This window comes from Eubacterium sp. BIOML-A2 (assembly GCF_009680135.1).
GTDB lineage: Bacteria > Bacillota > Clostridia > Lachnospirales > Lachnospiraceae > Faecalicatena > Faecalicatena contortus_B.
Genome location: NZ_WKZK01000036.1, coordinates 1 through 46,077, shown reverse-complemented (window position 1 = coordinate 46,077; position 46,077 = coordinate 1). Strand labels below are relative to the sequence as shown.

Below are 46,077 nucleotides of genomic sequence, written 5' to 3'. Positions count from 1 at the left end.
TCAATATCTACAGTTTTCAAGGTTCAATTGAGCCTTATTTATTTGACTCGTTTTTCCATACATCATTTGACACTATCCTTTACGCCATATTGCTCGTAATATGCATCAATTGCTGCTTTTAATGTGTCATCTATGATGATTTTTCCTTTGTAAGGCCTGTTGTACAAGTGCTCTACAACCTCGGCCATCGTCACGATCGCCGTCGTCTCCAGCCCGTATGTTTCCTGAATCTCAGCCAGTGCGCTCTTGCTTCCCTGTCCGCGCTCCATGCGGTCTACTGAAACAACAAGCCCGATTGGGGATACGTCTCCCTGTGCTTTGATAATCGGCAGTGTCTCCTGAATGGAAGTCCCCGCAGTAGTGACATCCTCGATAATCACAACTTTGTCTTTGTCCTGTATCGGGCTGCCAAGCAGGATTCCCTTGTCCCCGTGATCCTTCACTTCTTTTCTGTTTGAGCAGTAGCGGATCTCTTTTCCGTAAAACTCGCTGATAGCCATCGTTGCAGCCACGGTCAGCGGGATTCCTTTGTATGCCGGTCCGAATAATACATCAAAATCAAAGCCAAACTTCTGCTCAATTGCCTTTGCGTAGTATTCACCTAACTTTCTCAGCTGTGTACCTGTGCGGTAAAATCCTGTATTTACAAAAAACGGCGTCTTCCTGCCGCTTTTTGTTACAAAGTCTCCGAATTTCAGAACCTCACAGTCGATCATAAACTCGATAAATTCCTGCTTGTACTGTTCCATATGTTATTAACCTCCGTATTTGCAGGGCTTGCTGCCCTCTTCATGATTTTTTAATCTCAGCCGCATGGTTTTAACTCTGCCGCTCCAGTGTTTTGAAAATTGCTCTGCGTTTTCTCATCGATGCCTTTTTCCTCAAAAGCGGAATAAGTGCAAGTAAATTTCTTTACAATTTTACCACACCTTCCATATATTTTCAATTAAGGAATCAGCGGTACGCAGAAATTAAACAGGAGCAGTTACTGTTCAGACGTTACTTTTTACATCCCAGCCAACATCTAAATCGGGAGTTAGTGACGCGCTTTAGCCGCGGCACGGATGGGGACGCTCCATGAAGGGATCGCCGAAAGCCTCCCGGAGAACATCCATGTCCTTTCGAAAACGCGGCCGCAGGCCTAAGAAATTCTAGGCGGGAAACAGCCTTGAAAATGGAGCACCACTGACACATCACGAGAAATCCGATGATTTCTCGCGCTGGGTCAGCTGATTTTTGGATTCGGAATCCAAAAATCTCTCCATTTTCAGAGCTGTTTCCCAACAAGAATTTCTAAGGTCCGCTTTGAGCGTTTATGAAAGGACATGGATGTTCTCCGGAAGGCTTTCGGCGATCCCTTCATGGAGCTGGTTCATCCGACCGGCAGGAAAAGGCACGTTCCTAAGGAGGGCCTCAAGCGTGGGAAGCTTATGGTATTGAATTGGCGTAACGCTCTTATCCCAGCAAGTTTTATAAAAAGCTTTGGCTTACTTTAAAGTCATTTGCCAATTCAGTTAAAAATATGCTTAATAACTTAGCGCTAATATAAAAGTTCCATCAATTCTGTCCCATCCGCTGCAACCGCACGGAACCCCTCCGGGGAACGAGCTCTGAACTACCGTTTGGACTCACCTTGTCATTTGCGTCCCCCCAAAAATTCAGGCTCTTAACTGCTTCATTCGGGACATGATGCCCGCAGGCTGACCGCCGTCAGTGTCTGTGCATTTTGTATCATATCCATAGGTGTTCCGGTAAATACGACCTCACCGCCGTTTTTTCCTCCATCGGGGCCTATGTCAATGATCCAGTCCGCCTGCTTCATTACATCGAGATTGTGCTCAATGACCACCAGAGTGTTGCCCCGGCATACGATGGTATCAAATAGTTTTAACAGATTCTGGATGTCTGACATATGCAGGCCTGTGGTCGGCTCATCCATTACGATTATACTTCCCTTTTTCCCCAGGTTCTTCGCCAGTTTGATTCTCTGGCGCTCGCCGCCGGACAGTGTGCCAAGCGGCTGTCCTAACTTCAGGTAGGATAATCCCACCTGCTGCATGACTTTTAGGTGCTTCCTGATTCTGGCGTCCTCAAACACTTCCATTGCCTCGGAAGCGGTCAGTCCCAGCAGTTCAACGATATTCTTTCCTTTATAAGTGCAGGCAAGCGCTTCTTCGTTATAGCGCAGTCCGCCGCATGCCTCGCATTCTGTGACAATCGGATCCATATATGCAAGCTCAGTCACAATAACACCTTTGCCGCCGCACACCGGGCAAGCCCCGGCGGAGTTAAAGCTGAACAGACCGTCCGGTTTGCCGTTTTCCTGCGCCAGCAGCTTTCTTATCCGATCAAAAAAGCCGAGAAATGAGGCCGGGGTAGACCGGTTCGTTGCCGTGATCGGCCCCTGGTCTATCATCACGATATCCTTTTCGTACTGCTTCGCAAACACCCGGGAAATCAAGGTGCTCTTGCCCGAACCGGCGACTCCGGTCACAACGGTCATAATCCCCAGCGGTATGTCCACATCCACATGCTTCAGATTATGCAGACAGGCCCCCCGGACCGGCAGGCTTCCCGACTGCCGTCGCGGTTCCTGTTTCACGGGGAGGGAACCAAGCATCGCATCGCCTGTCAGAGTACCGGACTTCAATAAGTCCGGATAACTGCCGGCAAATACAATTTCCCCTCCATGTTGTCCCGCCTGCGGGCCAACATCTATCACATAGTCTGCAATTGATATGACATCCTTGTCATGCTCAACCACAAGAACCGTATTTCCCTTATCACGAAGCTGCTTCAACAGGTTATTCATGCGGTAAACATCGCGCGGATGCATCCCGGCGCTTGGTTCATCAAAAATATAGGTCATTCCGGTCAGACTGCTGCCCATATACCGGACCAGCTTGAGCCGCTGGGCCTCCCCTCCGGACAGGGATGGCGTATCCCGATTCAGATGCAGATAAGGCAGCCCGATCTCTATCATCCTGTCCAGCCCTTCTACAAGCGTCTGAACCAGCAGCCCTACTGTTGAATCCGTGATCTGCGTAAGGACTTCCCGAAGCTGGGTCAGCTCCATCCCACACATATCCGCAATCGAATATCCGTTTATCTTACAACTCAGGGCGGCTTCATTCAACCGTTTGCCGTGGCAATCGGTACACTCCACCTCCGTTACCAGAGTCTGCGCCTTTTCCTGGGTGTGTTTGCTTTTGCTGCTGATGTCCCGGTTTAATAGCGTTTTCGTATATTTGTGGTACAATCCGGTTACTTTCGGATTTTCCGGCTCCCCTTTTCCGTCACGGGAACCATATAGAAGAAGGTTGTACTCCTCCCGGGAATACTCCTTTACAGGCTTGTCAAGATCGAATAGCCCTGACTTTGCATACTGCTTCCAGTACCATGAGCCGGGTGCATATAACGTATCCTTAATGCAGCCTTCCTTCCACGACTTATCAGGGTCAATCATGGCTTCAATATCCACCTTTGTGATCTTTCCCAGGCCGGAACAGGTCTTGCACATTCCGTTGGGGTCATTAAAAGAAAAGTAGGACGCCGTCCCCGCATAGGGCTGTCCGATTCTCGAAAACAACAGCCGCAGGCTGGAATACAGTCCGCTGATCGTTCCCACCGTTGACCGCGCATTCCCGCCCAGGGGAGACTGGTCTACTACCACAGAAGCGGTTAGATTATCAATTCGTTCCACAGCCGGTTTGGGATACTTCGGCAGCCTGGACCTAACAAATGCCGGATAGGTAGCGTTCATCTGCCGCTGCGATTCAGCGGCAATGGTATCGAAAACGATGCTGGATTTCCCCGAACCGGATACTCCGGTAAACACCGTGATTTTTTCTTTTGGGATCGTAAATGTAACATGTTTCAAATTATTTTGAGTAAGCCCATGAACCATGATATCTTCCATATAATTACACCTCTTTTAATCAGATTATAATAGGAAATAATGGGCTTTCCTTAGAGCGTGTACTTGCACACAAATCTACGGTTAAACCACAAAATAAAGTATATCATAATAAAATTAAGATAGCCACCGTCCATTTTTCATCCTGCACTGTATGGGATCTTCAGGATTCCATTGTATTCCCCCTACTCTTCTGTCTCAAAAGTTACTTCTGCGGTGCCTCCTGTTTTCTTACTGCTATTTGCGTTATTTTCCCCGGATACCTCCTGTCCAGTCCCGGAAATGCCCTGCGCCGCTTCTTCCTGTATCAAAACATTTTTATTGTTTTCGCAGGTACGCCCCCCACCACAGTATTCTCAGGTACATCTTTTGTGACCACTGCCCCGGCAGCAATGACCGCGCCGTCACCAATACTGACTCCCGCCAGAACAGTTGCATTTGCCCCTATCCAGACATTTTTACCAATAGAAATGGGCGCTGGTATCAAGTCCGCCCTATATTCCGGATCCAGATTGTGGTTCAGAGTCGCAAGCACCACATTGTGCCCGATCAAGGAGCCGTCGCCGATGGTAATTCCTCCCTGATCCTGGAATTTGCATCCCGCATTAAAAAACACATGTTTCCCGATGGTCAGGTTCTTCCCACAGTCCGTATAAAAGGGCGGAAATAAACAAAAGGATTCCTCTATCGGTTTTCCTGTCAGCTGCTCCATAATCGCCCTGATTTCTTCCGGCGTGTGGTAACTTCCATTTAGTTCCGCCGTCAGGCGCAGAGCTTCCTGTGACAGGCAATGCATCTTCCTGCTGACGTCCGACTTAGCAGGTATATATTTTCCACTGTCCATATATTCTATAAATTCTTTTACGTCTATCATTTTTCAATCTCCATTTTCGTTATAATTTCAGTTAAGCCGGCGTCCCAGACAAAGCCCTGTCACCGGACACTTATTCTGCTTATGCTTCCTTTCCCATCTTTTTTCCTCTCATTTTCTATTTAACAACGGTCTGCCCGAATCTTGAACTTATTATTTATTGTAGAGCACCTCGTATATGTTTTTTCAAGATTGTGAGTATATCGCTGCTATTCACAGGACCGTGTATAGCAGCGATATATCTGCTCTGTGTATAGTATAAATCAGTCGCATGATAATAACAAATACTTATATTTAATCGATATGTATAGTTGAAGGCTATTTATCTTTATGTTAAACTAAACAACTAAACAAACCGAACTACATACAAGACCAATACCTTGCGACCATCGTCAAATGAATAAGTTTTTATTTAGGAGGTCATCATATGGAACTAAGAGTTCTGCAATATTTTCTTGCAATTGCAAGGGAACAAAGTATCGTCCGGGCTGCGCAGTCACTGCATCTTTCGCAGCCAACACTTTCTACCCAGATTAAGAACTTAGAAGAAGAACTTGGTAAGCAATTACTGATACGCGGCACAAAAGGCTCGCGTAAGATAACGCTTACTGAAGAAGGTATGATTTTACGAAAACGTGCCGAAGAGATCTTAGATTTAGTAGCGAAAACAGAAAAAGAGGTTACCTTTACCGATGATATTGTTATGGGTGATATTTATATCGGTACCGGCGAGACAGATGCGGTACGAATTTTAGCGAAAACTGCCAGAGCCTTGCAGAATACGTATCCCGGCATTCACTACCACATTTCCAGCGGCAACTCCACCTTCGTAATGGAACGCCTGGATAAAGGTCTGCTGGACTTCGGCATCATATTTGGGACGGTTGATTTGACGAAATACAATGCTCTCAGATTGCCGGCAAAAGATGTCTGGGGAGTTCTAATGCGAAAAGATTTCCCCCTCGCATCAAAAAGTGCAATATCGCCTCAGGACTTATGGGATAAACCATTGATCATCTCCCAGCAGGAAGACAAAGGCGGAAAACTGCTCCAATGGCTAAAACATCCGGAGTCTGATTTGAACATCGTCGCCACTTATAATCTTATTTTTAATGCCTCCCTGCTTGTAGATGAAGGGCTGGGATATGCCATTGGTTTTGACAAGATCATCAATACTTCCGGAAATAGTAACCTCTGCTTCCGTCCACTAAAGCCCGGGCTGGAGGATGAAATGAATATTATTTGGAAGAAATACCAGATATTTTCTAAGCCTGCCGAGAAATTCATAGCCAAACTGCAGGAACTTTTAAATACGGATGGAATTTGACTATTTTGTATTCAAAGGGGTCTGCCCCTTCTGCAGAGGGTTCTGCTCCCTTTGCAGAAGGGGCAGGCCCCTCCTTTTATTTAACGATTCCCACCATCTCACTAAGGTTCTCGATGTGATATTTTTCCATATACCGTTCAATCCCCTCTACAATTTCCACGGTAGCCGCCGGATTGAAAAAGTTGGCTGTTCCTATGGATACAGCCGCAGCGCCTGCCAGGATGAACTCAATAGCATCCTCATAAGTAGCAATTCCCCCCATTCCGATTACCGGAACTTTTACGGCATTGGCTGCCTGATAGACCATGCGCAGGGCGATGGGCTTTATCGCAGGCCCCGATACGCCCCCGGTTTTATTGGCAAGGGCAAATGCCTGTTTATCGATGTCGATCTTCATACCTGTCAGCGTATTGATCAGGGAGAGTACATCCGCCCCGCCTGCCTCTGCCGCTTTTGCCGTCTCTGTGATGTCTGTCACATTCGGGCTCAGTTTCATAATAACAGGCTGCCTGGCACGTTTTTTCACTTCTCTCGTAATGTCCTCGACAGCTTTTGGATTCTGTCCGAAGGCAATACCTCCCGCTTTTACGTTCGGGCAGGAAATATTGATTTCCAGAAGATCTACCGGCTCATCTGCCAGCCGCTCCACAACTTCACAATATTCTTCCGTTGTCTTTCCGCATACATTTACAATAATCTTAGTGTCAAACTTCTTTAAAAACGGAATGTCCCGCTCGCAGAAGACATCAATCCCCGGGTTTTGAAGTCCGATTGCGTTCATCATGCCCCCATGCGTCTCTGCGATTCTGGGCGTTGGATTTCCCGGCCACGGTACGTTTGCCACGCCCTTTGTTACCACCGCGCCGAGGCGGTTCAGATCTACAAACTCGCTGTACTCTTCCCCCGAACCGAAAGTCCCGGAAGCCGTCATGACCGGATTCTTCAATTCCACACCGGCAAGGTTCACTGTTGTATTCATTAGATTTCCACCTCCGTCGATAAGAATACCGGCCCATCTTTGCAGACACGCTTATTGTGTACATGGCTGTGGCCATCGATCTCTTTTGACTGACATACGCATGCCAGGCACGCCCCGATTCCGCAGGCCATACGCTCCTCCATAGATACATAGCATACGATATTATTTTCTTCGGCATACTGCTTGATTGCCCGGAGCATGGGGGACGGTCCGCATGCGTATATAATCTCCGCAGCAAGCGCATTTTCGGCAATGGCATCCATGACATTTCCCTTTGTTCCCGCACTTCCATCCTCTGTGGCAATATACAGGCGGCCCTGATGTTTGAATTCCTCTGTCAGAAACTGCTCGTCACGGTATCCCATGACCATCACCTTTTCACCAGGCATCTGCTTTGCCAGCTCCAGCATGGGCGGCACACCGATACCGCCTCCGATTAAGACGGCTTTTCTGCCCGCCGCTTCATTGACAGGAAAACCATTTCCCAGAGGACCCAGAATATCAATCCGGTCTCCCTCCGATAGTTTAGAGAACTGTTGTGTCCCTGTACCATCTCCGGTTACACGGTATACAACACGGATCTGATTCTTCTCTTTCTCTATCTCACACAGGCTGATGGGGCGGGGCAGCAGCTTGCTCCCGTCCTTTGTATACATAGAAATAAACTGACCAGGCACTGCCAGAGTCGCAATCTTTTCTGTCTGTATCCACATACTGTAGATATCTGCGGCGATACACTGCTGAGATACAATCAGGGCCGATTCCTTTTGTTTATTAGACATTCTTTTACTCCTTTTCCGTAGCAGCTCAGACAGGACTGAACTGTTACCCTTTTATGGACAGCACCCATTATTTCAGGGCCTGTCACTTTTGTATTACTTCCATATCTTTCTGCCTATCTGCCTTGTAAAGCTCCCTGAATATCTGCTGTCATCGCTTCTACCGCAGCCCTTGACGCATCCCCAAAGTTTTCTGCGCCATATGCCGCATAGGCCTCCTGCTTATATGCTGCGATAATACCGCGGGAAGAGTTCACAATTGCGCCCAGCCCGTCCTCATTAAAGAAGTGAACCAGATCCTTGCCCTGCCCTCCCTGAGCACCGTATCCCGGCACCAGGATATAGGCTTTCGGCATCACTTTACGGAGCACTTTTCCCATCTCCGGATAAGTAGCGCCCACTACCGCACCGATATAGCTGTATTCTCCGCCCATGCACTGTGCGCCCCACTCGGCAACTTTTTCACCGACCAGCTCGTAAAGCGGCCTGCCGTCAATCAACTGATCCTGGAACTCACCGCTGGACGGATTGGAAGTTTTCACGAGAATAAACAGGCCCTTTTTCTCAGCCTTACATATGTCTATAAAGGGGTTCACGCCATCGGAGCCAAGGTAGGGATTCACGGTCGCAAAGTCCTCATCAAAGGGCAGATATTCCCTGCTTCCCACCTTCACTTTTCCAAGGTGACCCACGGCATAGGCTGCAGAAGTAGAGCCAATATCGCCCCGTTTAATATCCCCGATCACGACCAGGTCTTTTTCCTTACAGTAATCGACCGTCTTCTTAAAAGCCATCAGTCCCGGAACGCCAAACTGCTCATACATCGCAATCTGAGGCTTCACAGCCGGAATCAGGTCATACGTCTTGTCCACTATCTCCTTATTAAACTGCCAGATCGCCTCCGCAGCCCCTTCCAGAGTCTCACCAAACTCCTCAAAAGCACGCTTCTGGATATGTTCCGGAATGTAGTTCAACATGGGATCCAGTCCGACCACGATCGGAGCGCCCGTCTTCTTAATCTTACTTACCAGCTTGTTAATCATGAAAAAACCTCCTCAATTATCTGAATGTTCTGAAAAATCGCCTTTTCTTTCGTTTTAAGTTGGCTTGAACAACCTCATTATTATAACGGAAAGGTGATTTTTTTGTATAACAAACACCTCGCACCCGCATAGCGGGTGGTTAATATTTCGTTACTGTTCAGACCGTGCCGTGCACCTCGCTGCACGGCATCGGGCCGATGAAGTGATGGTCTCGGGGCATCTGCCCCTCGCCGTAGGCGACTTTAAATGGGCAGATGCCGTTACTGTGCACGCCCGTAGGGTGTGAACAGTAACAATATTCCACATGCTTTGCGTGCTCAACAGGATCACGCCTCCGTTTTTTATCTGGTATATACAATTCGTCCATCAACGATGGTACAACATACCTCTCCCTTGACCGGATATCCATCAAACGGGGTGTTCTTCCCCTTAGAAAGAAACGTATTTTTATCGATTCTGTATTCTGCAGAAGGATCAAAGATGACAATGTCTGCGGTCTTTCCCTCAGACACAGAGCCTTTGTCCTCCAGGCCCAGTATCCGGGCCGGATTATAACTCATCTTCTCGACCATCTGCATGATTGTCAGAACGCCCTTTTCGACCAGCTCTGTGTATGTCAGGCAGGCGGATGTCTCCAATCCGACGATCCCGAATGCGGCTTTTTCCATGGGGAGATTTTTCTCTTTTTCCGCATGGGGTGCGTGATCGGTAGAAATCACATCCATGATGCCGCTTTTCAGCCCTTCTCTCAGAGCTTCTACATCCTCCGGTGCACGCAGCGGCGGATTCATCTTATATTGTCCGTGATTCTCGCGGATGTCTTCTGTAGACAGAATAAAATGATGCGGGCATACTTCCCCTGTTACCGGCAGCCCGTCTTTTTTGGCCGCGGCTATCATTCTGACGCTGTCCGCCGTGGAACAATGGCAGAGGTGCAGGCGCACTCCTGTTTCCTTCGCCAGAAGAATGTCTCGGGCTACGATGACATCTTCAACGGCATTCGTAATTCCCTTCACTCCAAGTGAATCCGCCTTGGACCCGGCATTCATAACGCCGCCTTCTACCATCGTAATGTCTTCGCAATGTGCAAAAACAGATATATTATTTTCTTTGGCCAGTTTCATCCCTTTTCGGTACAAAGAGACATTCATGACCGACCTGCCGTCCTCACTGATCGCATGGCATCCGGCCTCCGCCATTCCTTTGATATCCGCCAGTTCCTTTCCGGCTTCTCCTTTTGTAACAGCCCCAAGCTGGATCACATGAACCGGAGATTCTTTTGCAGCTCTTTGATGTACGTCTGCAACCATCTCTTTTGTGTCCGCTATGGGCTTTGTATTCGGCATCGCGCACACCGTGGTCACTCCGCCCCTGGCCGCTGCCCGGCCGCCTGTCTCCAGTGTTTCTTTATGGGTCAGCCCGGGATCGCGCAGATGCACATGCAGGTCTATGAAGCCAGGCATGACGTAACAGCCTGATGCATCAATCGTCTGATCCGCAGTGTCCCGGATATCTTTTGCAACTTTCACGATCTTGTCACCTTCTGTCAGAACATCACTGATACCGTCCAGTCCTGTCAGAGGATCTAATACATGTCCGTTTTGAATCAAAAGTTTCATATAGTCTTGTCCTTCCTATCAATAATTGCTGCAATACTGCATACGGATTTATAATACCACAAACGGCGCAGAGAGTACAATCCTTGTCTACACATGGAACTTTTTATGCATCTCTTCCCGGAATTCTTTTCCTTTAAATATAACAAGGGCCGCCAGAAACAAAAAGCACGCCACCACACAGATGGAACACACAAGCTGGAACTTCACCACGCCAGTCAGCAGCAGAATCAGCGGGAGCAGTACCCCGTACCCGGCTGCCATCACAAAATAGATCATATATTCTCTTGCCGTGTTCCTCTGCACCTTTGTAATAATAAACATAGAAAGCAGTATCACCATACAGACAGCCGGAAGCACATAATCCACAGACCATCCGTGCCAGCCCGTAAAAACGTCCCACAAAATACAGCCCACCGAAACGATAATCAGCTGCCACATAGCATTCTTCATCAAGTTATACCGCTTCACAAAACCAATCGCCAGAGCCAGCCACATACTGGCAATTCCGGCCGCCGTAAAAATAGGCCAGCGGATATCCGGATGAAAATTAAAATCAGCGGCCACAAAGCCTACCGCTGCTGCCAGACACACGAAAGAGAAAAAGCGGAAAACCTTCAGCTCCATCTTTCCCGGCGCGTCTGGCTGCGGAAATTCCGGCTCAATCTTCTCCACAGTAATTCCCTGTTCCTTTAGTATGCGGTAAAAGTTCCTCTGAATATTCAAGGTATCGAACCTGGATGTAAATCCAAGGGAAAGCTTGTCTCCAAAAGAGCACATACATAACTCCAGCTTAGGTGTACTTGTATATACTCCGAAGCGGTCTATATAAGGCTCATACTCCCCTGGCATCCTGACTGCACTCATATTGGAAAAAATAGCCGTCACATCCCGCTCCGCATATCTGGCCCCGGCCCGGATGCCCAGATTCTTTAGTTCCAGAGGCGCCAGCCTGAGAATCGGATGCATCTCCAGTGCGATCAGCTCATTCATATGCTCCGCCACACGCTCCGTCGTAAGCTCCTCTGCAAAATATTCCTTTACATGCTGCAGTACAGCTTCAAAACTTCCCTCTCCTGTTCCAAAATGATATCCCGGTTCAATCCAGTTAAAGAAATTCAGCATGGAATCAGAAAGGAAAAACTTCCGCAGATTTACAGGCACCATCAATACAACCGGATGGTTCTCCTGCTGTTTCGACATTTCCTGGTGAATTGCCATCAGAAATACACTTGTCAGAAATACGGTCATCGATACCCCGAGTTCTCTCGAACGTCCAAGCACCTCTTTCACCGAGACCACCGCCTCATTCACCTGGAGCCGACCGATTTCCTTCCTGGGTTTCTTCAGCTGATGCGCTTTTGGTTTTTTTACCTTCTTCTTTTTTACTTCTGTATAATACTGTGAAAAGCTGTCGCTCTCCTGATCCTGGATCGTGACGTTCTCATCTAAAAGAGGAACATCCGCAAGCCCCTCCTCTTTGTGGGTTATATACAAATAATTCTTCACAAGCTCTTTTAAGAATTCTGTAGCGCCCGTCCCGTCTGTCAGCGCATGAAACACTTCAAAATTAATCCTGCGTCCATAGTAGGTCACTTCAAACAACAGCGATTTTTTATCCCGCACATACAGGCAGCTGCACGGTTCCTTGTACTCTTCACGCACTACAGGCCTGAGCCTGCTCTTTTCCAGGTAATGCCAGAACAGCCCCTTGCGCATAACTGATAAAAATACGGGATACGTAACAACCGTTCTGTCCAGCGCCTCCTGAAGCCGCTCCCCGTTTATCTCCTCCTTCAAAACACAATAGAACCGGAACACCCTGGTGTCCTTTTTATTACTCGTAGCTGAAAATAATTTTGCCGCATTATCCAGCTTTCTCCAATACGCCCGTTTCTGCTGCACACTTTACACCCCCTGAGCTGGTTCATATCCCAAAAATTCATTAATCCGGTCAAAGCTCTCCTGCACATGAAAGTTTTTGATGCCCAGGGCAAAATAGCCGTGCAGGGCATCCTTGATCCTGCAGATCTCCACCTTGTTGCCGGCCGCCTTCAGCTTCTCCCCATATGCCTCCCCCTCATCTCTCAGGGGATCATATTCGGCCGTAATTACAAGCGTATCCGGCTGATTTGTCAAGTCTTCCGCCAGTATCGGTGCAAAGTAAGGATTTCTTTTGTCCTCCTCGCATGAAGCATAAAGTTCAATATAATCCCGCATCTTTCCCGCTGTAAGCAGATAATCCGTCCCGTTCTCCCGCACGGACTCAAATGGCGAATTCTCTGTATAGTCGCTGTTGACTGCCGGATAGATCAGCACCTGGCGCCTGGGAAGGAATTCGCCCCTGTCCCTCGCCAGAAGAGACAGCGCCGCCGCCAGATTCCCCCCGGCACTGTCCCCGATCAGTGTAATATCATCCGGGTTTACATTCAGAATAAACTGTTTCATAAATACAGCCCTTGCCGCCGCATAACAGTCCTCCAGACCAATCGGAAACTTATTCTCCGGAGCCAGCCTGTAATCCACAGAGACCACAACATGCTCCGTGGCATTCGCAAGCCTGGCGCAGATACGGTCATAATTATCCACACTCTCTGTCACCCAGCCGCCGCCGTGGATAAGCAGCATCACCTTATGCAGTATGGGGCCTGTATTCTTAAAGGCCTTTTCATTTGGGAAAAATATCCTCGTCGGCACCTCGTACCCGTCATTATAAATCTTATAGTCAATCTTCTTATAAAAAATCTTCATCGGATCCAGCCTTTTCAGATCCGCCAGATGCCGTGAAGCCTCCACTTCAATTCCATCAAAAGAAAGCGCCTTTAGTATCATTCTTGCCGTATTATTAATTGCCATTCATCTCTCCTATCGTACCCGGCTGAAACTGCAGGAAATTCTGCAGCTGCCTGAGGCATCCTTTGTTTTCTATTATTATAAGTGAAGACTGGAAGAATCACAATAGTATTTGTGAATGCACTATGGGAACCGCTCCTAAGCCGTTACGCTTCACACCCCAGCCAACATCTAAATCGGGAGTTAGTTAACGAGCTTTAGACTCGTTGACGAATGGCGGACTCACCTCGTCATTCGCTGTTGCATCCAAACGGTAGTTAAGAGCTCATTCCCCAGAGGGGCTCTCGTACGGTAGCAACGGATGGAACAGAATTGGTGATTCGTTTATATAAGTGTAAGTGTTAGATCGCCTTGTTACCCGTAAATATACTGGATTTAATGGGGACATAAAAGTCCCGCCAATTCAATACCATACGCTGCCCCCGTTTGAGGCTCCTCCTTAGAAACGAGCCTTTACCTGCCGGTTGGATGCGCCAGCTCCATGAAGGGATAGCTGAAAGCCTCCCGGAGAACATCCATGTCCTTTCAAAAACGCTCAAAGCGAACCTTAGAAATTCTTGGTGGGAAACAGCCCGGAAAATGGAGAGATTTTTGGATTCCGAATCCAAAAATCAGCTGACCCAGCGCGAGAAATCATCGGATTTCTCGTGATGTGTCAGTGGTGCTCCATTTTCAGGGCTGTTTCCCGCCTAGAATTTCTTAGGTCCGCGGCCGCGTTTTTGAAAGGACATGGATGTTCTCCGGGAGGCTTTCGGCTATCCCTTTATGGAGCGTCCCCATCCGCGCCGAGACTAAAGCTCGCCACTAAATCCCGATTTACTGATAATTCCCGGGGTGTGAAATGTACCCCTAAGCCAATTCAAAAGCCCCGGTATACAGCTGATAGTATTTGCCATGCTTTTGTATGAGTTCCTGATGGCTTCCTCTTTCTATGATTTCTCCCAGTTCCAGTACCATGATTACGTCTGAATTCTGCACGGTGGAAAGTCTGTGTGCGATGACGAATACGGTGCGGCCTTTCATGAGCGCATCCATGCCGCGCTGTACGATGGCCTCGGTTCTGGTGTCTATGGAGGAAGTGGCCTCATCCAGGATCATGACCGGCGGATCTGCTACGGCGGCTCTTGCGATGGAGATCAGCTGGCGCTGGCCTTGTGACAAGCCGCTGCCATCCCCGGAAAGTACGGTGTCGTATCCTTCCGGCAGCATACGGATAAATCCGTCCGCGTTGGCGCGTTTTGCAGCCGCGATACATTCTTCATCCGTTGCATCCAGTTTGCCGTACCTTAGGTTCTCCATGACAGTTCCGGTGAACAGGTTGACATCCTGGAGTACGATACCCAGGGAACGGCGCAGATCGGACTTACGGATTTTGTTGATATTGATACCATCATAACGGATCTTGCCGTCAGCAATGTCATAAAACCGGTTGATCAGATTTGTGATTGTGGTCTTGCCCGCGCCGGTTGCGCCGACAAATGCCACTTTCTGGCCCGGTTCGGCATACAGTGTAATATTGTGGAGAACCATTTTATTCTCTTCGTAGCCAAAGTCCACGTCAAACATCTTCACCTCCCCTTTGAGTTCGGTGTAGGTCAGGGTACCGTCCTCGTGGGGGTGTTTCCATGCCCACAGGCCGGTGCGCCCGGGCGTCTCTGTAAGAACGCCGTTTTCGTATTTTGCATTTACCAGTGTTACATATCCATTGTCTGTTTCACTTTCCTCATCAATCAGCTGGAAGATACGCCTTGCGCCCGCCAGTGCCATGATGATCGCGCTCAGCTGTTGTGACACCTGCCCCAGCGGCTGGATAAAGCTTCTGGAAAGCTGCAAAAAGGAGGCGATCATTCCCAGCGTAATGACGCCCACGCCGGCCAGACTGACATTCGTCACACCCCATATTCCCAGGGCGCCGCCCACAATCGCTATCAGAACATACAGAATATAGCCCAGATTGTTCATGATCGGCATGAGGATATTCGCATAGGTATTGGCCTGTGATGCCTCTCCGAAAAGTTTTTCGTTCTTTTCATCAAACATTTCCTTTGCCTTTTCCTCGTGGCAGAATACCTTTACAACCTTTTGCCCGTTAATCATTTCCTCGATATAACCATTGACATCTCCAATGGATTCCTGCTGCCTCACAAAATACTTGCCGCTGTTTCCGGCCACCTTTTTAACCACCTGAAGGATAATCGCCACAAATACCAGCACAAACAAGGTCATCCATATACTGATGGAAAGCATGGCAATAAACACGGCTGCGATGGTAATGACAGAGGAAAAAAGCTGCGGGACACTCTGCGACATCATCTGGCGCAGTGTGTCTGTGTCATTCGTATAATGGCTCATCACGTCCCCATGGGAATGTGTGTCAAAATATTTGATCGGCAGGGTCTGCATATGGGAAAACATTTCATCCCGGATATCCTTTAATATGCTCTGAGATATCACCGCCATGAACCGGTTATAAAACAGCGTGGCGAGCACACCGATCAGGTAGATGCCGCCCATCATAATCATCACCCTGAGCAGCCCGCTGAAATCCGGCACTGCCTGCACGAGCAGAGGGGTAATATAATCATCGATCAAGGTCTCTAAAAACAGGGCGGCCAGTACGCTTGCCCCTGCGCTCACCAATATACAGATCAGTACAAATACAAACCTGGCTTTATATTGTTTCAGATAAGAAAGCAGACGTTTTAGCGTCTGCATATCCAGCTGCTGTTTTTTCTTGCTCTTATTCATCTTCACTGCCTCCCTTCTGCTGAGATTCGAAGACTTCTTTATAGATTGCATTGCTTCGGAGCAGCTCCTCGTGGCTGCCGAATCCGTCGATTTTCCCGTCATCCAGTACGATGATTTTATCCGCATCCTGGACAGAGGAAATTCTCTGCGCAATGATGATCTTTGTAGTGTCCGGTATCTCTTCCCTGAAAGCCTTCCGGATCAGTGCGTCCGTCTTTGTATCCACTGCGCTGGTGGAATCATCCAGAATCAGTATCTTCGGCTTTTTCAAAAGCGCCCTTGCGATACAAAGCCTCTGTTTCTGGCCGCCGGATACATTGGAGCCGCCCTGTTCAATATGCGTGTCATACCCATCCGGAAATCTCCGGACAAAATCATCGGCCTGAGCAAGCTGACAGGCATGGATCAGTTCCTCATCCGACGCATGTTCATTTCCCCAGCGCAGGTTTTCCTTAATCGTACCGGAAAACAATTCATTCTTCTGCAACACCATAGCCACCTGATTCCGTAATACTTCAATGTCATAATTCCGGACATCAACACCTCCGACTTTCAGCACACCCTCTGTCACATCATAAAGTCTCGGGATGAGCTGAACAAGCGTGGACTTGGATGACCCGGTGCCGCCGATAATACCGATTGTCTCTCCTGAGGCTATCTTCAGGTTAATGTCACTCAGGCACATCTTATTAGCCTTCCTTGAATAACTAAAGGAAACATCTTCATATTCAATGGAACCGTCCGGCACTTCCATAACCGGATTCTCCCCGTTCTGAAGGTCGCTTGTTTCCGTCAGAATTTCTGCAATTCGTTCTGCAGATGCTTTGGACATCGTGATCATAACAAATACCATAGAAAGCATCATCAGGCTCATTAATACTTGTGTTGTATAAGTAAACAGACTCATCAGGCCGCCTGTACTCAGTCCTGCATCCGGATTGCCGCCGCTTGCTATGATCAGTCTGGCCCCAAACCAGGAAAAGACCAACATACAGGCGTACATGCAGAACTGCATCAGAGGCATATTAAAAGCAAGTGTTTTCTCAGCTTTTGAAAAATCCCTGTATATCTTCTCGGAAATATTCCGGAACTTTCCATTTTCATAATCCTCACGCACAAAGGATTTTACAACACGGATTCCCCGCACGTTTTCCTGTACCACATTGTTCAGTTTGTCGTATGTCTTAAATACCCTTCTGAAAATGGGATGCACTCTCGTCATAATCAGATACAAACCAATTCCCAAAATCGGCACACAGATGAGAAATACGACAGACAGCTCTGCGCTTACCCTGATCGCACAGAACAGGGAAAAGATCAGCATAACCGGCGCCCTCATGGCCATACGTATGGTCATCTGATAGGCGTTCTGCACATTTGTGACATCCGTTGTCAGCCTTGTTACAATACTGGATGTGGAAAATTTATCAATATTAGAAAATGAAAAATTCTGTACATTATAGTACATATCCTTCCGGAGGTTCTTTGCCAGCCCTGCAGAAGCATGTGCCGCCGTTTTACCGGCCGCCGCCCCGAAAAACAGGGAAAAAAATGCTGCAATCAGAAGAAAAACCCCCGTTTTTCCAATATAGCCCATGTCCCCTTTGTCGATCCCATAGTCAATCAGATTCGCCATCATCAGCGGAATTATGACTTCCAGCAAGACTTCCAGCGAAACCAATATGGGCGTCAGAATGGAATCTCTTTTATACTCTCTAATACTTTTTGCCAATGTTTTTACCATGTCTAAACCTCCTCGTCCCAATTTGTCAGACATCAAACAATCAGTGGATAGTATAAGCCGGCACAGGCCGGCTTATATTTCAGATACATTTTTTCTTATTCGTTCAATATACGAGTAGAACTGCTCCAGTTCTTTCTCTGAAAAGCCTTTTGTAATCTGACGCTCTATGGCATCCCTGTCTGCTTCCATCCCTTTCGAGATTTCGATTGCTTCCGGCGTCAGAACCAGCTTCTTCAGTCTGGCATCTTCGGGTACGCTCTCCCTGACAATGAACCCCTTTTCCTCCATCAGGTTCAATACCTTGGAGGCCGTGGAACGGGTGATATTGAACTCAGCCTCCAGATCTTTCTGGTAGACTGGCTTCGGAGACTTCTTCCGAATATAATCAATAATCCATCCGTTCGAACCCGTAAGACGGCAAAAAGCCGACTTCTGTATCTTGCTGTCAATCAGTCTTTTGATCTGATTATCCAGTGCCCGTATCTCGATTCCGATATATCTTTTTGTTCTCATCATAACCCCTGCTCATATATTATTCTGCAGCTATGCTGCAGACCTTCCCGCAGAGCATGCATTACGGGATGCCCTTTGGGTATACATTATTCTGCGGCTATGCCGCAGACCCGCCCGCAGGGCATGTGTTACGTTGTGCCCTTTCGGTATAGTTCTATCATCAACTGTCCTACCTGCAACTGTTTGACATAGAACATAATACTGCTTTGTAATTGAGATGTCAATAGTTGATCCAAAATTAACCAAAATTTCAAACAAAAGACTTGGTTTATCTTGAGGAAAGAACTATAATACATCAAAGCGCCTGTGTTATAATGAAAGCTGTTATCTAATAAATTTCAACATCAAAATACAGAGGAAAAAGTAGAATGATTCATAATAATAAGCAGTTTAATATGTTCCCCTCTCATGCGGGACTGAGAGAATACATACTGAATTACAACATCGTATTTCCGGAGAATGATACATTCACAACTCGGTATACACTTATGCCCAACGCCTGCGGGACGTTGTCGCTTTCTTTCGATGGAACCGATGTCATAGCCGAACTATGGGGAGCATCCGTGGCTCCTGTATTATTAGGGACGGAGCCAAATCGTTACCGTGTCATGCTGCTTGTTCAGCTTTCCCCCTGTGGTTTGTATCAGATCACCCGCCAAAACCAGGCGGAGTTTGCCGGCAAACGGATGCCGCTTTCTGACATCGACTGTGAACTGTTCCATTCGCTGCATCAGGCGTTTGTCATGTCAAAGACTATCATAGATCTGGTAAATGCCTGTGATAATATTCTTTATAGGCGCATGGATAAACGCGTTATATCTAATGCTTTGTTGTTAGCAGCAACCGTAATTTCCAACAGCCATGGACAAGCACAGGTGAAAGAAACCGCCCGGCAGTCCGGCTATAGTGAACGTCAGCTGAACCGCTTATTTCTTGCGCAAATCGGAATGAGTATCAAAAACTATGCGCGATTAACCCGTTTCAACTATGTGCTAAAGCACATACATAAATCTCACTGTATGCTGGCAGAATTATCACAGAAAGCAGGATATTTCGACCAGGCCCACTTTGATAAAGATTTCAAAGCGATCAGTGGACTTACCCCGCAATCTTATATAAAAACTATGTCTGATTTTTACTATGACGGAATGGAGATGTATCATACAATGTCCTCAAAGGAGGAATAAATCATGAAATATCAAGGTTGTTTATTAGCAGTCAGGGACATTTCCGTCTCTAAAAACTTTTATGAAAAGGTGCTTCATCAAAACTCCATAATGGATATCGGCGTACATGTAACCTATGAAGGCTTTTCGCTGCAGCAAGGGTATGCCGAACTCGTTGGTATCGAAACCGAAAGCGTGAAAGAAAGATCTCACAACTTTCAGGTCTATTTTGAAGTGGAGGACTTAGACAAAGTGTACGCCGAGACGAGAGACATCCCCGGCCTGCAGTGGGTCCATGAGATTAAAGAATACCCGTGGGGACAGCGCAACATCCGGATCTATGATCCGGACCTGCATATCGTGGAGATTGCAGAGGATATGAATACGGTTTTCAAACGCTTTTTCAGTCAGGGAATGTCTGCAGAAGAAATTGCCGAGCGAACCATGTTCCCTCTTGAGGCCGTAAAACAGTATGCGCCTTGTGATGCGGTATAACGCATGGGGTAGTACAGCAGTGCACTGCTGTACTAGGAAACCAGCCTGGCAAATATAAGCCGCAGGTCATCTTGCCGGTAAGATCGGATTTTAACCGCCTTACCGCAGGATGCCTGCGGCTTATTTTCTTAATAGAATCTCTATCTGCTATCAGACTGAAAGCTTTTTGCTAATCCCTCCCGATACCAGAGGATCAAGATTTATATCAATGCTTTCTATATGCCCCAATCCCCAGTGCTGCGGGACCGGTATGACACCCAATACTGAGCATCAGCGGGCTGTGGGTGATCTCCTCCCCCGGAAATTCCTCCTGCATCTGAGCGATCCAATGTTCCAGTACTTCCGGCTCCATGGCGGTATTGGCAATCCCAAACATCAGCTGATGGCTGTCGTACAGTCCCTTCAGCCTGGTAGATACATCGTTATGTAACGCCTTGCACATGGTGCGGAATGCCGTCTTCATGCCCCTTACCTTTGCATATGCATCCAGTTTGTCACCCTGGATGGTAAGCACCGGTTTAATATTGAGCACGCTTCCGATCGCTGCTCCCGCTGCCGTTACTCTTCCGCCCTTTTTCAGATATTCCAGGGTATCCACGGCAATATAAATCGTTGCATCCATAGCTTCGGCCTCTAAAGTCTCTTTAATCTGTGCTCCGCTCATCCCCTGCTCTGCCATGCACATCGCATCTTTCACCGACTGAATCTGTGTAATAGAAATCCGGCGGTTATTCACGACATGTACCCGCCCTTCAAATTCCTGTGCGAATATACTTGCACTCTGGCAGGAATTACTGAGGGCGCTGGACATCGGAATATAGACGATCTCCTCATGTTTTTTAAGAAGCCGGTACCACATCTCCATCACTTCTCCGGGCGCGGGCTGGGAAGATGTCACAGACGCGCCCTTCGCCTGGAGATCGTAAAATGTGTCCGCTGTAATATCCACGCCCTCCAGATATGTCTTTCCATCAATCTGGATGGGCATCGGAACAACCGTAATTCCCATCTCCCTGCCCTCTTCTGGCAGAATTCCGCAATTGCTGTCCGTCATAATTGCAATATCCGGCATAATCTTCATCCTTTCAATTCTTTTCACAACTATAAGCCAGCCCATTCACCGAATCCGCATATCTGTTCCATTACCTAAGCAGAGTTACTGTGCACGCCCGAAGGATATGAACTGTTACAACAACTAAACAGATACACTGATATACGGTAAGCTGACACGTTGACCATTATTTTAACACGTGTTAAAATTATAGCAAATGCGGAATTTGATAACAACTTACAGTATTTTATTTTTGTTAGTTATTTATACAGATTGGAGAAATTGTAAATTATTATGGAAGACAGACGAATCAGAAAAACCAAAAAGAATCTGAAAACCACCCTTATTTCCATGCTGTCAGACATGCCCTTTGAGCAGGTATCCATCACAGAGCTGTGCAGCCGGGCGGACACAAGCCGGATCACCTTTTATACCCACTACAGCGATAAGTACGCCCTGGTTGACGATATTTTCCAGGATATGATCCGGGAGGGAACCGCTGTTTATGAAGAAATGCAGGCGGCCAACAACCCTTCAGCCAGTCCGGTCATCAGCTACTGCAATGTATTGGACAGCATTATGAAGCTATACTACAAGAACCATAACTTTTTCCGCCATACCATCCCTGATGAGAATCCCTATCTGGCATTTGCCTTTTACAACTATGTATTGGAGACCATAGAAACGCACACAAACAAAGAAAGCCGGGTCCTCAGCCTCCGGTATTCCCCCAAGAAAATCGCAGGATTCTTATGCTATGGCATTGTAGGTTTTATTAACGAAGGGCATGCGGAAAATATCTCAAGGGAGAAAAATATTGCGGAAGCCCGGGAACTGCTTACCCGAATTCTGGAATCCGATATTTTGACCACCGATTCACTCTAAACCGAAAAATTTACCCAAAAGGGGTATCAAGTTACCGGAGTGGATTTTTCAAAGCGTTCTGATGAATACATGGTGTTAAGTGGGTTATATAAATATTTAGACAATGTAACTCTGGACTTAATTACAATTATTTCAAAAGAAGAAATAACCCCCTATTATTTGTGGAATACATATTTCTCGAAAGAAACATGAATACAAGAAGCCGAAAACATTGGCTTTAAAATGTTTGGGCTGTTTAGTGATGTTGCAGGACGTATCTATCAATCTGAAAGTGATTCAATCGCAATAATTTTGGAAAAGTAATAATTTCAATATGTAGATGAGGATAAAGAGGAAGCCTTTTGCGTGGAAGATTTGAAGATAACCGCGAAGCTGTTTGCCGGAGCCCTGCACTCCTTGCCGGAGAATAAACTGCAATCCCTGTTGCGGTTGATGGAAAGACGTGATATGAAAAATTGAGCATTAACTATAAGGTAAACTAAGGAACAATGCTATCAAATCTTATGATTGTAAGCATTGTTTCTTCTCATTTTACTGGAATATAAATTTTAACCTCATTGTCGGGATCGTCGAAGGACAGCAGTCTGTTATAAATACCTTCGTTTCCGGCAGCCAATCCCGATTTGTTGCTATAATTGTATTGCATTTGGAACTAAAAATCACCCCTTAACGGTCAAGCCGGAATTTGAATTGGCTTTCTATGAGCTTGGTTTTGATGTAATCCTCCATATCTACATTGAAATACCCGTAGATATGGGAGTATGACGAATGACTATTCGGCAATAGGCGTTGTGAGTGTATTGGATATGCTCTTTATATACTTTCTCGTTCATGGAAAATCCCTCTTTCTCTGATGATAGTGAGGGGCGGCAGCACTCCTTGCTGTCGCCCCTTGATTACCCACCAGCAAGGACAGGCGGGGCTGTCAACGGCGGGCGCAGCCGTTCATTTTACCGTTGACTGGCTCGACTGGATTTGCTGTCCATCGTCAAAATGGACTTACTTGCTCTGTGTCAAAACAGTTGTCAGTTATTTTTTCTTATTCTTTTTCTTTTTATGCCATGCTGTTCCTGCACAACCACCACTAAGTAGCAACACCGCACCCATAATTATCCAAAATTCCATTTTCTTAATTCCTTTCCCAGACAAAAAATTAAGATAATTCTGTCTTGTCCGTTTATAAAATTATAATCTATATCTTTCTAAATGTCAATTATTTCATACATGTCGAAACAAAAAAATTCTTACTCATTATTTGTTAAAACGAGCAAGAACCTTTTTAAATCAGATCATTCATTTACTATTATTCGACTTTTCGTAAAATGAGAATTGCTGCGATTTCTACGAACAACACAATATCATAAATCAGTTGGATTGTATTACCCCAAAAAACATAACCAATCTCATAATCATTACCAACTAATCCGCCTCCCAGTTTTGCGATTGCGTTTGCAAGAATGATGAGGACAATAAAAGATACAATGCTTGCCTTTCCGATGATTTTCCAACCACGCTCATCTCTATGTGATTTTAGACAAAATAATACAATCAAAATAATAGTAAGCGGAACCCCTGTCCAAGCAGCAGCCCTTAGCAATGGAATACTTGTCATTATTTTGTAGAATGTATCTAACATGTGCATCTATAATTCCTCCTTAAAATCAAATAAATCCTCTATAGTAACATCAAAGACTTTTGCGATACTATACGCCAAAAGCATGGATGGATTGTATCTGTTTCGTTCAAGCTGAATTATCGTCTGCCTTGATACACCCACAAGGTCAGCAAGTTCCTGCTGGCTCATCCTTTTTGTCGCTCTAAACACATGAATTTTGCTGTCAAATTTGTATTTGTCTTTTACAGCCACTTGCTCACCGCCTTTATTTAATATGTCCGCATATTATAACATATTTCTTACATTTTGTCACTTGAAAACTTCTTGCCATTTCCTCATTGTATATTTACTGCTGTAACATGGAAACCATCAAGAATCAAAGGAGAAACTAATGGAAGAAACAATTTTACCCGCTCCACGGTGGGAACCATCAGCGGTCTGTACGCCAGTCTGCTGCTGTTTTCCAGAATTGGCCAGCCCTATGTAGGGATAGCCTCCTCCTTCTCCTTCAACGACCCCAACGGTATGTGCAAGACCTGCTCCGGCTTGGGGAAGATGACCAAGGTGGATGTGGAGGCCATCCTGGACCTAGACAAGTCCTGGAACGAGGGCTGCATAAGAATTCCCTCTACCGGCCCGGCTCCTGGTACTGGAAGCAGTATGCGGCATCCGGCCTGTTCGATTTGGACAAGCCTATCCGGACGTATATATAAGTTTCACATCATACCTGGACATCATTTCATTCCCCTCTATTGTCTTCCCCGTTAGTATGTCAGTATTCCCGGCAAAGCAGGACGGCAGCCTGATCTCTTTATCTTTGAAATTAATCACAAAATATAAAGTATGTTTTTCAGTCTTTCTGCAGGTAATCTCAAGCTCAGTCCTCTCGTTTATCACAGGCCTCACTCCTGCATCAGCAGCTGCCTTGTCCAATACTGCTGCAAGCCCCGCTTCCATACTCGTCCCGACATAATACACAAAGCCCTCTCCGAATCCGTTTCTCGCTGCAGCCGGCATCCCCGCATAAAAATCTTCCGTATACTCAGCAATGCTCTCGGCATGTTCCAGATGCAGAATGTCACACAAAAGCCTGCATCTGTACTTTGCTCCATCCCGGAAAACCACTTCATTTGTCTGTTCGGGTGCAAGTGCATCGATCTCCTCGACCCACACCCCTGCCAGCTCCCGCAGCGGTCCCGGGTATCCTCCCAGATGTACATTATCCGACTGATCCGCAATCCCGCTCATAAAGGATGTAACCAGTATTCCGCCGCCCCTTACAAATTCCTCGAGCGCCTCCTTCATACCTTCCTTTACCATATAGAGTACAGGCGCTGCCACAACCTTATATCTGCTGAAATCTGCATCCGCCGGAATCATATTGACTGCAATATTCCTGTCATAGAAGTACTTGTAATATTGATGGATCTGGTCAACATAAGTCAGATCTTGGGATGGCCCGCTGGTATATTCCAGCGCCCAGTAATTATCCCAGTCAAAGATGATTCCAACCTGTGCCTCATTAACGGCGCCTAAAATCGTATTCCCCAGGCCTTCCAGCTCCTTCCCCAGCTGCTTCACTTCCCGGAAGACTCTGGTATCCGTCGTTCCCACATGCGCAATCACTGCCCCGTGGAACTTTTCACATCCCCCTATACTTCTGCGGAGCTGAAAAAATTGAATCGTATCCGCCCCGTGCGCGATCGTCTGATAACTCTGGGCACGCATCTGCCCCGGCCTTTTGAGTGAATTATAGGGCTGCCAATTCTGCTGGCTCGGCGTCTGCTCCATCAGCATAAAAGAAGCATCTTTCAGGCCGCGCATCAAATCATGGCACATAGCGGTCTGGCTCCACGGCGTATTATAACTGGGATAATTATCCCAGGAGATGATATCCATCTCCTTTGCCCATTTAAAATAATCCAGCCCTTTATATGTTCCCATTAGATTTGTCGTAATTGGTGCCGCACTGCTGAACCTGCGTATTTCATCTCTTTCCATTATGTAATTCCCTAAAATACTGTCGGAATTGAATCTGCGGTAGTCAATGGAAATACCGGCAAAAGCAGTCTGATTCTCACCAATCCCTTCACTTAATGCATTTGGAAGAACGATTTCATCCCAATCATAGATTGTGTGGCCCCAGAATTCCAGGTTCCACGCCCGGTTCAAAGCATCTATTGTCTTATACTTTTTCTGAAGCCAGACACGAAACGCCTTCTCACAGTTTTCGCAGTAGCATTCCCCGCCGTACTCATTGTTAATATGCCAGCACGCAATATGTTCATTCTCCCCATAACGCTCCGCTAACTTTCCCGCAAGTGCTTTTGCATACTTTTGATATACAAGGGAGTTAGGACATGCATTGTGGCGCTGTCCGAACTTATGGCGCCGCCCCTCATAGTCGGTCCTTGCCACCTCGGGATAACGCTTCACCATCCATGCCGGAAGCGCAGCCGTAGAAGTGGCAAGTACGATGTCGTACCCTTCCCGGCTCAGCATATCAATGATCTCATCCAGTTCGGAGAAATCATATACATCTTCACCCGGCTGCAGCTTTGCCCAGGAAAAAACATTAATAGTAGCGCTGTTGATCCGCGCATCTTTAAAAACCTTCATATCCTCATGCCATACTTCTTTTGCCCACTGATTCGGATTATAGTCTCCGCCGTATAAGATCCTTTTAAACTTACTCTGCATTATCAAATCTCCTCTCTTGCTTTTAAACACATCGCTATTATTTCACTTGGCGGCCCGCAGACCACAGCGCTTTACGGTATAAACAGTATAGCAGGTGCAGCAGTTAAGCCCCGTCTGAATTGCTGTCCGCAGGCCTTAACAGTCTGTAACAGTCCACCGTATTTCACTACCGTGATTATAATACAGATAGACAGAAGCGAGTGTGATATGTTAAGCTAAATAATATAACATTTCGAAACAGGAGAATACTATGCCGATCTTTTACAGGAACATCCCGGTCAGCGAGCCGTTTACTTATGATTCTGTGGGAAACCACTGGAAACAGGAGAGCCTAACCCGCCCGAAAGGGTATCCACTCTACCACTATCTGCAGACGGAAAGGGGCTGCGGCAGAATTATCATCCAGGGGAAGAAATACCTTCTGAGTGAAGGGGAGGGGGTTCTTATCGCCCCACTGATCCGCCATTCTTATGCAAAGGAGACGCAGGAATGGAGCACCTTATTTGCAACATTTACCGGCACAATTGAAAGCAGCCTTCCAAAAATCCTGGGCGGCAGACAGGTGATTTTTACAGAAAAAGACCAAGCCGCTCAGATTGCGTGCCTGGTCGCTGACGCTGTAAGAATGTATGAAACACCGCCGGCAGATGCACGGGCACTCTCAACGAACTGCTATTGCATACTGATGAATCTTGTGGATGGCATGTATACCCGTGGATTGATGGAAGATCCTCTGTATCAGAAGTATGTTGCCCCCGTAATAAAAGAGATCGAAACCAATTATGCATCTCAGATCACCGTGCAGGAACTAAGCAGCCTGGTCTATATAACGCCCCAATACCTGTCACGCTTATTCGGCCGTTTTCTTGGCTGTTCCGCATACGAATATCTGACTGCCTGCAGAATCAATAAAGCAAAGGAACTCCTGCTCACCAATCCAAGGCTGGAAGTGCAGGAGGCTGCTTTGAGAACCGGCTATCTGGATGCCAGCCACTTTATAGCCATGTTTAAAAAAAGACGGGGGTAACGCCGCTGGAATTCCGAAAAATGAATTAGAGTCGGACTAGTTGGTTGTTCAGCGGCTCTGGCCGCCATAACTGGAGATGGTTGCTGCAGCTACGTCACTATCATTATAAAAAAGCCCTGCATCAGCATCGTATAACCACTGATACAAGGCCCATTCTATACAATTACATTCTTCTACATCCTTCTCTCCGCCACCTTAAACAATGCATTGATCCCCACTGCCAGCCCAGCGGAAAGGATACTTCCTATGACGATCTTATAGACATTCAACGTCCGCAGCCCGTCAAACAGTATGGTGCCCAGGCCGCCCGCATTGATCATCGCCGCAATCGTAGCAATACCAATCGTGGAAACCACTGCCAGCTGAATCCCGGTAAAAAGCGCCCTTTTCGCCAGCGGAATCCTGATTTGACACAACACCTGCATACGACGCATTCCCAGCCCCTCCGCGGCCTCAACCACTGCGGGTTCGACACCGTAAAGCCCGGAAATAAAGTTCCGCAAAAGCAGATATTGATTATAAACAACAAGAACGATCACTGCCGTCGTCTTGCCCAGTCCTGTGACCGGGATCAAAAATGCAAACATGGCAAGGCTCGGAACAGAATACAGTACGGAAAAAATATGAACCAGTATCTCGCCGGTTTTTTTCGAGTATATGGCAAGTACCGTCAGAGCAGAGGCAATGAGCAGGGAAAACAGCAGCGTAACCGCAGTAATCTGGAGGTGTTCCAGTAAAGCCTCCAGCAGATCATCATAATGTCTGGCCAGATACACCGTCAATTTACTCATATGTATCCCTCCCACATTTTCTCCTGCTCCTTTGCGGACCGGATCAGTGCTGCTGTGAAGTCGTCAGCAGGGTTCGCGATGATGTTCCCAGGCTGATCGAACTGGCTAATTTTACCTTCGTTCATTATCATGACTCTTGTTCCCAACTTAAACGCTTCATGGATATCGTGAGTCACCAACAGAAAGGTCTTGCCCAGTCCCTGGTGCAGGCCAAGCAGTTCTTCCTGCAGGCCAGTGCGCGTAATGGCATCAACGGCGCCGAAGGGCTCGTCCAGCAGCATGACCTCCGGCTCCACTGCCAGCGCCCTCGCCAGCCCGACTCTCTGCTGCTGCCCGCCGGACAACTGGGAGGGGTAGCGTCCCTGGAACTCATCCGGATCCAGCTTAACAAGCTCCAGAAGTTCCCTGACACGTTTCTGTATCCGCTCCTTGTCCCACTTTAAAAGCCTGGGGACCGTTGCAACGTTATCCGCTATGGTCATATGAGGAAACAGGCCCGTCTGCTGTATGACATACCCGATTCCCCGCCTCAGCTGAACAACATCTATTTCGGCAGTATTTTCACCAAACAGATAGATATTCCCTTCATCCGGCTCATACAGCCGGTTAATCATTTTCAGCAATGTTGTCTTTCCGCACCCGGAAGATCCCAGAATGGTTACAAATTCCCCTTCCTCCACGGAAAAGGACAGCTGATCCACCGCATAATAGCTGGTTCCCGGAAACTGTTTACTTACATTACTGAAGGTGATTGCTGCTGACATAACTGCTGCCCCTTTCTGGCTGACTTATTTTATGGATTCATAGTACTCCAGTGCCACATCCTCGATCTCTTCTTTGTCCATATCTACCCTGGCATTCAATGCTGTCAGAGATTCCGTATCCATTGCTGCACTGACCTTGTTCAGGACGTCCGCGATATCCGGATGTGCCTCCAGTACGGAATCATGGATCACCGGCCCCAGATTATAAGGAGGCCATACATTTTTGTCATCCTCCAGAAGAGTAAACTTTTCTTTATCTGCCAGCTGTCCCTCTGTCGTGTACACAGGTGTTACGTCCGCTTCATCATTTGACAGTACTTCATACTTTAGACCGTTGTCATATATTTTGGAAGATTTCCAGTCCATCTTGCCATAGGCTTTTTCCAGCGCCGGAATTCCGTCCTCCCGTTCATCGAATTCCCCCTGTGATGCAAAACGCAGCTCACTGGCATGCTTCTGCAGATCGGATATTGTCTTAATTCCCAGTTTTTCTGCAACCGGAGTGCGGATTGCAAGCCCCTGTCCGTCATTGGCCTGAGAGTAGTCAAGCCAGGTAAGCTGAAACTGCTTCTCATACTCCGCCTTTACAGTGTCATACACCTCCTGCGGATCTGTGATCACATCCATACCAAGTATTGAAAGAAGCGCAGTTCCGGTATATTCCGGATACATATCGATCTCATCATTAATCAGAGATGTATGGATAATAGAACCCGCAATGTCAAATATACGCTCCACCTCATACCCCGCATCTTCCAGTGCCAGGGAATATACCTCTGATACAATCATTCCTTCGGTAAAATCTTTCGATCCCACCCGGATTACCGCATCTTCTTTTTTCCCCTCTCCTCCTGCGTCTTTGTTCTCTTTGCTGCCGCAGGCTGCCAGCGATGTCATCATCGCCAGGCACACTGCCGCGATTACTGCCTTTTTCACCTTCAATTTCATAATACGTTTCTCCCTTGTCTTTAAGATTTGAGTTTCTTTTGTCTGCCAGGCGACCGCCATGGTATAAATATTTTCTCCAGCCCGCTGAAAATCATTCCTGCCGTCAGTGAAAGAAGCGCCACCGAAACGCCGCCGATCAGCAGCAGGTCTGTCCTGTTCAGCCCCAGTCCGGTAAAGATGATCCCGCCCAGCCCGCCGGCTCCGATTTTCGCTGCGATGGATGCACTGGCAACGATCTCAATGATTGCTGTCCTTGCACCCGTCAGCATATAGGGTACGGCAAGCGGTACCTGCACCTTCCAGAATATCTGCCGTTCCTTCATCCCCTGACCGGCTGCTGTCTCCAGCATAAATTCCGGCACCTCCTCAAAACCGTCCGCCGTATTCATGAGAATCGGGGGCACAGCCATCAGCACAAGCGCTGTCATAGCCGGTTTTACCCCTGTTCCCATGATTGGAATCAGGAGAATCAGTATAGCAAGGCTGGGGATAATACGCAGTATCTGAAATATCCCAACCAGCCACTTTTTACATTTTACATATCTGATACATAAATAACCGCATGGAATTCCTATGAGTGCGGCGGCCAGAAGCGCCAGGATGCTGATACTGATGTGCTGCCACAGACAGATCAGATATTCATCCAGACGGCTGGTAAAATATGCTTGTATGTTCATCCATAATTCGGACATCTTGTTGTTCTTCCTGCCTTTCTTTTCTCATTCCTGCTGCCTGTACATCCTGCTGCCTATAAAGTCTTCTGCTGCACATGAAGGCTTCTGCTTCCTATGAAGGTTTCTTCTGCCTATAAAGTCTTCTGCTGCACATGCAGCTTTCCGCTATCCATGAAGCTTCTTCACCGCATCCGCCGGGCACGTCTCCATGCACGCCCCGCAGTGCAGGCAGTGCACCGGATCGATCCGATACGGGCTTCCTTCTGTGATGCAGTTTTGGGGACAGACATATGTACATGATCCGCAGCCAATGCACGTCTCCTTAATGAAAAATCCGGCTTTTTCCACTTCTCTCCCATAGGCAAAAGCTTCCCTGCTGACCGGGTGGTGCAGAAGGTCAAACCATTCACCGCATCCCTCATAGATCAGAAAAGCATCCAATATGTTTCTCGTATTCCCCGGATATACCTCGTTCATTCCCGGATTATCCTCAAATACCTTATTAAGCCATGCCTTATCCGCCAGCTTTACCTTGCCCGTGAACTTCAGAGACTGGCAGTCCGGACACATCGCGCTCAGCGCAATCTCTCCGCTTTGGATCAGCTGTTCGTAAAAAGGTTTCCCTTTGGATGTAACAATATACATTCCCTCATCTGCCGCTATCATAATATTGATAATCCGGCTGTGTGGATGTCCTTCTTTATCAACGGTTGCAGCTGACGCAACCTTTACTTCCCGGAACATATCGACGTACTTACGTGCTTTTTCATTCATGCTTTTCCCATCCTTTTCCAAATATGACAACGCTCGTTTCTTTATACAGCCATAATAAGCGGTTGGAGTCACAATGTAAAGTACGCACCTCAAAGTTCCTTAGTATCAAATCGATACTAAGTTACATTTTTGTCAGTACTTGCTTTCCCTCATCTTAACAGTATATAATAAATACTAAGAAGGCCATATCTGTTCGTGATAGAGAACAATATAGCGGATATTCCATACTGTACACCCATTCACCAATCGGAGAAAGTAAATTTTGCATATATTTTTTTGTATTGATGCACGCCTTGGCGTACTCGTGGCGGGCGCGCTTCATGCTCTGCACGATGATCTGCTTTCGGGATAAAACCTTTTTGATACCACTACTATTTTAACCCATTTTATAATAGAAGGAAAACATATTTAATAAATATTTTTTATAGGAGGTCCTGCTATGGATGCTGAAAAGAAACTTCCGGAATGCCCTGTGGAAATAACGCTGCAGCTGATCGGAGATAAATGGAAAGTGCTGATTATAAGAGATCTGCTGGAAGGAACCAAACGTTTTAATGAGCTGATGCGCTCCGTGGAAGGAATTACTCAGAAGGTACTCACAAGCCATCTCCGCGCCATGGAGACCGCGGGCCTTGTGAACAGAAAGGTGTACCCCGAGGTGCCGCCCAAGGTGGAATATTCCCTTACCGAGACGGGTCTGAGTTTAAAGCCGGTTCTGGATGCTATGGTCGCATGGGGGACGGATTATAAAAAAATACTGTAAGTCAAAACAGCTCCATTCATTAAGATAGCAGGCGGCTCCTGGCAAGAGCCGCCTGCTGCTTTTTTCCTTGTATCATGTTACGACCAACCTGAAATATATCTGTTAGTCAATTGATATTTCAAAATCATATTTCGCGTCCGGATTGGTAACTTTGGATACACTCTTCCAGTCTACCGGAGCGTCACCGGACATGAATTTTTCTTCAAACTGTGCAATGTTTTCCTGTGAAACTGCCGGCAGTTCCAACTGAACTTTTTTCTCTCCGTCATATGTCTTGCCGTTCACAACATCGAAGGCTACCACCGCACCGAATGCTGCCTGGAGATAATGGCCTCCGGTAGAGAACCAGAGTTCCCCTGCCTGCATGGATTCGATTGCCGGATTTAAGAGGTCCATGCCTCCTACTTTAACGTCATCTATCTTGCCTTCTTCCTTGAGCACATTTACGGTAGCCAGAGCCAGGGAATCGTTGTAGCACCATACACCGTCCACCTCCGGATGTGACTGGTAGAGATTGCGGAATGCCTTATCTCCGTCATCCCAGTTCTCTCCGGCATATTCAAACTGGAGCAGTTCAACGTCAGGATTCTCTTCCAGTGCTTTATCCAGTCCTTCTTTTCTGCCCTCAGCAACAGAAGTTCCCTGGAATCCGCCGATTCCCAGAAGTTTCTTGCTGCCTCCATTGATCAGTGACATTGCGATCTGATATCCGGCCTCTTTATCATCCGGCCCGATAAAGCATACATAGTCTTCTCCTGCCTTCAGGTCGTCTCCCGGCCAACGGTCAATGATAACAAGCGGAATTCCCTTTTCTTTGCATGCCGCGGAGATCCCCGCGCATACGGAAGCATCCTGAGGACCCAGAACCAGAGCGTCGATACCGCCTGAAATCATGCTGTCCACATCTTTGATCTGTTCTGACTGATCGTTGTTGCAGTCGTCTGCCGTGACATTAAAGCCAAGCTCGTCTGCTGCCTGTTTCACATAAGTTAATGCATTTCCCCAAAACTCATTGTTTGCCGTTGGATAAGAATAACCGATTGTTATTTTTTCTGTACTTTCTGTCTTCTCTCCTGTATCCGTGGTCTCCTCTTTTTTCGTCTCCCCTTCTGCCTTCTTATCCGTACCGCATGCTGCCAGCCCAAAAATCATACATCCTGTTAACAGTATTGCCATTACCTTTTTCATATTTTTCATATTTTTTTCCTCCCGATTCTCGGTTTACATTACACAAATGTCTTTCAACTACTTAATGACCGGCGCATCATAGTGAGGCACAATATATTCCTCCGTAAGCGGCAGATCCACCCATGCATTCGTCTCCATGGACTTATAAGCCCCGACAAGCACATCCGTGACAATCGCGCTGTCCTCCGGTGTCAATGACGGCGGCACATCCTTTTCTATGCAATCAAGGAAGTGCTCAAGCATAGATTTGTACGCCCACCCCCGCTTTGGATAGATCGGCACCCAGCGTTTTGGAACGTTCCCGTCCGGCTGCATAATGTCTTCTGACCAGAATAACTGCGGATAGCGGTACTCTTTCACGATCTCCGGAAGCTCACTCTGCTTGAAGTCTTTGCTTGTATAGACCGCAAGGGGAGCCGTCTGATATGGATTCGTTGCCTCGGAACCCGTGAAAATGGTTCCCTCGGTTCCATATACTTCAGATATATTGGATACACAGGGTGAATACCTGTCGCCGCTGATCACACCGGTTGCTCCGTTTTCAAATTCGATGGTGATCCAGAAGGAGTCGTCCAGCTGTGTGTACTCTTCCGGGGTTCCCAGTCTTTTTATAATCCCCATCACGCGTTTCGGCCTGCTTCCCATCAGGAACATCAAAAGGTCCGCTCTGTGAGCTCCCAGGTCGAATAAAGCGCCGGCTCCTGCCAGCTTCGGGTCGGAACGGAACGGAGTGTAAGACAGCTGTTCGTGATAAAGGTTCCAGCCCTCATGCAGTGAAGAACGGCCCATCATCGGTTTCCCGATAAATCCCTCGTCCATCAGCTGTCTGGCTATCCTGTTCTGCTCCCAGAAGCGCTGATTCGTACCCGCCATAAGGAAGACGCCTTCTTTTTTGGATACTTCCACCATCTTCCACGCCTCATTGTGTGTACAGGCAAACGGCTTCTCAACAATGACATGTTTTTTCGCTCTCATGGCATCGATCGCCTGCTGTGCATGGAAGCGGTTCGGCGTACCTACAATTACAACCTCTACATTCTTGTCTTCGAGCATCTGTCCATAATCAGTATAAGTTTTTTCAGGTTCCCACTTCTTTGCCATTGATTCCAGTATCTCGGTATTTGTGTCGCACAGTGCCGCCAGCTTTGCATTTGGGAGTGCCGCAATTGACGGGCAGTGTCCAATCTCGGCGATGGAACCGGCGCCTACAATACCAACTCCAATTTGTCTCATAATTGTTACCTCCTTATTTGTAATATGGCAGTTAAGGTTCAAGTTAACGTTGTATGTTTTGTTCAAAAAAAAGAGTGATCCCTTCGGATGCTTGTCAACTTTTCCCTTAACCTTAAGCTTAGCTCCATTATACTGTTATTTTTATCCAAATTCTCGTAAAATCGATCCACATATTAGCACAATATGCCCAATTTTGTTCAGTATCCGCTGTTGTCTGCATCCTCCTTTTTTTTCCGAAGCTCCCTGGGTGTAATCCCATAGGTCTTTTTAAAAATTCTGGTGAAATAACTGCTGTTATCAAAGCCTGCGGCAACTGCTATATGTAAAATGGAGTCCTCCGTCGTCTCCAGTTCAAACCTTGCCTGACAGAGGCGGTACTGGTTAAGATATTCTACCGGCGATATCTGCATCCCCATCTGAAAGCAGCGTATCGCTTCGCTTTTACTGATATTTGCAGCCTGGGCAATGTCTTCAAGATATAGCTTTTGTGAATAATTTGCTTCTATGTATCTCATCATTTTACGCAGACGGGACTGGGATCTCAGTGAAATTCCCAGCTTCTCCATTTTCACCAGTTCCTCCCGGTGCCCGCAGAACAGCAGCCATAGGTTACAGACCCTGATGTGCATATCCAGCTCACAAAACGATGCATGGCTGCATATTTCAAAGATTTCCTCCAGCTTCTCAAGTATTTTTTCCTGCCAGGCCGAAGCATCCCGCAGAACAATATGGGAACATTCGGATTCGATAAAATCCCTGATGCAGTTATCATATATGACCGATGTTTCCGCCGCAATCAGATCTGAGGAAAATAAGATATTGGCGATGGCCCCGTCCTTACAGTTTTCGATGCTGTGAACTACCCTTGCATTGATGAATAACCCTTCCCCCGCTTCCAGCTGGATCTGCTGATTCCCGATCAAGCAGTAGACCGAACCATACATGACTTTTACAAATTCAAATTCCCGGTGCCAGTGCCATTCTATCTTTTCTTCATCAAACTGCTGCATTTCTTCCCGATTGTACTGGAAAGGAAATTTTTCCGTCCCGTGTGCCCTCAGCTCTTTCAAAGTCTCGTCGGTTACTATTTTTGTAATCTGCACAAACCTCAGCCCCTTAATTCGGTATACCTCTCCAGGAAAGGCCTGAGCCTTTCTGCTATCACAGCTACGCCTCCCTCTCTGTCGGCCTCGAAATTCAGCGGGAGGATCGGGTCATGTAGCGACATCCTGATCAGCATCCATCCCTTCACTTCATCATCCTGGAAATTGATGCGTATGCCCTCGTAGTTTGGCTCTGCAATGTGGAATTTCTCTTCCTGCTCCGCAAAAATACGAAAATCCTCCAGAATCTTTCTTCCATATTCTTTATAATCCGGAGCCAGTATCCGCAGACGCACTTCCCTGCTCTCCGCCGTTTTTTTAAGTCCCGCCGTCAGATCCTCCAGTCTCCGTCCCTCCCGCAGGGAGACGGCCAGTCGGCTGATGATAACCACGCTCATATAAGCCCCGTCATCCAGAAAGTAATTTTCCTTAACCGCACCATGCCCGGAAGTCTCGATTGCAAGATGGGTTTCGATCCCTTCCTTGTTTAAACGTATGGCTTCATTGATCACGTTCTTATATCCCCGCTTGAATCTGTGATGCTTCATCTTCAGCCGGTTCTCCAGGAATTCCGTCAGACAGTCCGAGGTTACGGAATCCGTCACCACCGTTGTATGGGGGTATTTCTCAGACAGGGCTGCGGCCATAAGGGCAATGACCCCGTCTTTATTTACTTCTTCTCCATCCGCAAATACGAAGGCTGCCCGGTCTCCGTCCGTGTCAAATATAACGCCAAGGTCCGCTTTTGCAGCCAGCACCGCTTTCTTTAACGCTTCCATGGCCTTTTCATTTTCCGGATTGGGCACATGTACCGGAAAAGTCCCGTCAGGATTCATGCAGATGCTGCCTTTAGTGGAGGCTCCCAGCGGTTCCAGTACGTTTTTAAAATAACCGCTTACCCCGTTGGATGCGTCGATTACAATATGCAGTCCTTCCAGTGGGCGATCATAATCATCGGCATTCACCTCCTTACAAATAAGATTTCTCAGGTATTCCGTATATGCGCCTGTCAGATCCGCGTCCTCTGCCCTGTGATATTCCGTCTCATAATTCATTCTGGATATGAGCGCCGCACGCTCCAGAACCTCCTTGATATCACTGCTTTCCAGGCCGCCGTCTCTGGTAAAGAATTTAAGGCCGTTCCTGTTGGGCGGCAGATGACTCGCTGTGATCATAACGGCTCCGTCATACTCAAACCCTTCCAATACCGTAGACATAAACATGGAGGGAGTAGACGTCAGCCCACAGTCATATACACGGCACCCTCTTCGTCCCAGCCCGTTAATGACCCCTCTTTTTAATTCCTGCGCGGACAGCCTGGAGTCGTGACCCACACCAACTCTCATGACTTTGTCCTCCTTCTTCTCCATTAGATATTCGGCAAAAGCCATGGCAATATCGCGCACGATATTCTCGGTCAGATTCACAGCCTCTCCCGCAGCGCTTTCCAGCGCAACTCCACGAACGTCACTTCCATTCTGCAGCTTTAAGTAAGCCTCTTTCCATGCCTCCATTTTGTTGTACCCTACCTTTCATAAAATTCTATTTTTGTTCCCGTCGGATCCCAGCAAAAACCGTATTTCTTTCCGGTGATCCGATCTATTTTTACTTCCGTTACCGGCACCCCTTTTTCCGACAATCTCCCCAGCATCTGTTCCACATCTTCTGCCAGAAAAGAAAGATGATTGAATCCCGGTAAAGATAATTCTGCATCTGCCTGCACGCCCGTACATACAGAGTCCTCTTTAATAAAGAGTTCGGCAATATACCTACCGCCGCTGTATAGTTCCAGCTTCCTTGCATTTTTATTGCTGGAAAACGACTCTCTGAACAGGTCAAATCCCATATAATCCACATAAAACCGTACTGCTTCCTCATAGTCCGGTGCAATCAGGCATATATGATGAAACTCCAGCGCCGGTTTTCCGTTTTTCTCAGAGCTTACGCACTCTGGAGAGCAGTCCGTCCCTCCCGCCATTTTTACTTTCATGCTGTCCTCCTGTATATCAAAGTGGGGAAGCCCACTTCAACTTCCGCCCCTTACCCATGAGGGGCTTGCACACTTTGGCGCCTCCGCGGTGCCGCCTTTCGGTTATATGCCTTATCGCGGCGTGTGCATCCCCCGGAGGGTTTTTATATAATAAGAAAGTGCCGGGCACTTTCCTATTATATAAAACAACTCTCCGGCCCTTACAAAGCCGGAGAGTTGTTATCCCGGATACCGCGTATCCGAATCAGGCTTTTCCTGATGAGCCTAACACACACTGTATTTTATGTTTTACAAGTTCTTTTACGTTATCTCTGCCCGGACGCAGATACTGCCTCGGGTCAAAGTGAGACGGGTTCTCTATGATGTCTTTTCTTACTGCCGCAGTCATAGCCAGGCGTACATCGGAATCTATGTTGATTTTACATACCGCCGATTTTGCTGCCTGCCTGAGCATCTCCTCGGGTATTCCGATGGCGTCATCCAATACTCCATGGTATCTGCGTATCATATCTACATATTCCTGGTTTACGGATGAAGAGCCGTGCAGCACGATGGGATAATCCGGAAGCCGTTTTTCAATCTCTGCCAGGATATCAAACCGAAGCTGTGGTTTTTGTCCCGGCTTAAACTTAAAGGCCCCATGGCTCGTTCCGATCGCAATCGCCAGCGAATCTACACCGGTTCTGGACACAAATTCTTCTACCTCATCGGGATTTGTGTAAGATGCATCTTCTGCCTTAACATTGACATCGTCCTCTATCCCTGCCAGTTTTCCCAGCTCACCCTCTACAACAACGCCTTTACTGTGCGCATATTCCACGACTTTTTTAGTCAGCGCTATATTATCCTCGAAACTGTGTTTTGATCCGTCAATCATGACAGAGGTGAATCCTCCGTCAATACAGGATTTACATATCTCGAAATCCTCGCCGTGATCCAGATGAAGCGCGATCGGGATGTCCACGTCCAGTACCGCGGCTTCCACCAGCTTCATGAGGTAAATGTGCTTTGCATATTTCCTTGCCCCTGCCGATACCTGCAGAATGACCGGAGACTGTTCCTCCCGGGCTGCCTCTGTAATGCCCTGTATAATCTCCATGTTATTGACATTAAATGCCCCGACTGCGTAGCCGCCCGCATATGCCTTTTTGAACATTTCCGCTGTTGTTACCAATGCCATGATGCATCCTCCTTCTACTGTTTCTTTTCAATCTCCGCTATTTTATCAATCCGTGTCTGATGCCTTCCCCCTTCGAATTCCGTGTTCAGAAACAGGTCTGTCATCATGAGCGCAAGTCCTGCGCCCACAACACGCCCCCCCATACAGAGGATATTGGCGTCATTGTGCTGTCTTGTCAGCTTTGCACTGAAGCAGTCGGAGCAGCAGGCTGCCCGGATTCCCTTTACCTTGTTGGCTGCAATGGAGATACCGATCCCTGTACCGCAGCATAGAATTCCCTTCTCGCATTCGCCAGCCGCAACCGCCTTTGCCAGAGGATACGCAATATCCGCGTAATCCACGGCCTGGGGGCTGAAGCTTCCAAAATCCCGGACCTCGATGCCCTGCTTTGCCAGATATGCTTTGATTTCTTCTTTTAGTGCAAAACCGCCATGGTCACTGCCTAAAGCTATCATTTTTTCTTCCTCCAGTCTCTCACTATCTGACGATCATGTTCGGTTTTCTCTCAGTCGATACCGCAACGGCAAAGATCACAACCAGACCCTTGATCAGCAGCTGTACTTCTGACGGCATTCCCCAGAGCACCAGACCGTTGGCAAGTATGCCGATCGTCAATACACCGATCAGGGTGCCTCTTACGCCGCCGACACCGCCGGTCTGTGATGTTCCGCCGAGTACGACTGCAGTGATAACATCCAGCTCATAACCGACGCCGACTGAGGGGGAACCGGAGCCAATGCGGGCCGCCATTACAATGCCGCCGAGCGCTGTCAGAACTCCCGCAAATAAAAATACCAGTACCTTCTGTTTCTTTACATTAATTCCACTTAATCTGGCTACATTTTCTTCCCCGCCCACCAGTCTGGTGTAGCGCCCGAAAAGCGTGAACCGTTCGATCAGAAATACAACCGCAAACGCTGCAATTGCAATAATCAGTATCCATGGCCTCAGGCCAAATACCTGTTTGATGGCCCCATTGTAATCCACCATTGTGATGGAACCGCCGCTGATCATCGTAACAAGCGCCCTGGCAATGGAGAGCATACCCAGAGTTACAATGAATGTGGGCACCTTCAGCTGCACGTGTATCACACCCATGAAGAGATAGCACACAAGTGACACTGCTATCGTAGCAAGAAGCGCCACAATCAGGCTGTTCGTCGACAGGTAGATCTTCGCCGCAATAACACCGCAGAGGCTAATCATGGAACCTACGGAAAGGTCGATGCTTCCCATCAGGATAATAAATGTTCCGCCCAGCGCACAGATCAGCAGGTCTGTGGAGGAGGTCAATACGCTCAAAAGATTGTTGATTTTTAAAAATTTGCCGGCTGTCGTAAATGAAAAGAGAATAAATAAAATCACAAACGCTGCCAAGGAAATATTCTTTTTAATAAAGCTAACTACTACATTTTTATTTTCCATTTTTCAATATTCCTTTCTTTATAGAATCAGACCATCTGTACTGCCAGCCGTTCTTCTGTAAAAGTATCCCTGGAGAATTCTCCGGACACTTTGCCCCGCCTGAAACAGTACACCCGGTCACTCATTCCGATCAGCTCCGGAAGCTCATCCGATATCAGCAGGATTCCCTTTCCCTGATTCTTCAGATCCTCCAGGATTTTATATATCTCATACTTAGCGCCTACATCAACGCCTCTTGTCGGCGAGTTCACGATCAAAAACTCCGATTCATTCACAACCCACTTGGAAATGGCCACTTTCTGTCTGTTTCCTCCGCTCAGGTCAGATACGGGTGTCGCCTCCGACGGCGTCTTGATCAGGAACCTCTTTATTGAATCGACCGCAATCTTTTTTTCTTTTTTATGATTGATAATCGCGTGCCTGCTGACATTTTTCATGTTCCCCGAAGAAATATTCATGGTAGAATCGTATATCAGAAACAGTCCTTCTTTATCCCGGTCCTTTGGTATATAGCCAATGCCATTTCTCATTGCCTCCAGCGGAGAATTGATTTTTACAGACTGCCCTTTAAAATAAATCTCGCCCCGGTCCACCTGGTCGTATCCAAACAGTGCCTTGCCAAAGCTTTCCGAACCGCATCCGCCGATGCCAGCGATCCCTACGATCTCTCCTGCATGTATCTGTATACTAATGTCTTCAAATTCTCCCGCTCTCGTCAGTCCCTTTGTCTCCAGCATGACGTCCCCTATGGAACTGTTGTCATCGCTTCGGTATACCGCATCCGATACGTCACGGCCTACCATGTTTTGTATGATCAGATCCGGAGAAACCGATTCGTTGACCTCCATTTTTGTGATCAGCTTCCCGTCCCGCAGAATGCTGACCCTATCGCAGAGGTCATACACCTCTTCTATGAAATGGGATATGTATATAATCGCGCATCCATTGTCCCGCTGCTCCCGAAGCAGCTGATACAGATTTTCTACGGAACTTTTGGAAATGGCTGCCGAAGTCTCATCTACAAGCAAGACCTTTGGATTCGTAGAAAGTGCACGGGCAATCTCAACTTGTTTTGTCTCCTCAAATCCCAGATCCGATAATAAATCCGTAGGCTTAATATGATCGTATTTAAATCTGTGCAGGATTTCTCCTGCCGCTGCAAACTGTTTTTTCCAGTCGATCAGCCCGGCTTTATTTGTAAATCTTTTATCCTGTCCCAGAAATATATTTTCGGCAACCGTCAGGTTGTTGGCAAAATTGGGCTGCTGCATAATGATCGCTACGCCTGCCTCTTCCGCATCATGTACGTTTCTTGGATTGTATGGTTTACCAAAAAGCTCCATCTCACCGTCCGTCTTGTCATATATCCCCATCAGGATCTGAAAGGTTGTTGATTTGCCTGCGCCGTTCTCACCTACCAGACCGTGAATCTCGCCCTCTTTGATCTCAATCGCATCATCAGCGCCCCAGTCCAGCGCCTTTGTCCCAGGGAAATACTTCTTGAGCCCGCGCAGAACAACCGCATTTCTTTTTTCAGCCAATGTTCTTCCTCCTTCCATTTTAGAAATATCCTCCTCCGGCCCGATACCGGAGGAGAAATGATCCGCTGTTACTCGAGAATCAGATTGAAGTTATATTCTGCATCCGGATTCTCTGCCCTGCTGGCTCCTGCCCAGTCATAGGACTGTTCTTTATCGAGAAATTGCTCCTTAAAGTCCTCCACATTGTTCTGATCCACACACAGCAGGCTCATCTGGACCTTGGCCGGGCCGTTATACTCCACGCCCTTCGCAACATCATAGGCTACAACTGCACCAAATCCCGCTTCCATATAATGTCCGCCTGTTGAGAACCAAAGCTCTTTGGCTTCCATTGACTCCACCGAATTGCTGAGCAGATCCATGCCGCCGACTTTGACCGTATCCAGCTTGCCTTCTTCTTTCAGTATGTTTACGGATGCGAGGGCCATGGAATCGTTAAAGCACCATACTCCGTCCACTTCCGGGTGTGCCTGATACAGGTTCCGGAACGCTTTATCTCCGTCATCCCATGTGTCACCTGCATATTCATACTGTAAAAGCTTCACGTCCGGGTTCTCTTTCAGTGCCTTGTCAAGCCCTGCTTTCCTGCCTTCACCAACGGATGTTCCCTGCACACCGCCAACGCCCAGAAGGTTTTTGCATCCGGAATCAATCAGTGACATTGCGATGTCATATCCGGCCTGTTCGTCATCCGGCCCGATAAAGCATACATAATCTTCGCTGGCCTTCAGGTCGTCTCCCGGCCATCTGTCTATGATAACTACCGGGATATCCGCCGCTTTGCATGCCGCTGTGATCCCCGCACATACAGAGGCGTCCTGGGGCGCCAAAACAAGAGCATCGATACCGGAAGATATCATACTGTCGACATCCGATACCTGTTCCGCCTGATCATAATTACAATCATCCGCAATCAGCTTGAATCCCAGTGCTTCTGCAGCCTGCTTCGCAGAATTTAAGGCATTGGTACCCCAGAATTCATTATTGGAACCAGGGAAAGAATATCCGATCGTGATCTCTGCATCTGATTTGCCACTTCCGTTATCCGCACTGTCTGCAGCAGATGAAGCTTTTTCTTTCTCACATCCCGCTAATCCGAACACCATGCAGCCTGCCAATACTAATGTTAAAACCTTTTTCATATTCTTCATCTTATTTCCTCCTTCATGTCTGTCTCTTATTCGTACATCGTTATGCTGTTCATCGCTGCTTAATTTTACGATGCACATGTTTCTGTTCTGTAATTCCGGGCGCTGATTCCACTGTTTTGTCTCTCATAATACGTTCCTCCTGGGCATAATATCTCGTCTGCAAGTTCTCGATAAAGTTAACGTTAAAGTTTTTCGTTAAAAAAATATAACGTTTACTTTAACGTTAACTTCTTATCTGACTTAAATTTTACGCGCAAAGTCGAAAAAAGTCAATTGTCATATTTCCACAAATAGCCGATTATAAATTTATCTATTTTTTCCAATTGAAAAGAAATCAAAACAAAGTGGAATTCTCCGCGCTGCAGCTGCTGATTTTACTCTTGTCTCTTAATCAGCAGTATGGTACATAAACGGCCCTCCTGACTCCAGCACGGCTTTCGCCTCGGACAGCGAGGGAACCACGCAGAGGGCCATTTTTCTGTATTTTTCCTCCGGCTGTTTCATGTCGGGGACACAGATCACATCAATCCCTGCCCTGTATGCCGCCAGTATTCCCATTTCAGAGTCCTCTATCACATAAGCTTCCTCCGGCCGTACCCCCAATTTCTTGCAGCCATTCAGGAAAATATCCGGGCCGGGTTTGCCATGCACCACTTCATCGCCACAGATGATGTCATCAAAATACGCCTCTATCTCAGCATAGCGCAGGATACGTTCTACTCTTGCTCTGTCACTGGATGTCGCCACCATTGTCAGATACCTGTTCTCCTTTGTAAATCGTAAAATCTCCATCAGGCCAGGCTTCTTCGGAACCCCCTCCGCCGAAAACAGAAATTCCATCCTGTCATGGACGCATTGTATAATCTCTTCCAGGGGAAATGAATCTCCGAAATGTTCCCGCATCATCTTTCTCACCGCTGCCATGGGATGTCCCAGCATGAGCATGTAAAAATCCAGCGTCATCTCATACCCCCTGCTGCGGCACTCTTTCTGATACCCTTCCCAGGTCACTCTTTCACTGTCAATCATCAGTCCGTCCATATCAAATATTACTGCTTTTTTCATTGCCATTCAGCCTCCTTAACCACTGCGCTTTAAAAAAATAACCCTCTGGCCCGATCAAATGCCAAAGGATCATTTTTGAATCAGGTGTTCCTGACGAGCCCGGTGTTATATTACTTCCCTATTTTCTCCTGATATTCCCTGATCAGCTGCTGGCCCAATGCGCCGCCCGGATGGCTGAGCGCAAAATTCTCCCGCTTAAAATCCTTAATCTCGGATACCACGGTAGCAAGCGCATCTCCCGCCGCCAATGCCGCTGTTGAGCTCGAAGTTGGAGCGAGCCCCATATGGTCTACTTCCTTTCCCGCATCTACCAGTATCGCGATGTCAGTCTGCTGTGCCAGCGGCGACTGTTTATCCCTTGTAATAGAGACTGTCTTCGCCCCTATGATCTTCAGCGGCGGAAGCATATTCAGGATCTCCTGTGATTTTCCGCTGTTCGAGATCATAATCACCACATCTTCTTTTGTTATCATCCCCATATCCCCGTGCAGGGATTCACAGCTGTGCACGAAAAATGCCGGCACGCCCAGGCTCGCAAATGATGCTGCGATCTTCTTCCCGATATGGCCCGTCTTACCGAGTCCCGTAATAATCAACCGGCCTTTGCATTCCAGTATTGCTTTTATCGTCTTGGCATAGGCTTCGTCCACCTCGTCAGATACTGCCTTTAAAGCTTCTGCTTCGGCCAGTATTTTTTCTTTTGCTTTACTTACCAGTTCCGCATCTGTATAATTCTTCATTGCTTAATCCTCCTGCTTCCTGTGCAGAGGGGTCAGACCCCTTTGCAATCGGGGTCTGACCCCTTTTGTTTGTATTCGTTTCTATATGATTAATTTGTCACTGCCTTCCCTGCTAATCAGCGGCCGGCTTATAATGTTCTGCCCTTTAAGCGCCTGTCGCGATGCGCATCTGTACTTTCTCCCTGGACGGCATGCGTCCATATGTACAGCCGCCAGACCGCTGTATTACCAGGGATGCCGTTGCGTTTCCGTTTAGTGCAGCCTTATACATATCCTGTTCCTTTACATAAGATGCCATAAATCCGGCGCCGAATGAATCTCCTGCACCGGTAAAGTCCAGGCTTCCGTCCTCTACTTCGCTCTTCGCAGAAAAGGGTTTGATACGGACGAGCTCTTTTTTGCCTTCTTTAAACATTACACCGTTGCCGCCAAGCGTTACCACCACATTTTCAGCCCCTGCATCTGCCAGATACCTGACCGCCTCTTCCGCTGTTCTTCCCGGTATGATAGACTGCAGGTCCTCCTCGCTTGCCTTGATAATGGTACTGTTTTTACATAAGGTGTCAATCACCATTCTCCCATACGTCTCTTCTACAGAGTGACGGATGTCACTCGTTGCGCCTCCGTATCCTCCCAGGTCTACAAAGACTGTTTTATTTCTCTCATAGAGTTTTTTTACAAGATCCAGCTCCACTTCATAGTTCATCGGACAGATTTTAAAATAATCCGCCTCCAGATAATCCTTATGAATATCTTCAAATCCGATATTCGGCGCCGCCTTCTGATACTCTACATATTTAGTGCCGTCATTTCTGTATACCAGCAGGTTTGTTGTCGTATATTCATATGGCAGAATGCCTCTTTTGTCCAGAACATCTATTTCTGAAATAATGTCCTCCATGTCATAGCCATAATAAGTGACAATTCCGACATTTCTTCCCTGCGCCGCCATAACAAGGCTTGAATATGCAGCCGGGCTTCCCAGAACAGGACCAATCGTCCTGTTTGGGAACTGTATGGTTTCTTTGATAATTGTGCCAATTACAACGATATCTAAATTTTTTTCCATTTTTCTTCCCGCCTATCTGTCATTTTAATTTATTTACCAGCGATAAAGTCTTCCAGCATTGCACGGCACTGATCATCCGGATGCTGTACCGGTGGGTGTTTCATGAAGTAGGAGCTTGGCTCTTCGATTGCGCCTGCCATCCCTCTGTCTTTTGCGAGCATACAGCATCTAACAGCGTCAACGCTGATTCCGCCGGAGTTCGGGCTGTCGATTACATCCAGTTTCAGGTTCAGGCTTACAGGAGCCCCGCCAAATTTCTGTCCTTCGATACATATAATCGCGGTCTTCTGGTCACCCTGGTTGTCGACAAAAGCAAATCCGGGAGCAATCGGCACGTCATGCTTCAGAAT

General features: G+C 47.3%; 40 protein-coding genes and 1 pseudogene. 6 read left to right on the top strand and 35 right to left on the bottom strand.

The annotated features are described in order from the left end of the window. Nucleotides 1-62 precede the first annotated feature (62 nt). The 3 genes from pyrE to GKG43_RS13515 all read right to left on the bottom strand — a co-directional run bounded on the left by pyrE (nt 63) and on the right by GKG43_RS13515 (nt 4,787). Complete coding sequence (gene pyrE, locus GKG43_RS13525; protein ID WP_129879197.1) at nt 63-749, bottom strand: orotate phosphoribosyltransferase; 687 nt, start codon at nt 747-749, stop codon at nt 63-65. Nucleotides 750-1,675: 926 nt separating this feature from the next. Next, nucleotides 1,676-3,919, bottom strand: coding sequence for an excinuclease ABC subunit UvrA (locus tag GKG43_RS13520; RefSeq protein ID WP_050641593.1), 2,244 nt, complete (start codon nt 3,917-3,919; stop codon nt 1,676-1,678). Nucleotides 3,920-4,223: 304 nt separating this feature from the next. Next, nucleotides 4,224-4,787, bottom strand: coding sequence for a sugar O-acetyltransferase (locus GKG43_RS13515; protein WP_174518397.1), 564 nt, complete (start codon nt 4,785-4,787; stop codon nt 4,224-4,226). Nucleotides 4,788-5,214: 427 nt separating this feature from the next. Here GKG43_RS13515 and GKG43_RS13510 point away from each other — a divergent pair, with 427 nt between their 5' ends. After that, the gene (locus GKG43_RS13510; RefSeq protein WP_055150880.1) at nt 5,215-6,114 is read left to right on the top strand and encodes a LysR family transcriptional regulator; all 900 of its coding nucleotides are present in this window, start codon (nt 5,215-5,217) and stop codon (nt 6,112-6,114) included. Between the two features lie 76 nt (nt 6,115-6,190). Here the strand turns inward: GKG43_RS13510 and GKG43_RS13505 are convergent, their stop codons facing one another. The 9 genes from GKG43_RS13505 to GKG43_RS13465 form a co-directional block, all read right to left on the bottom strand. After that, nucleotides 6,191-7,093 (bottom strand): dihydroorotate dehydrogenase, encoded by a 903-nt coding sequence (locus tag GKG43_RS13505; protein WP_050641596.1) that lies wholly within the window; start codon nt 7,091-7,093, stop codon nt 6,191-6,193. Next, entirely contained in the window at nt 7,093-7,875 is a 783-nt protein-coding gene (locus GKG43_RS13500; RefSeq protein ID WP_055150883.1) for a dihydroorotate dehydrogenase electron transfer subunit, read from the bottom strand. Before GKG43_RS13500 ends, GKG43_RS13505 begins: the two co-directional genes overlap by 1 nt. 113 nt (nt 7,876-7,988) lie before the next feature. Next, nucleotides 7,989-8,915, bottom strand: a complete 927-nt coding sequence (gene pyrF, locus GKG43_RS13495) for an orotidine-5'-phosphate decarboxylase (RefSeq protein ID WP_055150886.1) — start codon at nt 8,913-8,915, stop codon at nt 7,989-7,991. Between the two features lie 341 nt (nt 8,916-9,256). Next, complete coding sequence (locus tag GKG43_RS13490; protein WP_055150889.1) at nt 9,257-10,534, bottom strand: dihydroorotase; 1,278 nt, start codon at nt 10,532-10,534, stop codon at nt 9,257-9,259. 87 nt (nt 10,535-10,621) lie between these two features. After that, nucleotides 10,622-12,436: a DUF6320 domain-containing protein gene (locus GKG43_RS13485; protein WP_055150892.1), complete on the bottom strand. Its 1,815-nt coding sequence runs from the start codon at nt 12,434-12,436 to the stop codon at nt 10,622-10,624. A gap of 3 nt (nt 12,437-12,439) precedes the next feature. Continuing rightward, nucleotides 12,440-13,387, bottom strand: a complete 948-nt coding sequence (locus GKG43_RS13480; protein WP_055150895.1) for an alpha/beta hydrolase — start codon at nt 13,385-13,387, stop codon at nt 12,440-12,442. Nucleotides 13,388-14,233: 846 nt separating this feature from the next. Next, a complete protein-coding gene (locus GKG43_RS13475) occupies nt 14,234-16,132 on the bottom strand; it encodes an ABC transporter ATP-binding protein (protein ID WP_050641602.1) in 1,899 nt (632 codons plus the stop codon). Next, nucleotides 16,125-17,876 carry an ABC transporter ATP-binding protein gene (locus GKG43_RS13470; RefSeq protein WP_050641603.1) on the bottom strand — a complete coding sequence of 584 codons (1,752 nt, stop codon included), beginning with the start codon at nt 17,874-17,876 and terminating at the stop codon, nt 16,125-16,127. The genes GKG43_RS13475 and GKG43_RS13470 overlap by 8 nt, the downstream gene beginning before the upstream one ends. 72 nt (nt 17,877-17,948) lie before the next feature. Then, complete coding sequence (locus GKG43_RS13465; protein ID WP_055154967.1) at nt 17,949-18,389, bottom strand: MarR family transcriptional regulator; 441 nt, start codon at nt 18,387-18,389, stop codon at nt 17,949-17,951. Nucleotides 18,390-18,757: 368 nt separating this feature from the next. Here GKG43_RS13465 and GKG43_RS13460 point away from each other — a divergent pair, with 368 nt between their 5' ends. Beyond that, nucleotides 18,758-19,576 (top strand): AraC family transcriptional regulator, encoded by an 819-nt coding sequence (locus GKG43_RS13460; protein WP_050641605.1) that lies wholly within the window; start codon nt 18,758-18,760, stop codon nt 19,574-19,576. A gap of 3 nt (nt 19,577-19,579) precedes the next feature. Then, nucleotides 19,580-20,050 (top strand): VOC family protein, encoded by a 471-nt coding sequence (locus tag GKG43_RS13455; protein ID WP_055154968.1) that lies wholly within the window; start codon nt 19,580-19,582, stop codon nt 20,048-20,050. A 205-nt stretch (nt 20,051-20,255) separates the two neighbouring features. Here the strand turns inward: GKG43_RS13455 and GKG43_RS13450 are convergent, their stop codons facing one another. Further along, nucleotides 20,256-21,149, bottom strand: coding sequence for a DegV family protein (locus GKG43_RS13450; protein ID WP_330377745.1), 894 nt, complete (start codon nt 21,147-21,149; stop codon nt 20,256-20,258). 246 nt (nt 21,150-21,395) lie between these two features. Here GKG43_RS13450 and GKG43_RS13445 point away from each other — a divergent pair, with 246 nt between their 5' ends. Beyond that, nucleotides 21,396-21,986 carry a TetR family transcriptional regulator gene (locus tag GKG43_RS13445; RefSeq protein ID WP_055154969.1) on the top strand — a complete coding sequence of 197 codons (591 nt, stop codon included), beginning with the start codon at nt 21,396-21,398 and terminating at the stop codon, nt 21,984-21,986. A gap of 1,303 nt (nt 21,987-23,289) precedes the next feature. On the opposite strand, the gene GKG43_RS13440 is transcribed toward GKG43_RS13445, so the two are convergent. The 3 genes from GKG43_RS13440 to GKG43_RS13425 form a co-directional block, all read right to left on the bottom strand. After that, the gene (locus tag GKG43_RS13440) at nt 23,290-23,628 is read right to left on the bottom strand and encodes a hypothetical protein (RefSeq protein ID WP_055154970.1); all 339 of its coding nucleotides are present in this window, start codon (nt 23,626-23,628) and stop codon (nt 23,290-23,292) included. Beyond that, entirely contained in the window at nt 23,629-23,853 is a 225-nt protein-coding gene (locus tag GKG43_RS13435) for a helix-turn-helix transcriptional regulator (RefSeq protein ID WP_055154971.1), read from the bottom strand. Nucleotides 23,854-24,294: 441 nt separating this feature from the next. Then, nucleotides 24,295-26,301, bottom strand: a complete 2,007-nt coding sequence (locus GKG43_RS13425; RefSeq protein WP_055154972.1) for a beta-galactosidase — start codon at nt 26,299-26,301, stop codon at nt 24,295-24,297. 250 nt (nt 26,302-26,551) lie between these two features. Between GKG43_RS13425 and GKG43_RS13420 the strand changes: the two genes are divergently transcribed. After that, entirely contained in the window at nt 26,552-27,328 is a 777-nt protein-coding gene (locus tag GKG43_RS13420; RefSeq protein WP_242857648.1) for an AraC family transcriptional regulator, read from the top strand. 173 nt (nt 27,329-27,501) lie between these two features. On the opposite strand, the gene GKG43_RS13415 is transcribed toward GKG43_RS13420, so the two are convergent. From GKG43_RS13415 to GKG43_RS13395, 5 genes are all read right to left on the bottom strand, one after another. Further along, a complete protein-coding gene (locus GKG43_RS13415; RefSeq protein WP_055154973.1) occupies nt 27,502-28,119 on the bottom strand; it encodes an ABC transporter permease in 618 nt (205 codons plus the stop codon). Next, entirely contained in the window at nt 28,116-28,883 is a 768-nt protein-coding gene (locus GKG43_RS13410; RefSeq protein ID WP_055154974.1) for an ABC transporter ATP-binding protein, read from the bottom strand. The genes GKG43_RS13415 and GKG43_RS13410 overlap by 4 nt, the downstream gene beginning before the upstream one ends. A gap of 24 nt (nt 28,884-28,907) precedes the next feature. Further along, the gene (locus tag GKG43_RS13405; protein WP_050641613.1) at nt 28,908-29,831 is read right to left on the bottom strand and encodes a glycine betaine ABC transporter substrate-binding protein; all 924 of its coding nucleotides are present in this window, start codon (nt 29,829-29,831) and stop codon (nt 28,908-28,910) included. Between the two features lie 20 nt (nt 29,832-29,851). Then, a complete protein-coding gene (locus tag GKG43_RS13400; RefSeq protein ID WP_050641614.1) occupies nt 29,852-30,523 on the bottom strand; it encodes an ABC transporter permease in 672 nt (223 codons plus the stop codon). A gap of 147 nt (nt 30,524-30,670) precedes the next feature. Then, the gene (locus GKG43_RS13395) at nt 30,671-31,279 is read right to left on the bottom strand and encodes a 4Fe-4S binding protein (protein WP_050641615.1); all 609 of its coding nucleotides are present in this window, start codon (nt 31,277-31,279) and stop codon (nt 30,671-30,673) included. 439 nt (nt 31,280-31,718) lie between these two features. On the opposite strand from GKG43_RS13395, the gene GKG43_RS13390 reads away from it, so the two are divergent. Then, nucleotides 31,719-32,042: a helix-turn-helix domain-containing protein gene (locus tag GKG43_RS13390; RefSeq protein WP_050641616.1), complete on the top strand. Its 324-nt coding sequence runs from the start codon at nt 31,719-31,721 to the stop codon at nt 32,040-32,042. Nucleotides 32,043-32,144: 102 nt separating this feature from the next. Here the strand turns inward: GKG43_RS13390 and GKG43_RS13385 are convergent, their stop codons facing one another. The 14 genes and pseudogenes from GKG43_RS13385 to GKG43_RS13320 form a co-directional block, all read right to left on the bottom strand. Further along, on the bottom strand, nt 32,145-33,239 hold the full coding sequence (locus tag GKG43_RS13385; RefSeq protein ID WP_242843877.1) for an ABC transporter substrate-binding protein: 1,095 nt from the start codon (nt 33,237-33,239) through the stop codon (nt 32,145-32,147). Nucleotides 33,240-33,287: 48 nt separating this feature from the next. Beyond that, entirely contained in the window at nt 33,288-34,463 is a 1,176-nt protein-coding gene (locus tag GKG43_RS13380) for a Gfo/Idh/MocA family oxidoreductase (RefSeq protein WP_050641617.1), read from the bottom strand. Between the two features lie 197 nt (nt 34,464-34,660). Then, nucleotides 34,661-35,566, bottom strand: a complete 906-nt coding sequence (locus GKG43_RS13375; RefSeq protein ID WP_050641618.1) for an AraC family transcriptional regulator — start codon at nt 35,564-35,566, stop codon at nt 34,661-34,663. 5 nt (nt 35,567-35,571) lie between these two features. Further along, nucleotides 35,572-37,080 carry a phosphoglucomutase gene (locus GKG43_RS13370; protein ID WP_055154975.1) on the bottom strand — a complete coding sequence of 503 codons (1,509 nt, stop codon included), beginning with the start codon at nt 37,078-37,080 and terminating at the stop codon, nt 35,572-35,574. Between the two features lie 11 nt (nt 37,081-37,091). Further along, complete coding sequence (locus tag GKG43_RS13365) at nt 37,092-37,556, bottom strand: VOC family protein (RefSeq protein ID WP_055154976.1); 465 nt, start codon at nt 37,554-37,556, stop codon at nt 37,092-37,094. A gap of 244 nt (nt 37,557-37,800) precedes the next feature. Beyond that, a complete protein-coding gene (fba, locus tag GKG43_RS13360) occupies nt 37,801-38,736 on the bottom strand; it encodes a class II fructose-1,6-bisphosphate aldolase (protein WP_050641621.1) in 936 nt (311 codons plus the stop codon). A gap of 14 nt (nt 38,737-38,750) precedes the next feature. After that, nucleotides 38,751-39,191 (bottom strand): ribose 5-phosphate isomerase B, encoded by a 441-nt coding sequence (rpiB, locus tag GKG43_RS13355; protein WP_050641622.1) that lies wholly within the window; start codon nt 39,189-39,191, stop codon nt 38,751-38,753. 22 nt (nt 39,192-39,213) lie between these two features. Beyond that, nucleotides 39,214-40,161, bottom strand: a complete 948-nt coding sequence (locus tag GKG43_RS13350; RefSeq protein WP_050641623.1) for an ABC transporter permease — start codon at nt 40,159-40,161, stop codon at nt 39,214-39,216. Nucleotides 40,162-40,187: 26 nt separating this feature from the next. Beyond that, entirely contained in the window at nt 40,188-41,702 is a 1,515-nt protein-coding gene (locus GKG43_RS13345; RefSeq protein ID WP_242843878.1) for a sugar ABC transporter ATP-binding protein, read from the bottom strand. A gap of 68 nt (nt 41,703-41,770) precedes the next feature. Beyond that, nucleotides 41,771-42,853 carry a substrate-binding domain-containing protein gene (locus GKG43_RS13340; RefSeq protein ID WP_050641625.1) on the bottom strand — a complete coding sequence of 361 codons (1,083 nt, stop codon included), beginning with the start codon at nt 42,851-42,853 and terminating at the stop codon, nt 41,771-41,773. 387 nt (nt 42,854-43,240) lie between these two features. Continuing rightward, nucleotides 43,241-43,918: an HAD family phosphatase gene (locus tag GKG43_RS13335; protein WP_050642730.1), complete on the bottom strand. Its 678-nt coding sequence runs from the start codon at nt 43,916-43,918 to the stop codon at nt 43,241-43,243. Nucleotides 43,919-44,028: 110 nt separating this feature from the next. Continuing rightward, nucleotides 44,029-44,658 (bottom strand): SIS domain-containing protein, encoded by a 630-nt coding sequence (locus tag GKG43_RS13330; RefSeq protein WP_050641626.1) that lies wholly within the window; start codon nt 44,656-44,658, stop codon nt 44,029-44,031. 145 nt (nt 44,659-44,803) lie between these two features. Next, on the bottom strand, nt 44,804-45,727 hold the full coding sequence (locus GKG43_RS13325; RefSeq protein WP_055154977.1) for a carbohydrate kinase family protein: 924 nt from the start codon (nt 45,725-45,727) through the stop codon (nt 44,804-44,806). 29 nt (nt 45,728-45,756) lie between these two features. Next, a pseudogene (locus tag GKG43_RS13320) lies at nt 45,757-46,077 on the bottom strand (myo-inositol-1-phosphate synthase); the annotation flags it as partial.

Coding starts and splice junctions, on each gene's coding strand:
- GKG43_RS13490 (WP_055150889.1), bottom strand. CDS start 10,534: ATGAAACTTTTGATTCAAAACGGACATGTATTAGATCCTCTGACAGGA.
- GKG43_RS13480 (WP_055150895.1), bottom strand. CDS start 13,387: ATGGCAATTAATAATACGGCAAGAATGATACTAAAGGCGCTTTCTTTT.
- GKG43_RS13455 (WP_055154968.1), top strand. CDS start 19,580: ATGAAATATCAAGGTTGTTTATTAGCAGTCAGGGACATTTCCGTCTCT.
- GKG43_RS13460 (WP_050641605.1), top strand. CDS start 18,758: ATGATTCATAATAATAAGCAGTTTAATATGTTCCCCTCTCATGCGGGA.
- GKG43_RS13465 (WP_055154967.1), bottom strand. CDS start 18,389: ATGAGAACAAAAAGATATATCGGAATCGAGATACGGGCACTGGATAAT.
- GKG43_RS13385 (WP_242843877.1), bottom strand. CDS start 33,239: ATGAAAAATATGAAAAAGGTAATGGCAATACTGTTAACAGGATGTATG.
- GKG43_RS13500 (WP_055150883.1), bottom strand. CDS start 7,875: ATGTCTAATAAACAAAAGGAATCGGCCCTGATTGTATCTCAGCAGTGT.
- GKG43_RS13370 (WP_055154975.1), bottom strand. CDS start 37,080: ATGGAGGCATGGAAAGAGGCTTACTTAAAGCTGCAGAATGGAAGTGAC.
- GKG43_RS13330 (WP_050641626.1), bottom strand. CDS start 44,658: ATGAAGAATTATACAGATGCGGAACTGGTAAGTAAAGCAAAAGAAAAA.
- GKG43_RS13415 (WP_055154973.1), bottom strand. CDS start 28,119: ATGAGTAAATTGACGGTGTATCTGGCCAGACATTATGATGATCTGCTG.
- pyrE (WP_129879197.1), bottom strand. CDS start 749: ATGGAACAGTACAAGCAGGAATTTATCGAGTTTATGATCGACTGTGAG.
- GKG43_RS13340 (WP_050641625.1), bottom strand. CDS start 42,853: ATGAAGAATATGAAAAAGGTTTTAACATTAGTATTGGCAGGCTGCATG.
- GKG43_RS13380 (WP_050641617.1), bottom strand. CDS start 34,463: ATGAGACAAATTGGAGTTGGTATTGTAGGCGCCGGTTCCATCGCCGAG.
- GKG43_RS13335 (WP_050642730.1), bottom strand. CDS start 43,918: ATGAAAAAAGCAGTAATATTTGATATGGACGGACTGATGATTGACAGT.
- GKG43_RS13405 (WP_050641613.1), bottom strand. CDS start 29,831: ATGAAATTGAAGGTGAAAAAGGCAGTAATCGCGGCAGTGTGCCTGGCG.
- GKG43_RS13420 (WP_242857648.1), top strand. CDS start 26,552: ATGCCGATCTTTTACAGGAACATCCCGGTCAGCGAGCCGTTTACTTAT.
- pyrF (WP_055150886.1), bottom strand. CDS start 8,915: ATGATTAACAAGCTGGTAAGTAAGATTAAGAAGACGGGCGCTCCGATC.
- GKG43_RS13350 (WP_050641623.1), bottom strand. CDS start 40,161: ATGGAAAATAAAAATGTAGTAGTTAGCTTTATTAAAAAGAATATTTCC.
- GKG43_RS13445 (WP_055154969.1), top strand. CDS start 21,396: ATGGAAGACAGACGAATCAGAAAAACCAAAAAGAATCTGAAAACCACC.
- GKG43_RS13410 (WP_055154974.1), bottom strand. CDS start 28,883: ATGTCAGCAGCAATCACCTTCAGTAATGTAAGTAAACAGTTTCCGGGA.
- GKG43_RS13440 (WP_055154970.1), bottom strand. CDS start 23,628: ATGCACATGTTAGATACATTCTACAAAATAATGACAAGTATTCCATTG.
- rpiB (WP_050641622.1), bottom strand. CDS start 39,191: ATGATAGCTTTAGGCAGTGACCATGGCGGTTTTGCACTAAAAGAAGAA.
- GKG43_RS13505 (WP_050641596.1), bottom strand. CDS start 7,093: ATGAATACAACAGTGAACCTTGCCGGTGTGGAATTGAAGAATCCGGTC.
- GKG43_RS13325 (WP_055154977.1), bottom strand. CDS start 45,727: ATGGAAAAAAATTTAGATATCGTTGTAATTGGCACAATTATCAAAGAA.
- GKG43_RS13475 (WP_050641602.1), bottom strand. CDS start 16,132: ATGAATAAGAGCAAGAAAAAACAGCAGCTGGATATGCAGACGCTAAAA.
- fba (WP_050641621.1), bottom strand. CDS start 38,736: ATGGCATTGGTAACAACAGCGGAAATGTTCAAAAAGGCATATGCGGGC.
- GKG43_RS13395 (WP_050641615.1), bottom strand. CDS start 31,279: ATGAATGAAAAAGCACGTAAGTACGTCGATATGTTCCGGGAAGTAAAG.
- GKG43_RS13390 (WP_050641616.1), top strand. CDS start 31,719: ATGGATGCTGAAAAGAAACTTCCGGAATGCCCTGTGGAAATAACGCTG.
- GKG43_RS13400 (WP_050641614.1), bottom strand. CDS start 30,523: ATGTCCGAATTATGGATGAACATACAAGCATATTTTACCAGCCGTCTG.
- GKG43_RS13425 (WP_055154972.1), bottom strand. CDS start 26,301: ATGCAGAGTAAGTTTAAAAGGATCTTATACGGCGGAGACTATAATCCG.
- GKG43_RS13510 (WP_055150880.1), top strand. CDS start 5,215: ATGGAACTAAGAGTTCTGCAATATTTTCTTGCAATTGCAAGGGAACAA.
- GKG43_RS13520 (WP_050641593.1), bottom strand. CDS start 3,919: ATGGAAGATATCATGGTTCATGGGCTTACTCAAAATAATTTGAAACAT.
- GKG43_RS13365 (WP_055154976.1), bottom strand. CDS start 37,556: ATGAAAGTAAAAATGGCGGGAGGGACGGACTGCTCTCCAGAGTGCGTA.
- GKG43_RS13470 (WP_050641603.1), bottom strand. CDS start 17,876: ATGGTAAAAACATTGGCAAAAAGTATTAGAGAGTATAAAAGAGATTCC.